52 protein-coding genes and 3 tRNA genes (2 of these 55 running past the window's edge) are annotated in these 57,671 nt (G+C 25.1%); 27 read left to right on the forward strand and 28 right to left on the reverse strand.

Annotated elements, in window-relative coordinates; translation table 11 throughout:
• On the reverse strand, positions 1-417 hold the 5' end (the start) of the coding sequence (gene ileS, locus H0H63_RS02315; RefSeq protein WP_185858406.1) for an isoleucine--tRNA ligase. 3,018 nt of this gene lie to the left of the window's left edge; 417 of the gene's 3,435 nt are visible here — the first part of the coding sequence; its start codon is at positions 415-417; its stop codon lies beyond the left edge, outside the window.
• Between the two features lie 45 nt (positions 418-462).
• Between ileS and mutS the strand changes: the two genes are divergently transcribed.
• The 3 genes from mutS (at position 463) to H0H63_RS02330 (ending at position 3,141) form a co-directional block, all read left to right on the forward strand.
• A complete protein-coding gene (gene mutS / locus H0H63_RS02320) occupies positions 463-2,895 on the forward strand; it encodes a DNA mismatch repair protein MutS (RefSeq protein ID WP_185858407.1) in 2,433 nt (810 codons plus the stop codon).
• Positions 2,896-2,972: 77 nt separating this feature from the next.
• Positions 2,973-3,047: transfer RNA gene (locus tag H0H63_RS02325), tRNA-Gly, on the forward strand.
• Between the two features lie 9 nt (positions 3,048-3,056).
• Positions 3,057-3,141: transfer RNA gene (locus tag H0H63_RS02330), tRNA-Leu, on the forward strand.
• On the opposite strand, the gene guaB is transcribed toward H0H63_RS02330, so the two are convergent.
• Positions 3,123-4,604, reverse strand: coding sequence for an IMP dehydrogenase (guaB, locus tag H0H63_RS02335; protein ID WP_185858408.1), 1,482 nt, complete (start codon positions 4,602-4,604; stop codon positions 3,123-3,125). The genes H0H63_RS02330 and guaB overlap by 19 nt on opposite strands.
• 212 nt (positions 4,605-4,816) lie before the next feature.
• Here guaB and H0H63_RS02340 point away from each other — a divergent pair, with 212 nt between their 5' ends.
• A complete protein-coding gene (locus H0H63_RS02340; protein ID WP_185858409.1) occupies positions 4,817-5,101 on the forward strand; it encodes a hypothetical protein in 285 nt (94 codons plus the stop codon).
• A 55-nt stretch (positions 5,102-5,156) separates the two neighbouring features.
• On the opposite strand, the gene rplS is transcribed toward H0H63_RS02340, so the two are convergent.
• Genes rplS through H0H63_RS02385 form a run of 10 tightly spaced genes read right to left on the reverse strand, consistent with a single transcriptional unit; the run spans position 5,157 to position 15,462 of the window.
• Complete coding sequence (rplS, locus tag H0H63_RS02345; RefSeq protein WP_185858410.1) at positions 5,157-5,501, reverse strand: 50S ribosomal protein L19; 345 nt, start codon at positions 5,499-5,501, stop codon at positions 5,157-5,159.
• Between the two features lie 2 nt (positions 5,502-5,503).
• Positions 5,504-6,889 (reverse strand): phosphoglucosamine mutase, encoded by a 1,386-nt coding sequence (glmM, locus tag H0H63_RS02350; RefSeq protein WP_185858411.1) that lies wholly within the window; start codon positions 6,887-6,889, stop codon positions 5,504-5,506.
• Positions 6,890-6,940: 51 nt separating this feature from the next.
• The gene (locus H0H63_RS03070; RefSeq protein WP_238784394.1) at positions 6,941-7,474 is read right to left on the reverse strand and encodes an FtsX-like permease family protein; all 534 of its coding nucleotides are present in this window, start codon (positions 7,472-7,474) and stop codon (positions 6,941-6,943) included.
• On the reverse strand, positions 7,438-8,190 hold the full coding sequence (locus H0H63_RS03075) for an ABC transporter permease family protein (RefSeq protein WP_238784395.1): 753 nt from the start codon (positions 8,188-8,190) through the stop codon (positions 7,438-7,440). Before H0H63_RS03075 ends, H0H63_RS03070 begins: the two co-directional genes overlap by 37 nt.
• 8 nt (positions 8,191-8,198) lie before the next feature.
• Complete coding sequence (dnaB, locus tag H0H63_RS02360; protein WP_185858412.1) at positions 8,199-9,782, reverse strand: replicative DNA helicase; 1,584 nt, start codon at positions 9,780-9,782, stop codon at positions 8,199-8,201.
• A gap of 36 nt (positions 9,783-9,818) precedes the next feature.
• Positions 9,819-10,772, reverse strand: a complete 954-nt coding sequence (locus H0H63_RS02365) for an acetyl-CoA carboxylase carboxyltransferase subunit alpha (RefSeq protein ID WP_185858413.1) — start codon at positions 10,770-10,772, stop codon at positions 9,819-9,821.
• Between the two features lie 23 nt (positions 10,773-10,795).
• Positions 10,796-11,560 carry a succinate dehydrogenase/fumarate reductase iron-sulfur subunit gene (locus tag H0H63_RS02370; protein WP_185858414.1) on the reverse strand — a complete coding sequence of 255 codons (765 nt, stop codon included), beginning with the start codon at positions 11,558-11,560 and terminating at the stop codon, positions 10,796-10,798.
• 11 nt (positions 11,561-11,571) lie between these two features.
• Positions 11,572-13,608 (reverse strand): fumarate reductase/succinate dehydrogenase flavoprotein subunit, encoded by a 2,037-nt coding sequence (locus H0H63_RS02375; protein ID WP_185858415.1) that lies wholly within the window; start codon positions 13,606-13,608, stop codon positions 11,572-11,574.
• A 9-nt stretch (positions 13,609-13,617) separates the two neighbouring features.
• Entirely contained in the window at positions 13,618-14,268 is a 651-nt protein-coding gene (locus H0H63_RS02380) for a succinate dehydrogenase cytochrome b subunit (RefSeq protein ID WP_185858416.1), read from the reverse strand.
• Between the two features lie 21 nt (positions 14,269-14,289).
• Positions 14,290-15,462 carry a cysteine desulfurase family protein gene (locus H0H63_RS02385; RefSeq protein ID WP_185858417.1) on the reverse strand — a complete coding sequence of 391 codons (1,173 nt, stop codon included), beginning with the start codon at positions 15,460-15,462 and terminating at the stop codon, positions 14,290-14,292.
• A gap of 231 nt (positions 15,463-15,693) precedes the next feature.
• Between H0H63_RS02385 and rny the strand changes: the two genes are divergently transcribed.
• From rny to lpdA, 3 genes are read left to right on the forward strand one after another with little or no spacing between them, the layout of a single operon-like run.
• Positions 15,694-17,265, forward strand: a complete 1,572-nt coding sequence (gene rny / locus H0H63_RS02390; RefSeq protein ID WP_185858418.1) for a ribonuclease Y — start codon at positions 15,694-15,696, stop codon at positions 17,263-17,265.
• A gap of 11 nt (positions 17,266-17,276) precedes the next feature.
• Positions 17,277-18,251: a deoxyhypusine synthase family protein gene (locus H0H63_RS02395; RefSeq protein ID WP_185858419.1), complete on the forward strand. Its 975-nt coding sequence runs from the start codon at positions 17,277-17,279 to the stop codon at positions 18,249-18,251.
• 25 nt (positions 18,252-18,276) lie between these two features.
• Positions 18,277-19,713, forward strand: a complete 1,437-nt coding sequence (lpdA, locus tag H0H63_RS02400; RefSeq protein WP_185858420.1) for a dihydrolipoyl dehydrogenase — start codon at positions 18,277-18,279, stop codon at positions 19,711-19,713.
• A gap of 6 nt (positions 19,714-19,719) precedes the next feature.
• Here lpdA and ung read toward each other — a convergent pair whose 3' ends face one another.
• Together ung and H0H63_RS02410 are read right to left on the reverse strand one after the other, a co-directional pair.
• The gene (gene ung, locus H0H63_RS02405) at positions 19,720-20,388 is read right to left on the reverse strand and encodes a uracil-DNA glycosylase (protein WP_185858421.1); all 669 of its coding nucleotides are present in this window, start codon (positions 20,386-20,388) and stop codon (positions 19,720-19,722) included.
• Positions 20,389-20,400: 12 nt separating this feature from the next.
• Positions 20,401-20,715 (reverse strand): 4Fe-4S binding protein, encoded by a 315-nt coding sequence (locus tag H0H63_RS02410; RefSeq protein WP_185858422.1) that lies wholly within the window; start codon positions 20,713-20,715, stop codon positions 20,401-20,403.
• A gap of 30 nt (positions 20,716-20,745) precedes the next feature.
• Here H0H63_RS02410 and H0H63_RS02415 point away from each other — a divergent pair, with 30 nt between their 5' ends.
• Positions 20,746-21,792 (forward strand): acyl-CoA reductase, encoded by a 1,047-nt coding sequence (locus H0H63_RS02415; RefSeq protein ID WP_185858423.1) that lies wholly within the window; start codon positions 20,746-20,748, stop codon positions 21,790-21,792.
• On the opposite strand, the gene ribD is transcribed toward H0H63_RS02415, so the two are convergent.
• From ribD to H0H63_RS02435, 4 genes are all read right to left on the reverse strand, one after another.
• Complete coding sequence (gene ribD / locus H0H63_RS02420) at positions 21,777-22,841, reverse strand: bifunctional diaminohydroxyphosphoribosylaminopyrimidine deaminase/5-amino-6-(5-phosphoribosylamino)uracil reductase RibD (RefSeq protein ID WP_185858424.1); 1,065 nt, start codon at positions 22,839-22,841, stop codon at positions 21,777-21,779. The two genes, H0H63_RS02415 and ribD, sit on opposite strands and share 16 nt — an antisense overlap.
• Positions 22,842-22,857: 16 nt before the next feature.
• Positions 22,858-23,607 carry a shikimate dehydrogenase family protein gene (locus H0H63_RS02425; RefSeq protein WP_185858425.1) on the reverse strand — a complete coding sequence of 250 codons (750 nt, stop codon included), beginning with the start codon at positions 23,605-23,607 and terminating at the stop codon, positions 22,858-22,860.
• 22 nt (positions 23,608-23,629) lie between these two features.
• Complete coding sequence (rpsU, locus tag H0H63_RS02430; protein ID WP_185858426.1) at positions 23,630-23,827, reverse strand: 30S ribosomal protein S21; 198 nt, start codon at positions 23,825-23,827, stop codon at positions 23,630-23,632.
• Between the two features lie 27 nt (positions 23,828-23,854).
• A tRNA-Val gene (locus tag H0H63_RS02435) sits at positions 23,855-23,929 on the reverse strand.
• A 59-nt stretch (positions 23,930-23,988) separates the two neighbouring features.
• Between H0H63_RS02435 and recG the strand changes: the two genes are divergently transcribed.
• The 6 genes from recG (at position 23,989) to H0H63_RS02465 (ending at position 32,255) form a co-directional block, all read left to right on the forward strand.
• The gene (gene recG, locus H0H63_RS02440) at positions 23,989-26,076 is read left to right on the forward strand and encodes an ATP-dependent DNA helicase RecG (protein WP_185858427.1); all 2,088 of its coding nucleotides are present in this window, start codon (positions 23,989-23,991) and stop codon (positions 26,074-26,076) included.
• A 4-nt stretch (positions 26,077-26,080) separates the two neighbouring features.
• Positions 26,081-28,186 (forward strand): ATP-dependent helicase, encoded by a 2,106-nt coding sequence (locus H0H63_RS02445; protein WP_185858428.1) that lies wholly within the window; start codon positions 26,081-26,083, stop codon positions 28,184-28,186.
• 1,005 nt (positions 28,187-29,191) lie between these two features.
• The gene (locus tag H0H63_RS02450; RefSeq protein WP_185858429.1) at positions 29,192-29,851 is read left to right on the forward strand and encodes a DUF4290 domain-containing protein; all 660 of its coding nucleotides are present in this window, start codon (positions 29,192-29,194) and stop codon (positions 29,849-29,851) included.
• Positions 29,787-31,106: a UDP-N-acetylglucosamine 1-carboxyvinyltransferase gene (gene murA / locus H0H63_RS02455; RefSeq protein WP_185858430.1), complete on the forward strand. Its 1,320-nt coding sequence runs from the start codon at positions 29,787-29,789 to the stop codon at positions 31,104-31,106. The genes H0H63_RS02450 and murA overlap by 65 nt, the downstream gene beginning before the upstream one ends.
• Before the next feature lie 269 nt (positions 31,107-31,375).
• The gene (gene greA, locus H0H63_RS02460; RefSeq protein WP_185858431.1) at positions 31,376-31,858 is read left to right on the forward strand and encodes a transcription elongation factor GreA; all 483 of its coding nucleotides are present in this window, start codon (positions 31,376-31,378) and stop codon (positions 31,856-31,858) included.
• Positions 31,851-32,255: an HIT family protein gene (locus H0H63_RS02465; RefSeq protein WP_185858432.1), complete on the forward strand. Its 405-nt coding sequence runs from the start codon at positions 31,851-31,853 to the stop codon at positions 32,253-32,255. Before greA ends, H0H63_RS02465 begins: the two co-directional genes overlap by 8 nt.
• A 6-nt stretch (positions 32,256-32,261) precedes the next feature.
• Here H0H63_RS02465 and H0H63_RS02470 read toward each other — a convergent pair whose 3' ends face one another.
• Positions 32,262-33,032, reverse strand: coding sequence for a type III pantothenate kinase (locus H0H63_RS02470; protein ID WP_185858433.1), 771 nt, complete (start codon positions 33,030-33,032; stop codon positions 32,262-32,264).
• Between the two features lie 82 nt (positions 33,033-33,114).
• On the opposite strand from H0H63_RS02470, the gene H0H63_RS02475 reads away from it, so the two are divergent.
• Together H0H63_RS02475 and H0H63_RS02480 are read left to right on the forward strand one after the other, a co-directional pair.
• Positions 33,115-33,894: an alpha/beta fold hydrolase gene (locus tag H0H63_RS02475; protein WP_185858434.1), complete on the forward strand. Its 780-nt coding sequence runs from the start codon at positions 33,115-33,117 to the stop codon at positions 33,892-33,894.
• 40 nt (positions 33,895-33,934) lie between these two features.
• Complete coding sequence (locus H0H63_RS02480) at positions 33,935-34,528, forward strand: 5-formyltetrahydrofolate cyclo-ligase (RefSeq protein WP_185858435.1); 594 nt, start codon at positions 33,935-33,937, stop codon at positions 34,526-34,528.
• Here the strand turns inward: H0H63_RS02480 and rseP are convergent.
• Complete coding sequence (gene rseP, locus H0H63_RS02485; RefSeq protein ID WP_185858436.1) at positions 34,508-35,833, reverse strand: RIP metalloprotease RseP; 1,326 nt, start codon at positions 35,831-35,833, stop codon at positions 34,508-34,510. The two genes, H0H63_RS02480 and rseP, sit on opposite strands and share 21 nt — an antisense overlap.
• A gap of 317 nt (positions 35,834-36,150) precedes the next feature.
• Between rseP and H0H63_RS03080 the strand changes: the two genes are divergently transcribed.
• Positions 36,151-36,231: a GTPase gene (locus H0H63_RS03080; protein ID WP_238784426.1), complete on the forward strand. Its 81-nt coding sequence runs from the start codon at positions 36,151-36,153 to the stop codon at positions 36,229-36,231.
• Between the two features lie 288 nt (positions 36,232-36,519).
• Positions 36,520-36,690 carry a FeoB small GTPase domain-containing protein gene (locus H0H63_RS03085; RefSeq protein WP_238784396.1) on the forward strand — a complete coding sequence of 57 codons (171 nt, stop codon included), beginning with the start codon at positions 36,520-36,522 and terminating at the stop codon, positions 36,688-36,690.
• 889 nt (positions 36,691-37,579) lie between these two features.
• Here the strand turns inward: H0H63_RS03085 and H0H63_RS02495 are convergent.
• Positions 37,580-38,557 carry a D-alanine--D-alanine ligase gene (locus H0H63_RS02495; protein WP_185858437.1) on the reverse strand — a complete coding sequence of 326 codons (978 nt, stop codon included), beginning with the start codon at positions 38,555-38,557 and terminating at the stop codon, positions 37,580-37,582.
• Between the two features lie 42 nt (positions 38,558-38,599).
• On the opposite strand from H0H63_RS02495, the gene H0H63_RS02500 reads away from it, so the two are divergent.
• On the forward strand, positions 38,600-39,442 hold the full coding sequence (locus H0H63_RS02500; RefSeq protein WP_185858438.1) for a PASTA domain-containing protein: 843 nt from the start codon (positions 38,600-38,602) through the stop codon (positions 39,440-39,442).
• Positions 39,426-40,451: an RluA family pseudouridine synthase gene (locus H0H63_RS02505; protein WP_185858439.1), complete on the forward strand. Its 1,026-nt coding sequence runs from the start codon at positions 39,426-39,428 to the stop codon at positions 40,449-40,451. Before H0H63_RS02500 ends, H0H63_RS02505 begins: the two co-directional genes overlap by 17 nt.
• Here H0H63_RS02505 and mgtE read toward each other — a convergent pair.
• Positions 40,443-41,813: a magnesium transporter gene (mgtE, locus tag H0H63_RS02510; RefSeq protein WP_185858440.1), complete on the reverse strand. Its 1,371-nt coding sequence runs from the start codon at positions 41,811-41,813 to the stop codon at positions 40,443-40,445. The genes H0H63_RS02505 and mgtE overlap by 9 nt on opposite strands.
• 100 nt (positions 41,814-41,913) lie before the next feature.
• On the opposite strand from mgtE, the gene leuS reads away from it, so the two are divergent.
• The 6 genes from leuS to rpoN all read left to right on the forward strand — a co-directional run bounded on the left by leuS (position 41,914) and on the right by rpoN (position 50,439).
• Complete coding sequence (gene leuS / locus H0H63_RS02515; protein ID WP_185858441.1) at positions 41,914-44,700, forward strand: leucine--tRNA ligase; 2,787 nt, start codon at positions 41,914-41,916, stop codon at positions 44,698-44,700.
• A gap of 119 nt (positions 44,701-44,819) precedes the next feature.
• Positions 44,820-46,250 (forward strand): Glu/Leu/Phe/Val family dehydrogenase, encoded by a 1,431-nt coding sequence (locus tag H0H63_RS02520; protein WP_185858810.1) that lies wholly within the window; start codon positions 44,820-44,822, stop codon positions 46,248-46,250.
• Positions 46,251-46,288: 38 nt separating this feature from the next.
• Entirely contained in the window at positions 46,289-47,008 is a 720-nt protein-coding gene (gene pyrH / locus H0H63_RS02525) for a UMP kinase (protein WP_185858442.1), read from the forward strand.
• A 4-nt stretch (positions 47,009-47,012) separates the two neighbouring features.
• On the forward strand, positions 47,013-47,567 hold the full coding sequence (locus H0H63_RS02530; RefSeq protein WP_185858443.1) for a ribosome-recycling factor: 555 nt from the start codon (positions 47,013-47,015) through the stop codon (positions 47,565-47,567).
• A gap of 2 nt (positions 47,568-47,569) precedes the next feature.
• Positions 47,570-48,961: an asparagine--tRNA ligase gene (gene asnS, locus H0H63_RS02535; protein ID WP_185858444.1), complete on the forward strand. Its 1,392-nt coding sequence runs from the start codon at positions 47,570-47,572 to the stop codon at positions 48,959-48,961.
• An 8-nt stretch (positions 48,962-48,969) separates the two neighbouring features.
• On the forward strand, positions 48,970-50,439 hold the full coding sequence (gene rpoN, locus H0H63_RS02540) for an RNA polymerase factor sigma-54 (RefSeq protein WP_185858445.1): 1,470 nt from the start codon (positions 48,970-48,972) through the stop codon (positions 50,437-50,439).
• Here rpoN and H0H63_RS02545 read toward each other — a convergent pair.
• From H0H63_RS02545 to H0H63_RS02570, 6 genes are all read right to left on the reverse strand, one after another.
• The gene (locus H0H63_RS02545) at positions 50,434-51,795 is read right to left on the reverse strand and encodes an aldehyde dehydrogenase family protein (RefSeq protein ID WP_185858446.1); all 1,362 of its coding nucleotides are present in this window, start codon (positions 51,793-51,795) and stop codon (positions 50,434-50,436) included. The two genes, rpoN and H0H63_RS02545, sit on opposite strands and share 6 nt — an antisense overlap.
• A 1-nt stretch (position 51,796) precedes the next feature.
• Positions 51,797-52,258, reverse strand: a complete 462-nt coding sequence (locus H0H63_RS02550; RefSeq protein ID WP_185858811.1) for a SufE family protein — start codon at positions 52,256-52,258, stop codon at positions 51,797-51,799.
• A gap of 65 nt (positions 52,259-52,323) precedes the next feature.
• Positions 52,324-54,621: a 5-methyltetrahydropteroyltriglutamate--homocysteine S-methyltransferase gene (gene metE, locus H0H63_RS02555; protein ID WP_185858447.1), complete on the reverse strand. Its 2,298-nt coding sequence runs from the start codon at positions 54,619-54,621 to the stop codon at positions 52,324-52,326.
• Between the two features lie 21 nt (positions 54,622-54,642).
• Entirely contained in the window at positions 54,643-55,848 is a 1,206-nt protein-coding gene (locus tag H0H63_RS02560; RefSeq protein ID WP_185858448.1) for a putative sugar nucleotidyl transferase, read from the reverse strand.
• 15 nt (positions 55,849-55,863) lie between these two features.
• Entirely contained in the window at positions 55,864-56,118 is a 255-nt protein-coding gene (locus H0H63_RS02565) for a type B 50S ribosomal protein L31 (RefSeq protein ID WP_185858449.1), read from the reverse strand.
• An 11-nt stretch (positions 56,119-56,129) separates the two neighbouring features.
• Complete coding sequence (locus H0H63_RS02570) at positions 56,130-57,236, reverse strand: 3-oxoacyl-ACP synthase III family protein (RefSeq protein ID WP_185858450.1); 1,107 nt, start codon at positions 57,234-57,236, stop codon at positions 56,130-56,132.
• Positions 57,237-57,346: 110 nt separating this feature from the next.
• On the opposite strand from H0H63_RS02570, the gene ubiE reads away from it, so the two are divergent.
• Positions 57,347-57,671, forward strand: partial view of a bifunctional demethylmenaquinone methyltransferase/2-methoxy-6-polyprenyl-1,4-benzoquinol methylase UbiE gene (gene ubiE, locus H0H63_RS02575; RefSeq protein WP_185858451.1) — the 5' end (the start) only. Its footprint extends 410 nt past the window's final position; only the first 325 of its 735 coding nucleotides appear in the window; the start codon lies at positions 57,347-57,349; the stop codon falls past the right edge of the window.

Genomic DNA, 57,671 nt, shown 5'->3' on the forward strand with positions numbered 1-57,671 from the left:
TGTAAATAAAAGCCATTCTTTTAATGACTTTTTTACAAAACTTTTACAAAAATTATTATACTCTTCGACAGTTACTTTTTTTCCTATATCATTTTTAGTAATCCCCATTTTTTTTTCTACATTTAGTTCAATAGGAAGTCCATGTACATCCCAACCCGCTATTCTAAACACTTTTTTACCTTTAAGAGTATGATATCTACAAAAAATATCTTTTATTGTTCTTACTAACATATGATGTATCCCAGGACGTCCATTTAAAGAAGGTGGACCTTCATATAAGACATATGAAAAAGAATCTTTTTTATTAAAAAAACTAAAATTATTTTGAAAAATATTATGTTTTTTCCAATATCGAGATATTTCCTTAGTTATCTTATTAAGATCTAGATTTTTATATTCTTTAAATATTTTTGACATAAGGTTTTTATTATTAAAAAATATTCTATAAAATAATATTCTATTATGAATACAAATGATAATAATTCTTCTTGTAAAAAAAAAGAAGATACTCCATTAATTAAACAATATAATAATATAAAAACTAAATACCTAGATACCATTTTATTATTTCAAGTTGGAGATTTTTACGAAACTTTTGGAGAAGATGCCGTAAAATGTTCTAAAACATTAAATATTGTTTTAACTAAACGATCTAATATTCATTTAGCTGGATTTCCTTGTCATTCATTAAATACTTATTTACCAAGATTAATACAATCAGGTTTTAGAATTGCTATTTGTGATCAATTAGAAGAACCCAAAAAAGGAAAAAATATCGTAAAAAGAGGCGTAATAGAATTATTAACTCCAGGAATAACTATAGATGAAAATATTTTACAAACTAAACATAATAATTTTTTAGCTTCTATTCATGTAGAAAAAAATAACTTAGGACTAAGCTTTTTAGATATTTCTACTGGAGAATTTTTGATAACCGAAGATAAAAAAAGTAATGTATTACAATACTTAAAACTTTTTAATCCTAGCGAAATCATTTTTCAAAGAAAAGAAAAAAATTTTTTTTTTCAACTTTTAAAAGATAAATATTATACATATTTAATGGAAGATTGGATGTTTGATTATGCTTTTGCATATGAAAAACTCATATCCCATTTTAAAACAAATTCTTTAAAAGGATTTGGAATTGAAAACCTAAAATTAGGCATTATTTCATCTGGAGTTATACTATCCTACTTGCATAGTACACAACATTTTAATATTCAACATATTTCTACTATACGAAGAATAAAAAAAGAAGAACACATGTGGATAGATGATTTTACTTTTCAAAACCTAGAAATTTTTCATTCTTTAAATAAAGAAGGAGTATCCTTGATTAAAGTTATAGATCAAACCACTACCCCTATGGGGGGTAGATTATTAAAAAATTGGATTCTATTTCCATTGATAAATTTATTTCACATAGAAAAACGTCATAATATAGTACAAGAATTATATGCTAATAAACCCATTCGTCTTTTTATAAAAAAGAAACTAAAAAATATTCATGATATAGAGAGAATCATTTCTAAAATGACTACCAGAAAAATATCTCCACGAGAAATATATATTTTGCACAAATCCTTAATTTCTATTGTAGAAATACAAAAAAATTTTTTATCTCAAAAATCTAAAATACTTATAGATTTTGGAAAATCTTTTCAAGATTGCAGTCTTGTATCTAATATAATAATGAATACCATAGAAGAGGATCCTCCTCATCAAATAGAAAAAGGAAAAGGAAATGTCATAAAAATAGGAATTTCTAAAGAATTAGATGAAATACGAATACTGTATTTTTCTCAAAAAGAATATTTGAAAAAACTTTGTATAAAAGAACAATTAAATACAGGTATAACCAATTTAAAAATTGGATATAATAATATTTTCGGATACTTTTTTGAAGTAAAAAATTCAAAAAAACATAATATCCCATCTGTTTGGATACGAAAACAAACATTAACAAATGTATCCAGATATGTTACTGAAGAATTAAAAAACTATGAGCTAAAAATTTTAAAAGCAGAACAAAAAATGTTTTTTTTAGAAAAAAAAATATTGAATCATTTAATTCATAAAATACTAGAAAAAATAAAACCATTACAGAAAAATGCTAAAAAAATTGCAGAATTAGATGTCTTATACACCTTTTCTAATTTAGCATTAGAAAATAATTATGTCAAACCAAAAATCAACCAATCTTTAAAAATCAATATCATAAAAGGAAGACATCCAGTTATTGAAAGACAATTTATATCTAAAACTGCTTATATTCCTAATAATATTATTATCAATAAATACAATCAACAAATACTTATCATTACAGGACCAAACATGTCCGGAAAATCCGCTATTTTAAGACAAACTGCTATTATTATCCTAATGGCTCATATCGGAAGTTTTGTTCCTGCTAAATATGCAGAAATAGGATTAATAGATAAAATATTTAGTAGAGTTGGTGCTTCTGATAATATTTCTTTAGGAGAATCCACTTTCATGGTAGAAATGAACGAAACAGCAAACATTCTAAACAATCTTTCTAAAAGAAGTTTTCTTATTTTAGATGAAATAGGAAGAGGAACAAGCACCTATGATGGGATTTCCTTAGCAAAATCTATTGTTGAATTTTTATACAAAAGTAAATTCCGTCCTCTCACTTTATTTGCTACTCATTATCACGAATTAAATGAAATGACTCTACTTTTTAAAAGAATAAAAAATTATAATATTTCCGTAAAAAAAATTAATGATAATATTATTTTTATGCATAAGTTAATAACAGGAGGTAGCAAACATAGTTTTGGAATTCATGTAGCAAAAATATCTGGAATGCCTACAAAAGTTATTTCTAGAGCAAAAGAAATATTAAAAACACTAAGTAAAAAAAAACCATAAAATTTTTATACAAATAATTTATTAATTTGCTATATTATAATATTCTAATTGATAGCTATAAATTAATCGTTCAATCCGCGAGAATAGCTCAGTTGGTATAGAGCACAACCTTGCCAAGGTTGAGGCCACGGGTTCAATTCCCGTTTCTCGCTCTTTTATTTGCCCGGATGGTGGAATTGGCAGACACACAGGACTTAAAATCCTGTGATCATTACGATCGTACGGGTTCAAATCCCGTTCCGGGTACTCGTATTTTGAAAATAATTAGGAGTTTCTTTTGTAATTCTTACACTATGTGGATGATTTTCTTTCAATCCAGAATTAGTTATTCTTACAAATCTTCCTTTTTTTATTAGTTCTGGAATAGAAGAAACTCCACAATATCCCATCCCAGAACGTAATCCTCCACAAATTTGATAAATAACATCTTTTATTTTTCCTTTATAAGGAACCATCGCTTCTATTCCTTCTGGAACAGACTTTTCATTAAATTGAAAATATCGATCTTTACTTCCTCTTTTCATAGCAATTAAAGATCCCATTCCTACATAAGTTTTAAATTTTCTTCCTTGAAAAATAACTTCTTCTCCAGGGGATTCATCCGTTCCTGCAAACAAACTACCAATCATAACAGTACTAGCTCCAGCAGCAATAGCCTTAACTATATCTCCTGAATATCTAATTCCACCATCAGAAATTACATTTACATTTTTCTTTTTAGCATATTCATATACATCATTAATCGCTGTTATTTGAGGCATTCCTACTCCAGCTATAACTCTCGTTGTACAAATTGAACCAGACCCAATTCCTACTTTTAAAACGGTAGAACCTGCCTCTATTAAATCTTTAGCTCCTTCCATTGTTACTACATTTCCAGCCAATAATGGTATTTTTGGAAAAGAAGATCGGATTGACCTTATCATTTGTAATACTCTAGAAGAATGACCATGCGCAGAATCTATTGATAAAACATCTACTCCTACTTTTACTAATGAGTCAACTCTTTCTAATGTTTTTTTATCTATTCCTATTGCAGCTCCCACACGAAGACGTCCTCTATAATCTTTGCATGCATTAGGATATTCTATTAAATTATCAATGTCTCTAATCGTAATCAATCCTATTAATTGATTGGAATCATTTACAATAGGTAATTTTTCTATTCTTTCTTTTAATAAAATATTTTTTGCTTCTTCCAAAGTTATATCTTTTTTAGAAGTAATTAAATTTTCTTTTGTCATCGATTCTTCCACTAATGAATCTAAACCAGTACGATATTTTATATCTCTTTTAGTAATAATTCCTAACAATAGATAATTTTCATCTATTACAGGAAGACCTGAAATTTTATATTTTTTCATAAGATATTGAGCCTCTCTTAAGGTAGAATTTTTAGAAAGAGTAATAGGATCATCAATCATTCCACTTTCACTTCTTTTTACTCGATAAACTTCTTCGGTTTGATTTTTTATGTTCATATTTTTATGGATAATTCCCATCCCACCTTCTCTAGCTATAGATATTGCTAAAGAAGATTCAGTTACCGTATCCATAGCTGCACTTAATATAGGAATATTAAGAACAATATCAGATGTTAAATAAGTTTTAAGAGAGACTTCTGATGGAAGAATTGAAGAATAAGAGGGAATAAGTAATACATCATCAAAAGTTAAAGCCTCTTTTAAAATCTTTTTATTTACAAACATAATTTTTACTTATTAATATATAATTTTGTTTAAGTTTAATTTTAATGAAAAATATATGTTAATTTTAACATTCTTATTTTCAAACTAAATAAAGAGAAAAAATAAAATTTCATTATAATGATTTTTACATTTACTAGTAATGATATATTTTTTCATTCCAAATTTTTATATAAATTTGTCCAGAATATGTAATAACTGAAATACTACTGATTATGATGAAAAAATTAAGAATTACTGTTACTACGATTCTATTAGCAATATTTTTGTTTACTATTAGTTGTAACAACAAGAATAAAAATGAAACTCCTTCTACTACAAACGAAGAGGAAAAATCTGCTAATAGCAATGAAAATCAAACGGAATCCAATAATAATACAACAACGACTCCTCCTGAAAATTCTAGTGAGGAATCCTCAAAAAAGAATAATGAGGATAATGGGAGTACATCTGAAAAAGAAAAAGGAACTACTGAAGAAAACGAAAAAAACAATAAATAATTAAAAAAAAGAGAGAGAATTCTCTCTCTTTTTCTTTTACAGAAAAAGAATCTTTTCAACTTTTTACTCTTGCTTTTTTTCCTTTTAGGGATCTAAAGTAATAAATTCTTGCTCTTCGAACCTTCCCTTTTTTATTAACTTCTATTTTTTTAATACTTGGTTGATTAAGAATAAATATACGTTCTATTCCTATTCCTCCACTTATTTTACGAATAGTAAATGTTTTAGTCAACCCTTTTCCTTGTTTTTTAATAATTACCCCTTTAAAAGATTGTATTCTTTTTTTTTCTCCTTCTTTAATTTCAAAGAAAACAGTGATTGTATCTCCAGAACAAAATGATGGATAATGAAGTTTTTTAATCCATTTTTCTTCTGTATATTTAACTAGATTATATAGCATAATTATAATTTTTTTACCTCATTTATAATCTCTTTTGATAAAAAATCAGCTCTTATTTTAGAATTACTTTCTGTATGTATTCTAATGATATTTTCAGTATTAGATTTTCTAATATGGATCCATTCGTCATTTAAATAAATTTTAATTCCATCACTAAAATCCATTTTTTTTCCTTTGTATTTTTCTTTGATTATTTTAAATAATGTTTGAATTTGGTCATAAGAAAAAAATCGAACTTTTTTTTTTGACATAAAATAATTAGAATATCTTTTTCTTAAGTTAGATAATGAAATTCTATAAAGTTTAGCTACTTGAGTTAAAAACAAAGCAATTCCTACTAAGGCATCTCTTCCATAACGTAAGTCAGGATAAATGATTCCACCATTTCCTTCTCCTCCAATGACAGCATGAACTTGTTTCATTTTTTTAACTACATGGACTTCTCCTACAGAAGTGGAATAATAAGGAACCCCTTTTTTCAAAGAAAGATCTTTTAATGCGTGAGAAGAAGATAATGTAGTAACTACAGGCCCATGTTTATTTTCCAAAACAAAATCTGCTATAGATATTAAAGTATATTCTTCTCCAAAGAAATCTCCATTTTCACAAATAAAAACAACACGATCAACATCAGGATCTACCGATATACCTAAATCTGCTTTTACTTTAGGAACTTGTTTACATATTTCTTTCAAATTTTTTTTTATAGGTTCAGGATTGTGAGTAAAATCTCCATGAGGATCACAATACATTTTTACTACATGAACTCCTAAATATTTTAAAAGAATAGGAACAGCTATTCCTCCTGTAGAATTAATTCCATCTACCAAAATTTTAAATTTTGCATTTTTTATAATTTTCCTATCTATGATAGGTAAAGAAAGAATTTTTTTTATATGTTTCTTGATATAATTTTTTACATAAAAAATACTACCTAATTTTTTATAAGAAGAAAAACTAAAATTTTTTTTTTCTACTATATCAAACAACTGTTTAAAATCTTTTTCGGATAAAAATTCTCCACATGAATTAAACATTTTTAATCCATTCCAATTTTTTGGATTATGACTAGCCGTTAACATTACCCCTCCATCAGCTTTTTCATTTAAAACAGCTATTCCAACGGTTGGTGTAGTTGATAACCCAATATTTATAACATCGACTCCAAGAGTTTGAAAAGTTATTGTTAAAAATTGTTGAAATAAAGTAGAAGTCAATCTCCCATCTCTCCCTAATATAACTAGATATTTTTTTTTCTTTTTATATTTTTTTTTCATCCAATAAACATATCCAGCAGAAAATTTAATTATCTCTATAGGAGAAAAACCTTCTCCTATTTTTCCTCCTAATGTCCCTCTTATTCCAGATGAAGATTTTACAAGTGTCAAAAGAATTCTCTTAATTTTAGAAAACAAAAATACAAAATTAAATTTTCAAAATTATTCAAATTCTATAACTTTTATAGGTGGAATTTTGTTTATAATAAAAAAAGTGGGAAAAAATATGGTAAAAAAACAAATAGAAATAATAAAAAAATTGATCATGATAATATGATTGATATTAAAGTAAACTGGTACGTAATTTATAAAATATTGTATCTTATTTAATGATAAAAAATGAAATTTTGTTTGCATTTTTAATAAAGTAATTCCTATCCCATTTCCTATAATAAATGAAGGAATAAATACTCTCAGTATATAGAATAAAAATATTTTGTATATGATTTGGTTTTTTGCTCCTAAAGTCTTTAAAATTCCTATAGTTCTCATTTTTTCTAAAAGAAGTATTAAAATAAATACAATCATATTTATAACTACAGATAAAAAGACAATCGAACTAATAACGATAATATTTATATGGAACAAATTGATCCAATCTTTACGATGATTTTTATCGTCGTCTATAGTTTCTACTAAAAAATCATTAGGTTTTTTTTTTAAAATTTTTTTTTTATATTGTCTTTGACAAAACAAGAATATACAAATATTTCAAGTCCTTCTGATAAATCTTCTGTACATTTATAAATTTCTTGAATGGATTTTATATTTCCAATAATATAAATATCATCAAATTCCGGTATTCCAGTTTCATATAAACCAAAAACTTTAAATTTTTTGGAAATAATAGTAGGTGTTTCTTTATTTCTAAAAAAAAGGAAGTCTATTTTCACATTTGATCCAATATCTAATCCTAATGAAGAAGAAATTTTTTCGGATAAAATAACGTTTGTATTAAAAGAAAAATTTTTTTTTATATTTAAAATATTTCCTTTTACTAAAAAGTTTTGAAAAAATAAAGGATTATAGTCTTTATATAATCCTTTATAAATATATCTATCTATTTTATTATTTGTTCTAATAATCACATTATTTTCAGCAATACCATAAATTTTTTTTATATAATTAAGATAAAAAAATTTCTTTGAAAAAGCATTTTTGTTTTTCATAGAAAAATTTAACGGAACATTTTTTATGAAATTCTTCTTTTTTACAAAAATTTGTCCCCTAATATTGAATAGTTTATCTTCTATCATCTTTTGGAATCCAAATCCTATAGAAAAAGTTAAAATAGTTATAATTAAACTGAAAACTATTGTTGTTTGTGTTATGAAAACTATCGATCTAAAAATTTTATTTTTACCGTAATTTTTCCATCCTGTTTTTTGAGAGAAATTCCATTCAAAATTCAATACCTTATTTATTTAATATTTTCATCTAAATAATTTTCTTTATCAAAATCTATTCCATGACTTCCGTTATTAGTAGTAGTATCCGGTATAGGCAATGATTGTCCAAAATCTTCATATGATGAAGACGACATAAAAAAACTTTCTTTCTTTTTATCAAGAACATTATAATCTTCTTCCCAATCTAAAAAAGTCTGTTCTTTTTCTTCCATGTTTTCAAATTTAGCTTGATTACTGATAAATTTTAAACGAAATCTATCTAATCCTCCGTTTCTATGTTTAGCTATTATGATTTCTGCTTGACCAATGCAAGAATTATTGTCCTCATCAGAATCCCAAATATTGAATCCATAATATTCAGGCCTATAAATAAATAAAACTATATCTGCATCTTGCTCAATAGCTCCAGATTCTCGTAAATCAGACAATAAAGGACGTTTACTTCCTCCTCTAGTCTCTACTGCCCTAGAAAGTTGAGATAAAGCTATTATAGGAATGTCAAGTTCCTTCGCTATAGACTTCAAACTTCTAGAAATAATTGATATTTCTTGTTCTCTATTTTGAAATTTTGGACCATGATCATGTATTCCCATTAATTGCATATAATCTATCAATATTAATTTTATTCCATGTTTGGATATTAAACGACGACACTTTGTACGTAAACTGAATACAGATAAAGAAGGAGTATCATCTATAAATAAAGGAGTTTCTTTTAGATTATTAGTTTTATGAATTAAACATTCCCAATCTAAATTAGATAAATTAGCTCTTTTAATTTTATCTGAAGAAATACCAGTTTCCAAAGATATAAGCCTTGTAATTAATTGAATAGAAGACATTTCTAATGAAAAAATGATAACCGGAATTTTTTGTTTCACCGCAATATTATTAACCATGGATAACATAAAAGTTGTTTTTCCCATACCTGGTCTAGAAGCTAGTATAATTAAATCGGAGTTTTGCCATCCAGAAGTAATCTGGTCCATTCTATGAAATCCAGAAGATATTCCACTAACCCCTTCTTTTTCCGTTTTTTTTATTTTATCAATAGCCTTTTTTATCAGAGATTGAGTAGTTTCATATCTTTTTGTAATTAAATATTTTTGGTTTACTTCAAATAGTTTAGATTCTGCAGAATCCAAAAGATCAAAAACATCTGTAGTTTCTTCATAACATTTTTGAATAATATCAGAAGATATACTAATTAATTTTCTCAAAATAAATTTTTGTAGAACTATACGACTATGATATTCTATATGTGCGGAAGAAATCACTTTTTGTGTTAATTCAACCAAATAAAATTCTCCTCCTATGAATTCTAATTTTCCAATTTTTCTAAGTTCATTGGATACAGTGTACAAATCAACAGGTTTAGAGTTATGATATAACCTTTGTATAGCTAAAAAAATAGCTTGATGTGCTTTTTTGTAGAAAACTTCAGGAAAAAGTATATCCATAATTTCATCTAAACCCTTTTTGTCTATCATAAGAGCTCCTATGATAGTTTCTTCCAAATCTAATGCCTGAGGGGGGATCTTTATTTTTTTATAATGAAAATTATTTCCTTGTTTGGAACTATCTATTTGATTCATAATAAAATTAAAAAAAATATGCAAATGAATAAAAATTTATTCATCAAAAAAACCTATGGAAATATACTTATTTTTTCTATTTCTAATCATAGATTCTATATCAATTGAAGATAATTCTTTATAATACTTTACAATTTTCTTTTTAACAATTTTATAAGCTTTATTTGGACAAAAATGTGCTCCACCTAATGGTTCTTTAATAATATCATCTATAAGATTTAGCTTATGCATATCTCCTGCAGTAAGTTTTAATGCTTCTGCTGATTTTTCTTTTTGATCCCAATTACCCCAAAGTATTGTTGAACAGCTTTCTGGAGAAATAACAGAAAACCATGAATTTTCCATCATAGAAACTATATCTCCTATTCCAATCCCTAAAGCTCCACCACTAGCTCCTTCTCCTATAATTAAAATAATAATAGGAACTTTCAAACACATCATCTCATAAATATTTTTACCTATAGCTTCCCCCTGTCCTCTTTCTTCCGCTTCAATTCCAGGAAATGCTCCTGGAGTATCAATGAAACTTACGATAGGTTTACGGAACTTTTCTGCTAATTTCATAAGACGTAAAGCTTTTCTATATCCTTCTGGATTAGGCATTCCAAATCTCCTGTACTGTCTATCTTTAGTATTTTTTCCTTTTTGTGTCCCTATTAACATAAAAGTATGATCTTCTATTTTTCCAAAACCACCTACAATAGCTTTATCATCTCCAAAATTCCTATCTCCATGTAACTCTATAAAAGTTTTTTTTGTAATAAACTCTATATAATCTAAAGTATAAGGTCTATTAGGATGTCTAGATAATTGTACTCTTTGCCAAGGAGTTAAATTATGATGTACTTTTTGAATAGTTTTTTCTAATTTTAATTTCAATTGATTACAAACTTCTTTCATATCCACTCCACTTTTTTCTTGAATCATAACGCAGTTTATATATTGATCTTGAATTTCTTGTATCGGTTTTTCAAAATCTAAATATTCCATTTTTAATACATTAAAAAAATTCATCAAATAGTAAGTGAGTCTATATACTCATAATTCATGAAAGAAATATATTCTGTAGATATCCCCTTTGGACACTCTATTTCACATGCTTTAGTATTAGAGCAACTACCAAACCCTTCTTCGTCCATTTTATTAACCATATTGATTACTCTTCTTTTTCTTTCTATTTTACCTTGAGGTAATAAAGCAAATTGTGATACTTTTGCTGAAACAAATAACATAGCGGATCTATTTTTACATACAGCGACACATGCTCCACAACCTATACATGTAGCTGCATCAAAAGCTTGATCTGCTTGATCTTTTGGTATAGGAATTATATTACCGTCTATCGTATTTCCAGATGTATTAACGGAAATAAATCCACCTGAAACCATAATTCTATCAAAAGAAGATCTATCCACTACAAGATCTTTAATAATGGGAAAAGGTTTAGCTCTCCATGGCTCTATATATATAGTTTGTTCATTACGAAAATGACGCATGTGCAATTGACAAGTTGTGGTTAAATTTTCTGGACCATGAGCTCTCCCATTAATATACAGAGAACACATTCCGCAAATTCCTTCACGACAATCATGATCAAATGATATGGAAGTATCTGATTCTTTTTTTTTACATATAATATGATCATTCAACAAATCTAACATTTCTAAAAATGAACTATTAGGGGATATATTATATACTTGATAAGTTTTAAAAAAACCTTTTTCTTGATTATTGTTTTGTCTCCATATTTTTAACTTAAAATTCAAAAATTGATTCATAAAATTATATTTTATTTATAAGAACGGGATTCTACTTTCACAAAAGTATAATTTAAATTTTCTTTATGCATTACTTCATCAAAAATAGGTCTGTTTTTTCTATATTCCCATACAGAAACATATTGATAATGAATATCATCTCTAAGAGCTTCTCCTTCTTTCGTTTGATATTCTTCTCTAAAATGACTTCCACAAGATTCTTTTCTACTTAAAGCATCCATAGCCATTAATTCTCCCAATTCTAAAAAATCTGCTACACGTATAGCTTTTTCTAATTCATAATTTAATTTATCCTCAATTTTTCCAGGAACAAAAACATTTTTCCAAAATTCATTACGAAGTTCTTGTATATTTTTTATAGCTTTAGATAATCCTATATGATTCCTATTCATTCCTACATATTTCCACATAATATTTCCTAATTTTTTGTGAAAAAAATCAACACTTTTGTTCCCTTTATTTTTTTTAATAAGTTGATGAATAAAATCTTTTATATTTCTCTCAGATTTATCAAATTCTATCTGTTTTATAGATATTTTTTTTGTTTTACCTATGAATATAGATAGGTAATCTGTTATGGTAGATGGTAAAATAAAATATCCATCAGCTAATCCTTGCATTAATGCAGATGCTCCTAATCTATTAGCTCCGTGATCGGAAAAATTAGCTTCTCCTATTACAAAACAACCAGGAATTGAAGACATTAGATTATAATCAACCCATAATCCTCCCATTGTATAATGAACTGCAGGATAAATTTTCATAGGAGTATGATAGGGATTTTTATCCGTTATTTTTTCATACATATGAAATAAATTTCCATATTTAGATTCTAACATTTTTTCTCCTAATCTTTTTTTTTCTAAATGATTATAATTTTTTATTCCAAGTTCATTGGCTTTTTCTTCCCCGTATCTGTCTATAGCATCATGAAAATCTAAAAAAACCCCTTCTTTAGTTTCATTATTTTCCACTCCCAATCCATTATCACAACGTTCTTTAGCCGCTCTAGAAGCAACATCTCTAGGGACAAGATTCCCAAATGAAGGATAACGTCTTTCCAAATAATAATCTCTTTCTTCCTCACTAATATCTTCAGGTTTTTTAGTACAATTCCGTATAGAAATAGCATCTTCAATTTTTTTTGGGACCCATATACGTCCATCATTTCTCAATGATTCAGACATTAACGTTAATTTAGATTGATAATTTCCATGTATTGGAATACAAGTGGGATGAATTTGTGTGTAACAAGGATTAGCAAAAAACCCACCTTTTTTATGAACTTTCCATATGGCACTTGCATTAGATCCCATAGCATTCGTAGATAAAAAAAATACATTTCCATAACCTCCTGATGCTATTACTATAGCATGGGCCGCATGTCTTTCTATTTCTCCAGAAACAAGATTTCTAGTAATTATTCCTCTAGCCCTACCTTCTACGACTACTAAATCAAGCATTTCATGACGATTATACATTTTTATTCTTCCTTTTCCTATTTGTCTAGACATAGCAGAATAACAACCTAATAATAGTTGTTGTCCAGTTTGTCCTTTCGCATAAAAAGTTCTAGATACTTTTGTTCCTCCAAAAGATCGAGTTTCTAAATATCCGGCATAATCTCTGGCAAATGGAACTCCTTGAGCAACGCATTGATCAATAATATGGGAAGATATTTCAGTCAATCGATAGACATTCGCTTCTCTAGATCGATAATCTCCTCCTTTAATTGTATCATAAAAAAGTTGATAAATAGAGTCATTATCTCCTTTATAATTTTTAGAAGCATTGATCCCACCTTGTGCCGCCACAGAATGTGCTCTTCTAGGAGAATCTTGATAACAGAATGCTTTTACCTGATATCCTAATTCAGATAAAGAAGCACTAACTGAACCTCCTGATAGTCCTGTTCCAACTACAATAATTTCTATATCCTTTCTATTATTAGGAGATATTAATTTTAAAGTAGATTTATGATTTTTCCATTTTTGATTCAGTGCCCCTAATGGAATTTTAGAATTTAATTTTAAATAATTTTTAACCATTGAAAAATATTAGTTTAAAAAAAACCAAATAGCGATAATAGAAAAACCGGAACAAATAAACAAAAAGTAAATAAACCCTAATCTTTTTATCCATCCAAATCTTTTTCTATTGGATAATCCTAAAGATTGAAAGGAAGATTGAAATCCATGATTTAAATGAATTCCCAAAATAAAGAAAGAAAATACATATATAAATGTATATAAAGGATTCTTAAATAAAGAAACCACAATATGATAATCCGAAGTTAAATGATAATATTTCATAGGGATCATGAAATTGATAAGATGTAAAATCAAAAAACAAAGAATTAAAATACCTGTATATATCATGGAACGACTACTGAACGTAGTAGTTAAATAAGAGGTCATTCCATAATCTACTTCTCCTTTTATTCTTCTATTTTTTAAATGCAATTTAATTCCAAATAATATATGAGTAATAAAACCCATAGCAAGTATATATTCCATCCCTCGAATAAATAAGTTATTCCTCATGAAATAAACAGCTTCATTAAAAGTTTTTTCTCCTGAAAAAAGAAAAAGATTAACACTCAAATGCAATAACAAAAAAAACATAAGAAATATCCCTGTAATGGCCATAACCACTTTTTTCCCAATAGAAGATTGAAATAAATTATTATGATTCACTGATGATTCCATATTAAATAAAATAAGATATTTTTAGGAAAAATTTTTTTTTGTTTTAATTTTTTCTAAAGCTGTTACTAAAACATCTATATCTTTTTTTTCGTTAAAAATTCCAAATGAAATTCGAATAGGCATCCTTTTTTTCAATAAAGATTCATCTGTGATAGATTGAATAACGGAAGAAACTTGTGGAATATTACTATAACATGAATTCCCTTTAGAAACAGATACCCCCATCAAATCTAAATGAAAATAGAATAAATGATCTTTTTTTTTTATTGGATATAAAATATTTAATATAGAAGGAATACTTTTATCAATATCAGATGATAATCCATTAAAAATAATATCTGGAATAATTTTTTTTAATTCAGAAATACAATATAATTTTAAATCCCTTATTTTTTCTATATTTTTATAATAATTGCAACAGGATAATTGTAAAGCTTCTGAAAGACCAGCAATCCCATATGTATTTTCCGTTCCTGAACGGATTCCATATTCTTGTAATCCTCCACTGATAAAAGATTTTATTTTCTTTAAAAAATGTTTTCTTATAAAAACGAATCCTACCCCTTTCGGTCCATAGAATTTATGTGCACTTGCAGTAGCAAAATCTAAGGATAATTTATCCATATGTATAGGAAAGTTACCGATAACTTGAATAGTATCTGAATGAAAATAAGCATTATATTTTTTACATAAGAAAATAACTTGATCTAATTCTAATAAGTTTCCAATCTCATTATTAGCATACATTAAACTAACAAGTGTTTTTTTTAAGTAATTTTTTTTTAAAAGATCTTCCATATGATTTAAATCAAGAATTCCCTTTTTTTGAATTTGAATAAAATTAATACATACTTTATATTTCTTATATAAACCTAATACTGTTTGTAAAACAGAAGGATGTTCTAATTTAGAAGTCAAAATATGTTGTACTCCAAAATCTAATATAGAAGATTGTAATACAAGATTATTTGCTTCAGTTCCTCCAGAAGTAAAAATAATTTCATGGGGAGATGCCTTTATATTTTTTGCTATACGAATTCTAGATTCTTCTATGATAGAACGAGCTTCTCTTCCATAACTGTGTTGTACTGAAGAAGGATTCCCAAATGAATATTTTAATATATTGGTCATTATTCTGATCACTTCATTTCTTATAGGAGTTGTTGCTGCATTATCTAGATATACTCGTTTCATTTAAAATTTGAATTATTTTTATTAACTAACATTACAAAAATAAATATATTATACTCAAAATATGTTGAGTATAAATATTTGTAAAAAATCTCATTTTTAATTTTGTATCTTTATCAAGATCATATAAAATCTTTTTTATTAACAAAAAAAATTTTATAGTTCGTACATATTTTTTTTAAAAATGTTATGAAAATCTCTATTTTATTTTATATTTAAATTGAGATAATAACTATGAAAATAGATGTTGGATTTTCGATTCTGATGGGGGTTGTGATTGGAATTGTATCATGTTATTTTTTTGGAAAAAAAACCATTTTAAAAAAATATATTCATCTATTAGAAAAGGCTAATTTTCAAGCAACAAAAATCATCAAAAATGCAGAAAAAGAAGGTGAATCTATAAAAAAAAAGAAAATGATTCAAGCAAAAGAAAAATTTATAGAACTGAAATATAAACATGAAAAAGACGTTCATTTTAGAGAAAGAAAGATAATAGATATAGAAAATAAAACAAGAGAAAAAGAAAATAGATTATCTAAAGAAATAGAAATATATTTTAAAAAAAATAATCGTTTAGAAACACAAATACATGATTATGAAATAAAATATAAAATTCTTAAAAAAAAACAAGAAGAATTTAAAAATATACATAAAAAACAGGTAGAATTTCTTGAAAAAATATCTCATTATTCTTCAGAAGAAGCGAGAAATGAATTAATGGATATTTTTAAAGAAGAAGCTAAAGTGAAAGCTCAATCCCATATACAAAATATTATAGAAGAATCACAATTAACAGCAAAAATGGAAGCAAAAAAGATAGTCATTCAAGCAATTCAAAGAATTGGAACAGAAGAAACTATTGAAAATGCTGTATCTGTTTTTAATATAGAATCAGATGATGTAAAAGGTCGTATCATTGGACGGGAAGGAAGAAATATAAGAGCTTTAGAAAAAGCTACAGGAGTAGAAATTATAGTAGACGATACTCCAGAAGCTATACTTTTATCTTGTTTTAATCCTATACGAAGAGAAATAGCTAGATTATCCCTTCATAAACTAGTAGTAGATGGACGTATTCATCCAGCGAGAATTGAGGAAATCGTGGAAAGAACTGAGAAACAAATTGAAGAAGAAATAGTAGAAATAGGAAAAAAAAATATAATAGACCTAGGTATTCACGGAATACATACGGAATTAATTCGAATGATAGGAAGAATGAAATATCGTTCTTCTTATGGTCAAAATCTTTTACAACATTCCCGTGAAGTTGCACATTTATCAGGAATATTAGCTTCCGAATTAGGTTTAAATGCTAAACTCGCAAAACGAGCAGGATTTCTACATGATATTGGAAAAATTCCTGAAAGAGAATCTGAACAACCCCATGCCATTCTAGGGATGCAATGGGCAGAAAAATATGGAGAAAATATGGAAATTTGTAATGCTATAGGATCACATCATGATGAGATAGAAATGAAAGTATTGATATCTCCTATAGTTCAAATTGCAGATTCTATTAGTGGAGCTCGTCCAGGTGTTAGAAGAAATTCTTTTGAATCCTATTCAAAAAGATTAAAAAACTTGGAAAATATAGCCATTAGTTTTTATGGAGTTAACAAAGCTTTTGCTATACAAGCAGGAAGAGAATTACGTGTTCTGGTAGAGAGTGATAAAATAGATGATAAAAAAGCTTTTCAATTATCTTGTGATATTTCAGAAAAAATCAAAAATGAAATGACTTATCCAGGTCAGATAAAAGTAACAGTGATAAGAGAAACTAGAGCTGTACAAATAGCTAGATAAAAATAAAAATTATGAAAGACTCTTCCATTACTTCTTTTGTTGAAAAATACTTTCTTCATTTTAATGCTTTAACTTTATTAGAAGCATCGAAAGCATATAAGTATCATATTCAAAATGATGGAAAAATGATGATTACATTAGCAGGAGCTATGAGTACTGCAGAATTAGGTAAGATTTTAGCTGAAATGATACGAAAAGATAAAGTTCATATTATTTCTTGTACAGGAGCTAATTTAGAAGAAGATATATTGAACTTAATAGCACATTCTCATTATATAAAAATTTCTAATTATAGAGATTTAACCCCATATGAAGAAAAAAAATTTTTAAAACAAGGATATAACAGAGTTACAGATACTTGCATTCCGGAAAAACAAGCTTTTAAACAATTACAAAAACATATTTTTAAAGTTTGGGTAAAAGCTAAAAAAGAATCAAAACGTTATTTTCCTCATGAATATATTTATCAATTATTATTGGAAAATATTTTAGAACCTTACTACAATATAGATTCCAAAGATAGTTGGGTGTTAGCTGCTGCAAAAAAAAATTTACCTATAGTGGTTCCAGGATGGGAAGATAGTACTATAGGTAATATATTTTCTTCATATTGTATGAAAAAATTATTCGACCCCATTATTATAAAAAACGGGATTGAATACATGATGTATTTAGCCAAATGGTATCAAAAAGAATCAGTTCAACACAAAATAGGTTTTTTCCAAATAGGAGGAGGAATTTCTGGAGATTTTCCTATTTGCGTCGTTCCAATGCTTTCACAAGATGTAGGAATTTATCCAACTCCATTTTGGGCATATTTTTGTCAGATTTCTGATTCTACTACTAGTTATGGTTCTTACTCAGGAGCTATTCCAAATGAAAAAATTACTTGGGGTAAATTAGACGAAAATACTCCAAAATTTATTATAGAGTCAGATGCTACTATAGTAGCTCCACTTATTTTTGCATATGTATTAAATATGTAACTTTATTGAAAAATATTTTCTACTAATGAATAATAATTCATATGATCTTGTGGTTATCGGTTCTGGTCCTGGTGGATATGTTTCTGCAATTAGAGCAAGTCAATTAGGATTACGTACTGCAATCATAGAAAAATATAAAAATTTAGGAGGAACATGTTTAAATGTTGGATGTATCCCCTCTAAGTCTCTTTTAGATTCTTCTAAATATTTTTTCTTAGCTAAAAATCATTATTCTTCACATGGAATTTTTTTCGAAAAACTATTTTTTGATCTCAAAAAAATGATGAATAGAAAAAATGAAATAGTTAGAAATATAAATAATGGAATAAAATTTCTAATGAAAAAAAATAAAATTGATGTATATCAAGGAACAGGCTCATTTAAAACAAAAAATATTCTTCTTATAAAGAACGAAACCTCGTTAATAAAAGAAAAACAAGAAATACAATTTAAATTTTGCATAATATCTACAGGATCTAACCCTTCATGGGGCCCCTCTTTAAATTTTGATATAAAAAATAAAATTATTTCTTCTACAGAAGCTCTTAATTTAAATGAAGTTCCTAATAAATTAATAATAATTGGAGGGGGTGTTATTGGATTAGAACTTGGTTCTATTTTTAATAGACTAGGAAGTGAAGTAACTATCATAGAAACTATGGATAGAATCATATCAAATATGGATGATTCTTTAAGTATAGAAATGAAAAAAATTTTGGAAAAATATTCTATTAAAATAGAGACTTCTTTATCTGTAACCAATATTATTAAAAAAAATAATAATCATAAAGAAATATTAGTTGTAGCAAAACATAATCATAACGGAAATAAAATTCATATACTAGGAGATTATTGTATCCTATCAATAGGAAGAACTCCATATACAAAAGATCTTGGATTAGAGAATGTTGGAATAAAAACAGATAAAAAAGGATTCATACTAGTGAATGAATCTTTACAAAGTGTAAGAAATAATATATATGCAATTGGAGACGTCATAGGAGGAAAAATGCTTGCTCATAAAGCTGAAGAAGAAGGATTATATGCAGTAGAACATATAGTTGGACAAAAACCAAACAAATTAAATTATAATTTAATTCCATCAGTAATTTATACTTATCCTGAAGTAGCTAGTGTTGGATTCACAGAAAAAGAAATAAAAAGAAATAAAATAGAATACAACATCGGTATTTTTCCTATGAAAGTTTTAGGAAGAGCTCGTGCAAGTGGATGTATTGACGGTTTTTTAAAAATCATTTCTCATAAAGAAACAGATGAAATACTAGGAGTTCATCTGATTGGAGAACATGCTGCAGATATGATAATGGAAGCTACTGTTGCTATGGAATTTCAATCATCTTCAGAAGATATCTATAGAATTAGTCATCCACATCCTACTTTTAGTGAATCATTTAAAGAAGCCGCTTTACTAAGTTTTGAAAATCGTTCTATACATATATAATTTTTTTTACCATATAATTGTTTTTTTTCCTTTACTACTCAAAAAATTATTGGTTTTTAAGAAATGTTTAGATCCAAAAAAACCAAGATGAGCAGAAAAAGTCGATGGATGAGATGTTGTTAATACATAATGATCCTGATTAAGATTGATTAAAGATATTTTTTTTTTAGCATATTTTCCCCATAAAAGAAAAACAATATTTTTTTTTTTATTGGAAATAGATTGTATAATCTGATCTGTAAAAAATTCCCATCCTATTTTTTTATGAGAACCCGGATTCCCTTTTCTTACTGTTAAGATAGAATTAAGTAATAAAACTCCTTGTTTTGCCCAAGGAATTAAAGACCCACTAGAATGAAATGAATTGTTCTTAAAACAATTGTTCACTTCTATAAAAATATTTTTTAATGAAGGAGGAAAAGGAACTCCGAATGGAACAGAAAAACAAAGACCATCAGCTTGATGATCCTTATAATAAGGATCTTGTCCTAGAATTACTACTTTCAATTTTTGGAAAGAACAATATTTTAAAGAAGATAAAATATTTTGTTTTTTAGGAAAACAGGTAAAATTATTATATTCTATATTAATAGATTTCAATAATTTTTTTAAATAAGGTTTTTCATATTCCTTTTTTAAAAATAAATTCCAATTATAATTTTCTTTTTGATTCATCTAAAATAGATTTTAATTTCCATGTAAAAAAATTTTTTTTTCAAAAAGTTTTTCTTTAGTTTCCATTTGATCTGTAACACAACAATGAACTGGACATACGATCATACATTGTGGTTCATCATAAAAACCAATACATTCCGTACATTTTTCTGATACAATAAAGTATATATCTTCTTTAATCGGTTTTTGATCAAAATAAAAATTTTTTTTTAAATAAGTTCCTTCTGACATATTCCATTTTTTACCCCCTTCGTAAATTGCTTGGTTAGGACATTCCTCTTCACAAGCTCCACAATTAATACATTCTTCTGTAATTTTTATGGACATTATATTTTATAATTTATAATTTTTGAATTAATGATTAAAACTTTTGATAAACTAGGCTTTTTTTTAAGAGAATTTAAAAAATTTTATACAAATGATCAATATGATTCTAAAGATATCAGAATCTTTTTTCCTTTTTTTAAGAAAATATTTCAAAGAGTAACTATTACGAATAGTTGGTTTAGAACAGAAGATTTATTAATAACTATTTCCCATTGGGGAAAAATTCTTCAAAAAGAAAAAATAAAATCTTGGATAAAGACATATTCTTTAAAAAAGAAAAAAAATCAATCCAAAAATGTACTTGTAATTATGCCTGGAAATATTCCTATGGTGGGATTTCATGATTTTTTATGTGTTCTTTTGTCAGGACATAATATTATAATTAAACTATCTGAAGAGGATAATTTATTACTCCCTTTTTTATGTAAAGTAATAATACATGAAAACCCTATGTTAAAATATAAAATAAAATTTACAAACAATATTTTTTCTGAAAAATTTGACTATGTTATAGCCAGTGGAAACAATAATACAACTCGTTATTTTGAATATTATTTTAGAAAATATCCTATCTTACTTAGAAAAAGAAAAACATCCATAGCTGTATTACAGAATAATGAACAAGAAAAGGAGTTAGTTGGTTTAGTAAAAGACATTATCACTTATTCTGGGAGAGGATGTAGAAATATAGGAAAGATATTTATTCCTTACTATTATAATATTCATTTGATTTTAAAAAAATCATTTGTATCTAAATATATAATAAATAACTATAAATATATGGATAATTATAAATATTTTATTTCTATTTATTCTATGAATAATATTCCCGTTAAAAAAAATAACTTTCTGATCTTTAAAGAAGAAAAAAATTATCATAGTCCAATATCTGTAGTTTATTATGAATTTTATAACGATTTAAATAAGTTAAAAAAAATAATAAAAAAAAATAATCAACATATACAATGTATAGTATCTAAAAACTTTTTAGAAAAAGAAATATGTTTTGGAAAAACACAATATCCTAATTTAGAAGATTATGCAGATGATATAGATACAATTCAATTTTTAAATTGAAGTTCGTCATTATTATATGAAGATAAAAAAATCAGTTTATCTTTATCAAGATTCATTTTTTTTAATATTTTTCCTTCTATTAGAGGGGCTCTAAGCCCTCTTTTAAAGGTTCCATTTCTATTGTTACAAATAAAAATTCTACATTCATCCCAAATATTTTTTTTAATAAAACTTTCCAATGTTTTTCTTCCTCCTTCTACAATGATAGACAATATTTTTTTTTTATATAAATAAAATAATATTTGGTTTACGATTTCGTTTTCAAAAGATATTTGAACATATTCTATATTTTTTTTATTTTCTTTCATTTTTTCTGTAAATACAATTGTACGTTGTGATCCGTCTAAAACAAAATAAGAAGAAGAAATACTTAATTTTTTATCGAAAAAAATTCGTATTGGATTTTTTCCAACCCATTCTCTAACATTTAACCTAGGATTATCATTTAACACTGTTTTTCTTCCTACTAAAATACTATCCTCTTCAGATCTCCACTTATGGTTTAATTGTCTAGCATATATTCCGCTAATACAAATGTTTTTTTTATTCTTTAAATGAATAAATCCATCATTGCTTTGAGCCCATTTTAAAATAATATAAGGACGATTTTTTTCGAAAAAAGTAAAAAAACGTTTATTTAAAATTCGACATTGATCTTTTAAAACATCTTCTATAACTTCTATTCCGTATTCTCTTAATTTTTGAATACCTAATCCTTTTATTTTATCACAAGGATCCTGTATTCCTACTACTACTCTTGGAATATGTTTTTTTATTATTAAGTCAACACAAGGAGGGGTTTTTCCAAAATGGACACATGGTTCTAATGTGACGTACAAAGTAGAATCAAGAAGGACTTCTTGATTCTTTATTTTATTAATAGCATTTACTTCAGCATGATCCTTCCCTTTTTTATAATGCCACCCTTCTGAAAGAACAAAACCATTTCTTTCTATTACACATCCTACCATAGGATTTGGAGAAGTAAATCCTAATCCATTTTTTGCTAGTTGTAGAGCTCTCTTCATAAATATTTTTTGGTATTTCATGAAGCATAAATTATTTTTATGAATTCCATATTTTCCAAGATTCTTCCGCTTGTAGATATAACATTTCTAACCCATTTTTAATTATGGCTCCTCTCTTTTCTGCTTTTTCTAAAAAAATAGTTTTGTTGGGATTATAAATTAAATCATAAAAATAATGTTCAGGAGATACATATTGGTAAGGAATAGGAGGATAGTAATGAATATTAGGAAATGATCCTAAAGGAGTGCAATTAATAACAATTTTATATTGTTCTAATATATCTTTATTTATTTCTTCATAAGTAAAGAAATCTTTGTTTTTTTTTCTGGAAACATATTGATAAGATATTTCTAATTTTTTCAAAACAAAAGAAACAGTTTTAGATACTCCTCCAGTTCCTAAAATTAATGCTCTTAAATCATTTTTAAACATTTTATGAAGATTTTTTTTAAAAGATAATTCAAAACCTATAGCATCCGTATTATATCCTATTCTATGTCCATTACATATTTTTATAACATTTATAGATCCTATCAATTCCGCTTCCGGAATCATTCTAGTTAGAAAAGGAATAATACTGATTTTATATGGAATGGTGACATTACACCCTTTTAAATATGGATTCTTAAACACAATGGACACCTTTTCTATGTCTGGAATATCAAAAATTTGATAATCTGTATCAATAATAGTTTCCTTCTTAAATTTTTTCAAAAAAAAATCTCTTGAAAAAGAATAATGAATATCTTTTCCAATTAGTCCAAAAATAAATTTATAATTTTTCATTATATATACAAAAAATAAAAATTTATTCTTCTTTTTTCAATTTCATACGTTCTCTATATTTTGCTCTTAATATTTCATTTCTTCTTCCCTCAGAAGGTTTTATATATTGTTGTTTTTCTCTAAATTCTTTTAGAATACGAGTTTTGTCAAATTTTTTTTTACATTTTTTTAAGGCTTTATCGATCGATTCTCCTTCTCTAATTGTGGTAATTAAAATCATAAAATAAATAAACTAATAATTTTTTTGTGGACACTATCGGATTTGAACCGACGACCTCTACTCTGTCAAAGTAGCGCTCTAAACCAACTGAGCTAAATGTCCTTTAAAATCAACAAAATTAAGTATTTTTTAAACATATAACAGATCATAATTTATTTTGTATGTTCTTCGATCCTTTACAAAAACCTATAGAATATTTAAAAAAATTGAATCAAAAAAAAGCTAATTTATTCAAAACTGAACTAAATATTTACACTTACGAAGATTTACTTTTTTTTTACCCAAAAGGGTACATTCATCTATTAACACTAAAAAATATATCAGAATTATCAAATAATAACAATAATAATTTTGTACGAATATTAGGTAAAATCACGAATATTGAAGAGATAAAAAATAAAAAAAGGAAAATATTGGTAGCCCGTTTAGAGGATCAAACGGGTTTTATAGAATTAGTATGGTTTAAAAAAATTCATTTTTTTAAAAATGTGAAAAAAAACATTCTAATAATAGTTTATGGAAAAGTAAAATATTTTAGGCAAAAAATTCAAATCATCCATCCAATCATTCATACACATACAAATATTAAAAAATTTCAATCTTCAAAAAAAATTTTTTCTATATATCCTATTTATTCTATACCGAATAATTTGAAAAAAAAAGGAATTAATAATTTGTTAATGATCAACTTATTAAAAAATATAATTGAAGAAATAAAAAATGATATAAAAGAATTTTTTTTCGAAGATTTTCTTGAAAAAAAATTAATGTCAAGAAAAAAATCTTTGATACAAATACATTTTCCAGAATCTTTGGATTACTTATTACAAGCTCAATATTCTTTGAAATTTGAAGAATTATTTTTATTACAACTTTTTCTTCTTTCAAAAAGAAAGAATGCAAAAAGCAACCAATTTTCAAAATTAGGAAAAAATTTTCATAATTTTTACAAAAATTATTTGCCTTTTACTCTAACAGAAGAACAAAAAAAAGTCTTTAAAGAAATATGGAATGATTTAAAAAAACCGATTCAAATGAATAGATTATTGCAAGGAGAAGTAGGATGTGGAAAGACGATAATAGCTATATTATCAATGTTAATTGCATCAGATAATGGATTTCAATCCTGTTTGATGGCTCCAACTGAAGTTTTAGCCATTCAACACTATTATTCTATAAAAAAAATGTTTTCCGAAATTGGAATCAAAATTGCTTTATTAACGAGTTCTACTTCTAACTCTGAACGAAAATATCTCTATCATGAAATATTTATGGGGACAATTTCCATTGTGATAGGAACTCATACTTTAATACAAGATAAAGTTAGATTTAAGAATCTAGGTCTAGCAATTATAGACGAAGAACAGCGTTTTGGAGTTATACAAAGAACTAAAGTTTGGAAAAAAAATAATAAATATCCTCATATTTTAATTATGACGGCCACTCCTATTCCTAGAACCCTAGCAAAAATTATTTATCATGATTTAAATATTTCTATTATTAGAGAATCACCCTTAGGTAGAAAACCTGTAAAAACTATTCATTTTTGGAACAAAAATAGAGATCAAGCTTTTGATATAGTAAAAAATCAAATTTTAAAAGGAAGACAAATATATATTGTTTATCCTACTATAAATACTTCTTACAAAAATAGAAATATAAGTTTGATGAAAGGATATAAAGAAATCAAAGAAAAATTTAAAGACTTAAAAATTGGAATTTTACATGGAGCAATGAACTGTAAAGAAAAAAATCTACAAATGAATCAATTTATATGTGGAAAAACTCAAATTTTAATAACTACTACGGTTATAGAAGTAGGAGTGGACGTTCCTAACGCTACAGTAATTTTAATAGAAAATGCAGATTGTTTTGGATTATCTCAATTACACCAATTAAGAGGAAGAGTAGGAAGAGGAATCTATCAAAGTTATTGTATTCTTATTACTACTAATAATAAAAAAATGAATACAGAAGGTTATCAAAGAATAAAAAAAATGAGTGAAACTAATGAAGGATTAAGAATAGCAAAGGAAGATCTTAAACTTCGTGGAAGTGGAGATTTAATAGGAACTAAACAAAGTGGAAAAAGTTATTTTCGTATGGTAAATCTGATAAAAGATTATAAACTTGTAAGAGATGTTTTTCCAGTTGTAAAAAATTTTTTTATAAAAAATCCTAATTTTTTTAAAAATAGAAAAGACATTTTTTATAAATATTTGAATTTAAATAAAAAAAGTAATAAATGAGTTTATGTCTATCAATAGCTATCAACAACGTAAAATTATAGAAACCATTAATGGGCCTATACTTGTTATTGCTGGAGCAGGATCAGGAAAAACTCGTGTTATTATACATCGTATTGTTTATATGATTAAAAATATAGGAATAAATCCTTCTAACATATTAGTTTTAACTTTTACCAAAAAATCTGCTAAAGAAATGAGGGATCGCATTTCTAATATAATGGATAAAAAAAATTTAGATCAAATAACATTAGGAACTTTTCATTCCATATTTTCTAATATTCTTAGAATAGAATCTCATTGGTTGGGCTATAAACCTAATTATACTATTTATGATCAAAAAGATTCAGAAAATGTAATAAAAAAAATATTAAAAGAAATCAATTTTAATATTTCCTTAACTCCCAGAGAAGTAAGAAATAGAATATCTGAATACAAAAATAACTTATATAATGATGATGTAAAAAATCAATTATCAGAATCTTTCACGAAGATATATAAATATTATATAAAACGTTGTTTCCAGGCAAATGCGTTAGATTTTGATGATATACTACTTCAAACTAATTATTTATTTTTTCATTTTCCACACATTCTTAAAAAATATCAAGAAAAATTTAAATATATATTAATTGATGAATATCAAGATACTAATTCTTCTCAATATACTATTATTAAATCATTAGCTTCTAAGTATAAAAACATTTTTGTGGTAGGAGATGATGCGCAAAGTATTTATGCTTTTCGTGGAGCAAATATTTCTAATATTTTAAATTTTCATATCGATTATAATAAAGCTAAAATTTTTCGTCTTGAACAAAATTATCGTTCCACTAATTATATAGTTCAAGCTTCTAACAACATTATTTCTTTTAATAAAAATCAAATATTAAAAAAAATATGGACAAATAATGAAAAAGGAGAAAAAGTAAAAATATACGGGGCTTCTTCTGATAAAGAAGAAGCACAGTATATCGCTTATTCTATTCTTTCAATGAAAGAAAAAAAAAAATTGAGTTTCAATAATTTTGCCATTCTTTATAGAGTAAATATACAATCATACATTATAGAATATGCTTTAAAAGAAAAAAATATTCCATATAAAATATATGGGTCTATTTCATTTGAAAAAAAAAAAGAAATCAGGGATTTATTTGCTTATTTTAGAATAATTACCAATCCAAATGATGAAGAATCTTTATTACGTATTCTTAAAAAAGAAAATCAAAAAATTGTAAAAAATATATTAAACTTATCAAGAAGTAAAAAAAATTCTGTTTATGAAATTGTAAAAAATATTGAAAATTATCAATTTTTGTTGAAAATAAGTGAAAAAACGAAAGATAAACTTAAAAAAATAATTTTAACAATAGAAAAAATTAGATCTTATCTAGAAAAAAAAAATGCATATGTTCTTTCAAAAGAAATTATCATTTTTTTATTGGAAAAATATGATTATTTCCATGAAGATTTTGAAGATATACTTAAAAATATATGTTATTATGTTCATGAACAAAAAAAATTAAAAAATGGAGATATAAGTTTATCCGGCTTTTTACGACATTTTTATCTGGAAACATTTCATGACTATAATAATGAAAAAAATAAAGTTTCATTAATGACGATTCATCTATCCAAAGGATTAGAATTTTCTATTGTATTCATTGCAGGATTAGAAGAAAATTTATTTCCTTCCAAATCAAGTATAGATAATTTAAAAATAGAAGAAGAACGTCGTTTATTCTATGTAGCTTTGACTAGAGCACAAAAAATAGCTATCCTTACTTATGCGAAGTATAGATTTTTATGGGGGATAAAAAAAAAAAACATTCCTAGTCGTTTCATGAATGAACTTAATAGAGAATTCATTAATGTGGAAAATGATATAAATCATAGATTTAGTAATAAAAAAAAAGTAAATATTTTCAATGATGAATTTGATGAAAAAAAGAAAAAAAATTTAAAAAAAGGAGAAAAAGTATTTCACAAAAATTTTGGGACGGGTGTTATTGTAGATTTACAAAATAAAAATCAGATAGCGGTTATTGATTTTGAAAAATATGGAATAAAAAGAATTCTAGTAAAACTAGAAAAATTTATTATTTCTTCATGAAAGAAATCCATATGAAAAATAGTTTATTTTTTGTTGGAAGATTACCAAAAAAAATTAGATTAAATTTTTTTACTATAGAAAATAATTTGTTTTTTAGTTATTATTTTTCAATAAATTATTGTTTACTTTGAATTTGTTGTGTATTTGATCCTATTCACTTTCTCTATTTCCATCGTATGATAGAAATTTTATTCTACTTATTAATCAATGGATTTATTTTTATATAAATTAATAGATAAGTTTATTCAACTTTTATATATTTTATTTTTTCTATCAAGATAAAAATCATCTATATGATCATGAAAAAATAGAAAACTATAATTGATAATTTTTATTGCAGTAATTTTATCAATACTTTTAACGGATTAAAAAAAAACAAAGACCTCATATGAGTGGTGGTAATAAAATAAGATATTAATAGATAATTATATGGTCATTATTAGGATTAGTTTTACTGAAAATTATTACAATATTTTATCATTTCTATGATTTTTTCATACGAAATTTTTTATGCATAAGATTAAAATTATTAAAAAAATGGATGGATGATATTATAGCTGGATTAAATAAAACTGATAAAAAAAACTTTTAAATAAAGTATTTATCGTTTTATATGAATGAAAAAAAAGATACTTATTGGATCAATCTTCATCTTGGATCAATCTTCATCATTTAAAAACGATTATTCAATATAAAAGATTACATATTAATAATTGTCATTATTTAACTGTTTATTCTATGGTTTTTTATTATTAATATTAGATAAAAAAATAATTCAATTAACTAAAACAAGTTGATATCTAAATTTTATGTAGATATTATTATAATAAGTAGAATATATACGATTGATCTATCTAATAATCATGGTATATTATTTTGTTCTAATAATTATTCATGGTAAAAAAATTTTTTTTGTACTTTATATCAAATATATAAAAAGTAAAAAGACTAAAGCTACCTAAATTAGATTACTAGTTTTTTACATATCAAAAACATAAAATTAATATGGAATATAATACTAATCGTTTTAAATTGGTTATTCCAGGATATGGAAGGAATATTCATAAAATGATAGATTATGCGATACAAATAAAAAGTAGAAAAAAAAGGAATAGATGTGCTTGGGGAATTATAAAATTAATGACTGATTCTATCAATTATAGATTTGATAAATCTATTCCTTATTTTCAACATAAATTATGGAATCAATTATTGATAATGTCTAAATTTAAACTAGATATTGACCCTCCTTTTCCTAAATCAAATCTAGAAAAAAAAAAAGTTTGTTTTTACAAAAAAATTGAATACCCTAAATATTTAACTAATTTTAGATATTATGGAAAAATAATAAGAAATATGATACATGTAGCAGTACAATGTAAGAATAAACAAAAAAAAGAGAATTTATTTTATGCTATAGCTAATACGATGAAAAAAAATTATTTAAGATGGAATAAAAATATCGTTGATGATGATCTTATCTTTCAAGATTTAAAAGAACTTTCAAAAGGAAAAATTTGTTTAATGAATAGATATCCATTATTACAATGTTCTTATATTTTAAAATCAAAAAAAAAAAGGGTCATAATAAAAAATGAAAATGGGTACATTTCAAATAAAAGGAGGTTTTTCTTTAAAAGGAGAAATAAAACCACAAGGTGCTAAGAATGAAACTTTACAAGTATTATGTGCTGTATTGTTAACTACAGAAAAATTAAGAATCAAAAACATTCCAGAAATAGGGGATGTGGAATGTTTAATGAAAATACTTGGATATTTAGGAGTTATAATAAAAAAAAATGGGATTGGAGATTATACTTTTCAAGCAAAAAATATTAATATAGAATATTTAAATACGAAAAAATTCCGTGAGTATGGAAAATCCATTAGAGGTTCTATACTGATTGCAGGTCCTTTACTGACTAGATTTGGAAAAGTTTGTATTCCTATACCTGGAGGAGATAGAATAGGAAGACGTCGTATAGATGTTCATCTAACAGGATTAAAATTATTAGGAAGTTTTATTTCTTACCATAGAGATTATCAATATTTTGATTTACATACAAATAATAAAAGATTAATAGGAAAATATATTTTAATGGAAGAAGCTTCTATTACGGGAACAGCTAATGTAATAATGGCTGCTACTTTAGCAAAAGGAAAAACTATTATATATAATGCGGCTTGTGAACCATATATACAACAATTATGCAAATTGTTAAATAAAATGGGATCTAAAATTACAGGTATAGGATCTAATTTAATTCATATAACCGGAGTAAAAGAATTGGGGGGAGGAACACATACTATACTACCTGATATGGTAGAAATAGGAAGTTGGATAGGGTTGGCTGCAATTACTTGTTCAGAAATAAGAATTAAAAATGTCAGTTGGTATAATTTAGGAATTATTCCAAATATTTTTAGAAAAATGGGAATTCAATTAGAAAAAGAAAAAGATGATATTTATATTCCGGTACAAAAATATTATCAAATTAAAAAATTATTAAACAATACAATATTAACTATATCAGACTCTCCATGGCCAGGATTATCTCCAGATTTATTGAGCATTTTAACTGTAGTGGCTACTCAAGCGAAAGGAAGTGTTTTAATTCATCAAAAAATGTTCGAAAGCAGGTTGTTTTTTGTAGATAAACTTATTGAAATGGGTGCACAAATTATATTATGTGATCCTCATAGGGCTACTGTCATTGGATTAAATCATGAATCTTATCTTCGTGGATCTATATTAAACTCTCCAGATATAAGAGCTGGAATATCCCTTCTCATAGCCGCCCTTTCAGCTAAAGGAACTAGTATTATTAAGAATATAGATCAAATAGATAGAGGATATGAAAATATTGATCAAAGATTACGTATCCTAGGAGCACAAATAGAAAGAATGGAAATAGAATAAATATTTTTATTAAAAAATTTTCTTCTTTATTTAAGAAACAATATTGCTTTTTTTAAAGCATTCAAATCTACCACATCATAGCTTTTACTATAAAAAATATAAATAGAAAAAACGGAAAAAAATACAAAAATTTGCGATTTTAATAGATATAATTAGAAAACTGATTTATGAAAAATGAGGTATTTTTTTATTAAAAAAATTGTTCACAAAATCGTATAACTTGTGTAAAACTAAAATGAAAAAATACAAAAAAATAAGAATGAAAAATTATGGAAAAATTTGAGTATATAACTAAGGAAGGATTAATAAAATTACAAAAAGAAATAGAGAGATTAGAAAATATAGAACGACCAAAAATATCAATGCAAATAGCCGAAGCTAGAGATAAAGGAGACCTTTCAGAAAATGCAGAATATGATGCAATTAAAGAAGCACAGGGTTTTTTAGAAATGAATATAGCTAAATTAAAAAAAAAATTATCTAATGCACGTATTATAGACGAATCTCAAATAAATAGAACGAGAGTTTCTATTCTTTCTACAGTAAGAGTAAAAAATTTAACTCATGGAGGAGAACAAATATATACTTTAGTTCCAGAAGGAGAGGCTGATTTGAAATCAGGTAAAATATCTATAAATACTCCTATATCTACAGGATTATTAGGAAAACAAGTAGGTCAAATTGCTCATATTAAATTACCTAATAAAATGATACTTGATTATGAAATTTTAGAAATAGCGTTTAGTGAATAAAAATATATTTCAAAAAATAATCAAAAATGAAATTTTTGCTTATAAAGTAGCAGAAAATTCTGATCATTTAGCTTTTTTGGATATTCATCCAGTAAAAATAGGACATACTTTGGTAATACCAAAAAAAAGCAATAGAGATAAAATTTTTTCTCTTACTGAAAAACAATTTATCTCTATTATGTCTTTTACAAGAAAAGTCGCTATAGGTATAAAAAAAACAGTTCCTTGCAATCGTATAGGAATATTTGTAATGGGATTTGAAATTCCTCATGTACATATTCATCTTATTCCTATGGATCAAGAAAATGATGGAAATTTTTCTAAAGAAAGAATAATCTTATCCAAAACAAAATTTCAATTTTTATCAAAAAAGATAAAAAAATCTATTGAAATATAATTTTTTTTAATGATTACAATGAAATAGGATTTTTAATCCTTTGATTGTATGTAGTTTATCTTTTAAATGAATTTTATTTGTTAAAGGAGTATATATATGGGAAAGGCCTCCAGTTGCAATTACAAAACAATTTGTTTTTAATTCTTGATTTACCCTATTTATTAATCCTTCTACCATACTTAGATATCCATATATCATACCACTTTGAATACATGTTTCTGTATATTGTCCTAATATACTGGAAGGTTTTTTTAATTCAATTTGTGATAACTGTGCCGTATTTCCAATCAAAGAGGTTAAAGAACTATTTACTCCAGGAGTAATAATAATCCCTTTAAGTTTACCATATTTATCGATGCAAGTAAAGCTTAATGCTGTTCCAAAATCGACTACTAAAATCGTATTTTTATTCTTGTACAATGTATATGCAGCTATTGCATTGGAATACAAATCTGTTCCTAATTGATGAGAATGGTGTTTTATAGGAGAATATGAATATCTATCTACTATCATAGGTTTTATTTTATGTATTTCATATAAAGATTCTTCTACAATACTTGTAAGAGAAGGGACTACAGATCCAATAACAATATTTTGTATTTTTTTTGAAAAAATACCATACTGTTGATATATATTTCTAAATAATAAAATATATTCATCTAATGATCTATGTGGATTACTATTAATAATCCATGAGTAATTACATTTTAAATTATAATTATTATTGAATAGTCCAAAACGAATACTAGAATTTCCAATATTTATTGTTAATAACATGATTCATTAATAATAAATAGCGTAATTTATAGGTAAAAATTACTTACAATATCTATATAGTTTATTTCTAATATTATTTATTATGAATAATAAAATAAATTTAAAAATAGAAGGGATAGGGATTCCAATAGTATTATTACACGGATTTATGGAAAGTTTAGAAGTTTGGAATTTTATATATCATTCTTCTATTTCTAATAAATATAGAGTTATTTCAATTGATTTTCCTGGTCATGGAAAAAGTTGTTTTTCTTTTTCTAGAAAACAGATTTTTACTATGGAAGAAAATGCAAAAATAGTAAAGGAAATTTTAGATAAAGAAAATATACAAAAAGCAATTTTTGTTGGACATTCTATGGGGGGATATATCGCTATAGCTCTTGCAGAAAAGTATCCAGAAATTTTTTTAGGACTATGTTTTCTTCATTCTACAGCAGAATCAGATTCCCTTAAAAAAAAAAAACAAAGAATACAATCAATTCAATTAGCCAAAAATAATTATCCTTTATTTATATCCACTAGTATAAATAAATTATTTAATCCTAAAAAAATAAGTTTTTTTCAAAAAGAAATTACTTACATAAAAAAAATAGCTTATAATTTATCTATTGATAGTATAATTTCTTTTTTAAAAGGAATGTCGATTCGTAAAGATAGAAAATTCTTAATTCAGAATACTATTTTTCCGAAACTATATATCATTGGGTTATATGATTTAATCCTAGATGAAAAAAAAATTCGTGAAGAAGCAAAAAATGGAAATAAAACTGATTTTGTTGAAATAGATACAGGACATATGGGGCATATAGAAAAACCAAAAGAAATAATAAAAATATTAGAAAATTTTATCAGTTCTATTTGATCTAAAAAAATTGTTATATAGAGCTTAAATAAGGTCAATCATGAATAAAGAAAAATTGCGTAAAAAATATTTTTTTTATAGAAAATCGATATCTCAAGAAGAAGTTACAAAAATGAGTTATAAAATATTTTTTCAGATAAAAAAAATATTGTATTTATGGGAAAAAAAATATTACCATATTTTTTTGCCTATACAAAAAAATAAAGAAGTAGATACTTTTATGATTATTGATTTTCTTCTAAAAAAAGGAAAATATATAATAGTACCATCCTCTAATTTTCATCTTATTTCCATAGAAAATTGTTTTTTTAATAAGAATACTTCATTATTCAAAAATAAACATGGAATTTTAGAACCTATATATAAACATATTGTTTCCATATCTTTAATTGAAGTTATATTTATTCCATTATTGATCTTTGATTTAAAAGGATTTCGCGTAGGTTATGGAAAAGGTTTTTATGATAGATTGATTCCTTTATGTAGAAAAAATGTAATTAAAATAGGGTTAAGTTTTTTTCCTCCTGTAAAAGAAATTATAAATATTCATGAAAAAGACCTATTTTTAAACATAGGAGTAACAACTGACCGTATTTTTTTCTTTAAGAAAGGTTCAGTAAAAAAAAACTTTTAAAATATCCCAAATAACGATAAATATCATAATTAAACTAATTATCAAAAATCCAAAAATGGTGCATCGTTCAATAATTTTTTCATTTATTTTCTTTTTTGATATCATTTCTATTATGATAAATAACATATAACCTCCATCTAATGATGGAATAGGAAATAAATTTAAAAAAGCTATCCAAATGGATAAAGTAGCAGTAAAAGTCCAAAAAATATCCCAATTCCATTTAGAAGGAAATTCTTTAGCCATAGAAAAAAAACTTCCTATTTGTTTGTAAGCTTTAGTTTCTATATGAAAAATATTTTTAAAAAAAAATATTTGATGTTTTAAAACATTCCAAGTTCTATTAATTCCATTAGGAATACTTTGAAAAAAAGTATAATTCTTTTTTTCAAATGAAAAAATACGATCTAATTCCATAAAATTTTTCAAGTAAATCCCTAATATTCCTCTCTGACTGATGAAAATATTTTTTTTTAAAAATCTTCCATTTCTATTGATAGAAATTAAAATATTTTCGTTTTTATATTTTGATAATAATTCTTTCAGTTGGTCAGAGAAAAGAATGAATTCTGAATTGATTCCTAATATTTCATCATTATTTCTTAATCCGTATTTTTCCGCTACGGAATTTTTCATTACATAATGAATTATGGGAGGAACACGAGGTTGAATAAAAAAACTTAGTTTTTTCCTATCAAAAAAAAATTTTTTTTTCTGATGATTTAATGATAGTTTAATGATTTTCCCCATACGATTTACAGTAACAGAATTTCCAAAAATAATGGCTTTAGGAATATCATTGAAATATGAAATATATTTTCCGTTTACAAATAAAATTTTATCCCCATTTTTTAATCCCATCTTTTTCCCCAAAGAATCTACTTCTATTCCGTATTTAACGTTTTTTGTAGGAAGATAAGTTTCTCCATATTGAAATATTAAACAAGTAAAAATGAAAATAGATAATAATATATTAAAAAGAATACCTCCAGAAATAATTAAAAATCTTTTTATTGCTGACTTAGAACGAAATTCCCAATCTTTACTTTCATTTTTTGACGTTTTATCATCTATCATCATTCCAGATATTTTAACATATCCTCCTAAAGGTAACCACCCTATTCCATAAACAGTATGTCCTATTTTTTTTTTGAAAATGGAAAACCAAGGATCAAAAAATAAAAAAAATCTTTCTACACGAACTTTAAAAGCTTGAGCTATAATAAAATGACCTAATTCATGAATAATAATTAATATAGAAATACTAAGTAATAATTGTATTGATCTAATCAAAATAGATATCATTAAAAAGAATAAAAGAAATAAATTTAAAACTTTATTTTAAAATATATAAACTTTGAATCTATCTAATCTTAAAAAAGGAGAAAAAGGGATTATTAATTAAAGGATATAAAAATGAAGATTTTCCTATTAAACTATTAGAATTAGTAATTTTACCTGGAGTAAAATTTGAAATACTTTTCGTTTCTATTTTTTATGATCCACTATGTATAAGTTACGAAAATACTTGTTTAGTTTTACGTAAAAAATAAGCAGAAAATATTATAATAGAACCTATTTAATCTTACATCTTTAATCTTCCATCAAATGAAAAACGAAGAATGATTATTAATAAATTAGCCATCATTGGAAACCCAAATGTAGGTAAAACTTCTTTGTTTAATAAAATTCACTGGACTTAATCAAAAAATAGGAAATTATCTTGGAGTTACGGTAGAAAAAAAATAGGATATTTCTATTATAATAATAAGTATTATCAAATTATAGATCTTCCTGTAATTTATAACATATATCCTTCTTATGAAGATGAAGAAGTAGTTAAGTTAGTAAACTACTCAATAACAAAGAATATGTAAATGATCCAGATAAAATTTTATTAGTGGTAGATTCTTCTAATTTAAAAAAAAGTCTTTTATTATTTATTCAGTCAAATACAAGATTTAGGATTTCCTATTTTATTTATTTTGAATATGATAGACGAAGCAGAAAAAAAGGGAATATTTATTGATATAAAAAAACTAAAAGAACTTTTTTTTACAGAAATTGTTACAATCAATGCCAGAAAAGGAATAGGATTAGAAAAAACAAAAAAAGTAATAAAAAATTTTAATCAAAAAACAAAAAAACATAATTTTTTTTAATCCAGGATTACAACGATATTCTATAGCCATCAATAATGTAAAAAATAATTATAAAGTAAATACTTATAAAGCTTGGTATTATTTAGCTTATAATAGAAAATTATTAAAAGAAGATTCCTTTATAAATAAAATAAAAAATAAATATCATATTGTATCTAGAAGATTACAAATAAAAGAAACATTAGATAGGTATGAAAAAATAGGTGAAATTTTATCTCATACAGTTTTCGTTTTTCTTTATAAAAAAAGAAAAAAATATTTAGAACTTTCTAAAAGAATAGATAATGCTTTAATTCTACATCCTTTACTTTCATTGGGCTATTTGATTTTTTTTCTTTTTTTTGTTTTTCATTTTTCAATGTGTATTTTTATGTACATAAATTACTAAAGAATTTATAGAATTTTTATTTTCTTTTATCCAAAAAAAAAACTAGATAATTTTAATACAGGTCCTTGTCCTTTAAATCATTTTTTATTACGAGGATGATTCTATCTATAGTATAGAACAAAATACCTTAAAAAACATAATGAATAAAGAGATAGAATATCCACATACAAAAAAAACCTATTTATAATGTAGCAACAAGTTTTTCTTTACTACTTTTTTATGCATTTTCTATGCAATGTATGACTACTTTATTCATAATAATAAAAGAAAAAAAAAGTCTTGGAAATGGCCAATCATCCAATTTATTTTTATGACTTTTTTAGCTTATCTTTCTTCCTTTTTAACCTATCAAATATTAAAATAAAATGTATCAATACTTAATAATAGGAATATTTTTTTTGTATTCAGTTATTTATTTATTCAAAAAATTATATATATTTTTTATGTATGATAAAAAAATTTGTAAAAAAAATGCAATTGTCATCCATGAGAAATATTTTTCTACTTTAAAGATGAATATATTGCATTTTTAAATAAATCAGACAAAGATATTCCATATATTTCTAATTGTTTAGGAAAAATACTTTCTTTTGAAAGACCTGGAACAGTATTAATTTCCAAGAAGAATGGTTCTTCATTCACAATGATATATTCAGATCTAGATATTCCAGATAAATTTAGAAATTGATATACTTTTTTCGCTAATTTTCGTATTTTTTTTTCTACACTTGGAAGTAATTTTGCTGGGGTTATTTCTTGAGATTTTCCAGAATATTTTGATTCAAAATCAAAAAAATCGTTTTGACTAATAATTTCTGTTATAGGTAAAACATAAATTTTTTTATCGAATGAAAAAACTCCTACAGAAACTTCTCTTCCTTTAAGAAAAGATTCAATGATAATCTCTTCATCTTCTTGAAATGCCTTTTCTACTGCATTTAAAAAATATTTTTTTTCATAGACCTTACTGATTCCCAAACTAGATCCTGATTTATTAGGTTTAACAAAACAAGGAAGTCCTACTTTTTTTAAAATTTTTTCTATACAAAAACATTGATTTTTTTTATTTAAAAAGAAAAATTCTGCGGTATGAACCCCAAAATGTTTTAATAAAGTCAAACAATACTTTTTGTTAAAAGTCACATTAGCATGATGAAAATTACATCCTGTATAAGGTATTTTTAATAACTCAAAATAAGCTTGTAAAATTCCATCTTCTCCTGGAGTCCCATGTATAGCATTAAATACACAATCAAACTGAATAACCCTATTTTTTCCTATATTAACAGTAAAATTATATTTGTTGATAGGATATTCGTTGTTTTTTTCATCTTTCATAAACCATCTTTCTTCAAAAATATAAATCCGATAAGGATCAAATTTATTTCTGCATAAATTTTCATAAACAACTTCTCCGCTTTTTATCGATACTTCAGACTCTTTTGTATATCCACCCATAACAACTGCTATTTTTTTCATGATTTATTTTTTTTTTTGTAGAAATGAATTTATTTTTTTACTATGAATTATTCAAAATATGTCGTAATTTTTATTATAAACTTATTAGTCTCTGTATTAGCATTATACAAAATCACTTATTTTGCATTAAAATGGGTGGATATTTATACAAAACATGATTCTAGTGTCATAGTTCCTGATTTACGTCATCTAACTTTATCTCAATCTATATCCATTCTTAAAAAATTAGGATTAAAATATAACATAGATACATCACATTATGATCCTAATTTTAAACCTTACCAAATTATTTCTTTTACTCCAGGACCTGGAGATAAGGTTAAGGAAGGGAGACATATATATTTACAAGTAAATTCTAAATATACCCAATATACAGTTTTACCTAATATTATAAATAAAAATAAAAATCAAGCTATAAAATTACTTCATGCTAATCACATAGCAGTAAAAGAAATTAAATATATTAATGATCTATATAATAAAGATTCAGTTTTGAAAGTTTTTTATAAAGACAAATTAATTCAATCTGGATATATATTCCCTCCTTATCAAGATGGAATTACTTTGATAATCGGAAAAGGATATGAAAAAAATAATTCATTAGTTCCCAATGTTATTGGAATGTCATTAAATACTGCTACTTCCACTTTAAATAGTAGATTATTTTATGTAATAAATTTCTATTATGATCATACGATTTCTAATAATAATGCAAAGGTATATTGTCAAAAACCTTCTCCTGGAACAATGCAAGAAGATAAAAATAAACCTATCGAACTTTGGTTAAGTTCAAAAGAATTATTAGATAGTTTAATACAAATAGAAGAGAAAACGGAAAAAGAGAAAATTTTATCCAAAAAAAATGAAAATGAAAAACATAAATAAATACAAAATATTTGCAGATAAAAATCAAGAAGAAATTAGAATAGATCAATTTTTGAAACAAAAAACAAAAAATTTCAGTAGAAATCAAATTCAAAAATTTGTTCATTCAGGAAAAATATTAGTAAACCAACATATTGTAAAAAAGAATTATAAAATAAAACCTTTAGACCTTATAGAAGTAAAAATTTCTGATAATCTTGTTTCTATTCCTATTGTAGATCATTTAGAATATGAAAATATTTATGAAAAAAAAATGGATCTTGATATCATTTATGAAGATGAAGACGTTATTGTAATCAATAAACCTGCAGGAATGGTCGTTCATCCAGGTTGTGGAAATGAAAAATTTTCATTAATTCATGGAATTAAATATCATTTAATAAACTCAAAATCAAATCATTCAAATTTATATAGGGTAGGATTGATTCACCGATTAGATAAAGATACATCTGGTTTATTAGTTTTAGCTAAAAATGAATTAGCTCAAAAATGTTTATTTCAACAATTTTATTATAGAACAATTCAAAGACAATATATAGCTTTAATATGGGGAGATCTTATTGAAGAAAAAGGAACTATAACTGGTTTTATTGGAAGAGATCCTAAAAATAGAAAAAGAATGACTCTTTTTAAAGATGAGAAATATTATAAAGGAAAATATTCAATAACACACTATCAAGTATTAGAACGGTTCAAGTATTTGACATATGTTTCTTGCCATATAAAAACAGGAAAAACACATCAAATTAGAGCTCATTTTAAACATTTAGGACATCCATTATTTCATGATTCAATTTATGGAGGAAGTAGAATATTTACAAACAAAAAATGCTCTAATAAAAATAGAGAAGTTTTTAAAACTTGTCTACAAATTTTACAAAGACAAGCTTTACATGCTATTTCACTTTCTTTTATCCACCCGAAAAATAGAAAATGTCATTTTTTTTGTCCCATTCCTGAAGATTTTAAAAAAGTTCTACAAACTTTTAGAAATAAATTATTAAAATAAAATTCCATGTAAAAGAACATAAGATATAGAAAAATATATAATTAAACCAATCACATCTACTAGTGTAGCAACAAAAGGGGCAGAAGAGCTAGCGGGATCTCCCCTAAATTTTTTAATTATAAAAGGAAACATAGATCCACTAAAGGTCCCCCATAATACTACTCCAATTAAAGAGAAAAAAACAGTAAGTCCTACTAACATACAATGAGGTCCATAATCAAATAAATTAATATTATGCCATGCTATAACACGTATAAAACCTGTTAATCCTAAAATACAACCTAAAAAAAAACCACAAATAATTTCTCTTTTCATAACAATCCACCAATCTTTTATTTTTACTTCCCCCAAAGCCATTGCTTGAATAATTAAACTTGCTGCTTGAGATCCACTATTTCCTCCACTGGAAACAACTAAAGGAATAAATAAAGCAATAACTACCGCTTTTTCTATAATACTTGAAAATTCTTGCATAACTGTTGTTGTTAACATTTCTCCTATAAATAATAAAACTAACCATTCAGCTCTTTTTTTTATTAATCTAAATAAAGGAACATTGAGATAAGATTTATTATTATTTAATAAAGGATAATCCTTAAAAGAAAAAGGATTTTTTATTTTTTTATTTCCTTTATAATTTTCATTTAAAATCCATAAAATATCGGATATAGTTACTACTCCTAATAAAAAATTTTTATCATCAATCACTGGAAGTGATCCTCTTCTATTATTTATTATAGAAAAGGTTTTAAAAGCTCTCTTTTCTGTATCTTTAACATTTAAATATACGGGAGGATTTTTATGATCTATTAAATGGAATATTTTAGTATTTATATCGACTAATAAAAATTCTTGTATTTTGATATCATTTATTAATCTACCTTTTTCATCAATTATATATATAATATCGATGATATCGATATTTTTCACTTTTTTCCGTATATAATCTAAAACATTTTGAACATTCCAAGTTTTTTGCACTGATACATAGCATGGTCTCATAAAACGAGTTATACTACTTTTAGGATATCCTAAATAAGATATTAATGTATTTCGTTTATTATCTTCTGGATTTAAATATTTAATTAAATCTTTTAAAAGATCTTTAGGAAGATTTCTTAAAAAAACATGATCATAGATTACCAAATGATTTATAAATTCCATTTTTTTAAACGAAGATATTTCTTTTATAATTTTTTTTTTGATAGAAAAATCCAACACTTTAAAAATAGATAGAGATTTCCATAATTCTAACAAATTTAATATTTGTACTACATCATTTGGATGAGACTGAATAATTTTTAATAAGCTACTAATAGTTTGATTATTTATAAATTTACTATCATTTAAATTAATCTTCATTAAAGATTTTTCTTTTTTTTTCCCAAAATTTTTTTTGAATATTTATTTCAATGAATTAAAATTACGTAATAAAATCATTGTAATTTTATATGTTAAAAAAATGGACTATAATTTTCGTGAAATAGAAAAACGTTGGCAATTATACTGGAAAAAAAATCAAACTTTTTATGTTAAAGAAGAAAATAAAAAACAAAAATATTATGTTTTAAACATGTTTCCTTATCCTTCTGGATCAGGGCTTCATGTAGGACATTGTTTAGGTTATATTGCATCAGATATTTATACAAGGTATAAACGAACAAAAGGATATAATGTTATGAATCCTATAGGATTTGATTCTTTTGGTTTGCCTACAGAACAATATGCTATACAAACTGGAAAACATCCTAATGATACTACTATAGAAAATTCCAATAAGTATATAAAACAAATGAATAAAATAGGAATTTCTTTTGATTGGAGTAGAAAATTGAGTACTAGTGATCCTGATTATTATCATTGGACTCAATGGATGTTTATTCAAATTTTTAATTCTTGGTATGATAAAAATAGTGAACAAGCTAAATCTATAAATATTTTGATTGAAGAATTTAATAAAAATGGAAATTATTGTATCAATGCAAGTTCTTCTTACCATGGTAAATTTGACTCAGTAAAATGGAATCATTTAAATACTTTCGAAAAAGAATCTATTCTTTTAAATTATCGATTAGCTTTTTTATGTAAAAATATAGTTAACTGGTGTCCAGGATTAAATACAGTTTTAGCTAATGATGAAATAAAAAACGGAAAAAGTCAAAGGGGAGGGTTCCCCGTTTACAAAAAAAAAATGTTACAATGGCACTTGAGGATTAGTGTATATGCAGAAAGGCTTTTAAAAGGATTAAAGTTTATTGATTGTTCTAAGTCTCTTAAAAAATCACAAATGAGTTGGATAGGTAAATCATCAGGGGCTTCTCTTTTACTAGAAATAGCATATCCTATTCCTAAAATAAAAGAAATAGAATTATTTATTTCTTATCCAGAAATGATATTTGGAATGACTTTTATTGTATTATCTACAAATCATCCATTTTCAGAAAAAATATCTATTTTCTTGTATAGAAAAAAAGTTTGTAGATATCTTTCAAAAAAAGAATCATCTATATTGTCTGAAGACGTGAAAAATGTTTCTGGAGTTTTCACAGGTAATTATGTTTTTCATCCTTTTATTATAAAAAAACAAATTCCTATTTACATTAGTGATTTTTTTTCCGTAGATGATAAAACTAAATCTAAAATAGGAATTCCTGGTCATGAAAAAAAAAGTAAAGAGTTTTCTGAAAAATTTGGATTAGAAATCATAACTGTTTTAAACAATCATGAAATATGTATTAACTCTGATTTTTTAAATGGATTGAGTAGAAAACAAGCAAAAGAAAAAATAATAAAAATACTTAATAATAAAAAAATAGGAGAAAAAAGAATTACGTATAAAATACGTGATGCTATTTTTTCTAGACAAAGATATTGGGGGGAACCTATTCCTATCTACTTTAAAGAAAAAGTTCCAAAAAATATTCCTATAGATAAATTACCTATTCTTCTTCCACAGATAGATAATTATCATCCAAAAAATGGAAAATCTCCATTAACTAGAGCAAAAAATTGGGCTTGGGATGAAAAAAACATGCAAATAGTTCCCAATAATTTGATTAATCATCAATTTATATTTCCAATAGAGACTAATACAATGCCAAGTTGGGCTGGATCCAGTTGGTATTTTCTGAGATATATGGACGTTCATAATCCTCAGTTTTTTCTTGATAAAAAGAAAGAAACTTATTGGAAAAATGTTAATTTATATATTGGAGGATCTGAACATAGTACAGGTCATTTAATTTATGCAAGATTTTGGCATAAATTTTTAAAAGATAGAGGATGGATTACTACTGAAGAGCCTTTTCAAAAAATATTGAATCAAGGAATGATCTTGAGTTATTCTTCCACTATATTAAAGGTGATAGGGAAAAAGGTCTTTGTATCTTATGGATTAAAAAATAAAAAAAATGTAAATTATTCATTTCAAGAAATGTATGTAGATCTTTGTTTCATAACAAATAATAATGAATTAGATATAGAAAAATTTAAACAGAATAATCCTGAATTCTTGAATTATACATTTATATTAGAATCAGGCATTTTTTTTTGTAATAGAAAACTGGAAAAAATGTCAAAATCCAAATATAATGTGATCAATCCTGATAACATTTGTCAAGAATATGGTTCAGATGTATTTCGTCTTTATGAAATGTTTTTAGGTCCTATTACTCAATCAAAACCTTGGAATAATAATAATATTAATGGAATAAAAAATTTTATAAATAGATTATGGCGTTTATTCCATAAAAATGGAAAATTTAAAGTAACTGAAACAATTCCAACATTTCAAGAATTGAAAATTTTACATTATACTATAAAAAAAATACAAGATAAAATGGAATCTTTTTCTTGGAATACATGTATAAGTACATTGATGATTATAGTGAATAAATTAACTATGTTGAAATGTAACAAAAAAAAAATATTAGAACCTATAGTTCAATTAATAGCTCCATTTTCTCCTCATATAGCTGAAGAATTATGGTATAAATTAGGGAAAAGAAAATCTATTATTTATTATTCTTTTCCTGTTTATGATTCGATATATATAAAAAATGAGGAAATTACATATCCGATCATGTTCAATGGAAAATTAAAATTTACCAAAACATTTTGTTCTTCTACTCCAATAGAAAAAATAAAAAATAGGATTTTGAGTCATCCTAAAACAAAATTTTTTTTGAAAGAAAAAATGATCAAAAAATTAATTATCATACCCAAAAAAATAATAAATATTTTATATTAAAAACCAAATGATCCTATTAAATTCTTTTATGTACATATAAAATGTAGATTTGTATTATTCAATCAACATTCGTTTTAATTTTTTTCTAAAAGCAAAGAAAAATGTGTAAATCCTTTTTTATGTACAAAAACAAACAAAGCAAAACTATTCCATGTAGTTTTTTTAATTGTATAGAAAAAAACTTCGATAAAGCTGCACGTTTTATTCCTATTGAAAAAGGACTTTTAGAACAGATAAAAGCTTGTAATTCTGTATATCGTATGCACTTTCCTGTAAAAATAGGAAAAGAAATAAAAGTTATCGAAGCGTATAGAGTTCAACATTCTCATCACAAACTTCCTTGTAAAGGAGGAATTCGATATAGTATCAAAGTAAATCAGGATGAAATCATGACGTTGGCTGCTTTAATGACTTATAAATGTGCTATAGTTGATGTTCCTTTTGGAGGAGCTAAAGGTGGTATAAAAATAGATCCTCAAACTATATCAAAAGATAATATAGAAAAGATAACTCGACGTTATACTTCTGAATTAATTAGAAAAAATTTCATTGGACCAGGAATAGATGTTCCTGCTCCTGATTATGGAACTGGAGAAAGAGAAATGAGTTGGATTTTTGATACTTTTTCATCCATTTGTCCAGGAGATGTAAACGCATTAGCTTGTGTTACAGGAAAACCTATTTCTCAAGGAGGAGTAAGAGGAAGAAAAGAAGCAACAGGATTAGGTGTTTTTTATGGAATTAGAGAATTATGTCGTATGAAAGAAGATATGTTATCTGTCGGTCTTGATGTTGGATTAGTTGGTAAAAAAATTATTATACAAGGATTAGGAAACGTAGGTTATCATGCTGCTACTTTTTTTCATGAAGCAGGAGCAATTATTGTCGCTTTAGCAGAAAGAGAAGGAGCTATTTACAATAAAAATGGATTAGATGTATCTCAAGTTATTTTTCATTTAAAAAATACTAGATCTATATTAAATTTTCCAGGAGCAAAAAATATTGATAATACAGAAAAAGCTTTAGAATTAGAATGTGATATATTAATTCCAGCAGCATTAGAGAATGTTATACATAAAAATAATGTTAATCAAATTAAAGCAAAAATTATAGGAGAAGCGGCTAATGGACCTATAACTCCGGAAGCTGATGAAATATTAGAGAAAAAAGGAGTAATTATAATTCCAGATATTTATTTAAACGCTGGAGGAGTCACTGTTTCTTATTTTGAATGGTTGAAGAATTTAAGTCATGTTCGTTATGGAAGAATCGAAAAAAGATTTAGTGAAAATATGAATGCAGAATTATTGCAGGTTATTGAAAATACTTGTAGAAAAAAAATTTCAATAGAGGAAAAAAAAATTATATTAAAAGGAGCTAGAGAAATAGATTTAGTTCGTAGTGGATTAGAAGATACAATGATTAGTGGATTTCATAAAATCCGTGATTTAAAAAAATCATCAAAAATAAAAAATATGCGAACTGCTGCATTTGTGCTCGCTATAAATAAAATTATAGAATCTTATGAAAAATCAGGAATTTTTCCATAATAAAAATGCTTAACAATTTTTGAAAAAATATCTTTTTCATGAAGTACAAAAGATCATTATTGAAATTAAGTGGAGAAGCTCTTATGGGGAAAAACGAATTTGGACTTCATTCTTCTACTAGTCTTAAACAATATGCTGAAGAAGTAAAAAATGTAGTAGATATGGGTGCTCAAGTGGCTATAGTTATTGGAGGAGGAAATATATTCAGAGGTTTTTCTAAAATCAAAGAAAAAACTATAAATCGTATAGAAGGAGATTATATGGGAATGCTTGCTACCGTTATTAACGGAATCGCTTTTCAAGCTTACTTGGAAAATATAGGAATATGTGCTTACATCCAAACAGCTATTAGAATGGATGAAATAGCAGAACCTTTTGAAAAAGATAGAGCCATTCATCATCTAGAAAAAGGAAGAGTGGTTATATTTGTAGCAGGATTAGGAAATCCTTATTTTACCACAGATACTGCCGCTGTTTTACGAGCTATAGAAATAAAAGCTGATGTTTTATTAAAAGGAACTAGAGTTGATGGAATTTATACCACAGATCCAGAAAAAAATAAATATGCAAAAAAACTAAAAGATATATCTTTTGATATGGTATATCAAATGGGAATTAAAGTCATGGATCAAACTGCTTTTATATTAGGAAATGAAAATGATTTACCAATTATTATTTTTGATATAAACAGAAAAGGAAATTTTAAAAAAGTTATTTCAGGAGAAGAAATAGGAACTCTAGTTTATAAAAAGAAATAAAATTATGGATAATTTAAACAATATTTTTTATTCTTGTAAAAAAGATATGGAAACAATTTTTATACAATTAAAAGAGAAAATTCATCCTATTCGATTAGGGAGTAAATCAGTAGCTTATTCTTTGAGCAAAATAAAAATAAAATGTTACAAAGCTTTTTTTCCACTTGAGGAGGTATCGAATATCACTATCGTAGATAATATGAATCTTATTATTCGACCTTGGGATCCATCTATTCTATCACATATAGATAAAGCTATTATAGATGCTAATCTAGGATTTTTTCCTACTAATAAAGGAGAATCTATCCATATACGTCTTCCTATTATGACAGAAGAAGGAAGAAAAAATTTAATGAAAAAAATTAAATTACAAACAGAACATGCAAAAATTTTAGTGAGAAATGTACGAAAAAAAAATAACCAATTTATAAGAAAATTAAAAATATCTGAGGATTTTTACAAAACAGTAGAAAACCGTATACAAAAAATAACGAGTGAATATATAAAAAAAATAGAAGATTATCTTCTTGATAAGGAAAAAGAAATAATAAAAATATAGAAATGGTAAAAAAATGTTCAATTAAAGAATTATTAGATAATGGAAATTTTTTTATAAATAAAAAAGTATTGGTTGAAGGTTGGATTCGTTCTTTTCGTTATTCTATTTTTATTTCTTTAAATGATGGATCCACAATTAAAAATTTACAAATTATTTTATCCAGAACATTGGAAAAGAAAATAATAAAAAAAATAACAATTGGAAGTTCCATTCAAGTTTTAGGAATTATAACAAAAAGTATTGGAAAAAAACAAAATATAGAATTACAATCTTTAGATATAAAGATATATGGATATACGGATCCATGTATTATACATAAATCTATTCTTCAACCTAAAAAACATAGTTTAGAAAAACTTCGTGAACAATCTCATTTACGTTTTAAAACCAACATTTTCGGTTGTATCATGCGAATCCGTCATCATTTAGCTTTTGGTATACATAAATATTTTCACGAACATGGGTTTTTTTATCTTCATACACCAATTATTACTACTTTAAATTGCGAAGGTACAGGAGAAATGTTTCAAGTAACTACCTTAAAAAAAGGTACAAAAGATTTTTTTAAAAGAAAAACTTATTTAAGTGTTTCTGGACAATTAGAAGCAGAAACCGCTGCTTTAGGATTAGGTAAAGTGTATACTTTTGGACCTGTATTTCGCGCAGAAAATTCTAATACTTCACGACATTTATCTGAATTTTGGATGATAGAACCAGAAATTTCTTTCTATCATTTAGAAGAAAATATAAATTTAGCTGAAGATTTTTTAAAAGTTATTGTCAAATATATCCTTGATAATAGTATTGAAGATTTATCATTTTTAAATGAATATTTAAAAAGGTGGAGTAAAAAAAAAACCAATTCACTTATGGAAAGATTAGAAATTGTATTGAAATATCCGTTTCAGAGAATCAGTTATACAGAAGCTATAAAAATTCTTAATCAAGAAGAAAAAAAACAAAATATAAAATTTTTTCATTCTATTATATGGGGGATGGATTTACAATCGGAACATGAACAATATTTAGTAAACAAATATTTTAAAATACCTGTCGTTATATTTGATTATCCTTCTTGTATTAAAGCATTTTATATGCGAATAAATAATGATGGAAAAACTGTTAAAGCTATGGATATTTTATTTCCAGAAATAGGAGAAGTTATTGGTGGTTCTCAAAGAGAAGAACGTTATGAAATGTTATTACAACGAATAAAAGACACAAATACAGATAAAAACAAACTTTGGTGGTATTTAGATACACGTCTTTTTGGTTCTGTTCCTCATAGTGGATTTGGTTTAGGATTTGATCGTTTAGTTCAATTTGTTACAGGAATGAGCAATATTAGAGACGTTATTCCATATCCCAGGACTCCAGATAATGCAAAATTTTAAAATAACTTATGTTAAAACAACAGCTATTACAAAAAGAACAACATAAACTTTCTCCACAACAAATTAAACTAATGAAATTAGTTCAACTATCTACTTTAGATTTTGAACAAAGGGTAAAACAAGAATTGGAAGAAAATCCAGCTTTAGAGTTAAAAGAAGAAGCTTCTGATTTAGAAAAAGAAGAAATATCAGAAGAAAATAATAATGATTTTGATCTTATAGAAAACAAAAATGAATCTATTGATCTATCTGAGATAGATGAATATTTAAGTGATGATGAAATAGAGGATTTTAAAAGTTATGCACAATATCAACAAAATTGTGGGGAAAAAGAAAGATATATTACTCCTATTGTTTCTGTAAATTCATTTCAAGATTATTTAAAAAGTCAATTGCATACTTTTCGTTTAAATAAAGAAGATTTGTTGATAGCAGATTTTATTATAGGGAACATAGATGATGACGGTTACATAAGAAGAAAAATATCATCTATGGTAGATGACATTTTATTAATACTTGGAATATCAGTAACTGCGGAAAAAGTAGAATATTTACTTACAAATTACATACAAAAATTAGACCCTGTAGGCTTAGGATCCAGGAATTTACAAGAATGTTTACTTATTCAATTAGAAAAAAATAAAATCAACCAAGATATTTTTTTAGCAAAAAAAATTATACAAGATAATTTTGAGTACTTTGTAAAAAAAAACTACAAGAAGTTACAAAAAAAATTAGAAATAAACAAAAAAAAATTAAAAAAAGCTATTTTTCAAATAGAAAAATTAAATCCTAAACCAGGAAAAATTTATTCTGAAAATGTTAAAAATTTAGATCATATTATTCCAGATTTTACTATTCGTATAGTAGATGAAAAATTAGAACTTTCTTTAAATCAAAGAAATACTCCTGAGTTAAAAGTTTCCTCTCTATATTTAGATATGTTAAAATCTTATAAATCTTCCAAAGAAAAAAATAATGAAAATACTATTGTTTTTTTGAAACAAAAAATAGATTCTGCAAAATGGTTTGTAGATGCAATAAAAAAACGTAAGAATACGTTAATGTTAACAATGGATACTATTATGAATTATCAAAAAGAATATTTTTTAACTGGAGATCCAGTTAAAATAAAACCCATGATTTTAAAAAATATTTCCCAAAAAATTGGAGTAGGGATTTCAACCGTTTCCCGTGTAGCTAATAGTAAATATGTCAATACTCCATATGGAACTTTTTTGATCAAAAGTTTTTTTTCAGAAAAAATGATAAATAAAGAAGGAAAAGAAATTTCTTCTATTGAAATAAAAAAACTTTTAGGAGAATCCATTGCTAGAGAAAATAAAAAAAAACCTTTTACGGACGAAAAGCTATCTAAAATTTTAGAGAAAAAAGGCTATCTAGTAGCTAGAAGAACGATAGCTAAATATCGAGATCAAATGCATATTCCTGTTGCAAGAATGCGTAAGCATTTATAATTTACTTCTTATAATTACAGTTTTACAATTAGAAAATTCTTTGATAGATAAAGTCGATAATTCTCTTCCATATCCAGATTTTTTTACTCCTCCAAAAGGAAAACGAGGATCTGATTTTACAAGATCATTAATGAATATCATTCCTGTATTTATTCGTTTAGATAATTCTTCTGCTTTTTCTAAATCTTTCGTCCAAATAGATGCTCCAAGTCCATAAGATGTATTATTAACAATATAAGGAATTTCTATTTCTTTATAAAAAATAGAAACAATTCCTATTGGTCCAAAAATTTCTTCTTTTTTTACTACTAAATTATCATGTTCTACTTTCAATAAAGAAGGAGAAAAAAAATTTCCATCTTTACTAGTTTCTAGACATATTTTTCCTCCGTTTAATATTATATTCTTATACTGTTGATATAGTTTTTCAGATAGATCAGAACGAGATATATATCCTATTTTAGTAGATTCTTTATATAAATCTTCTCTACAATATTTTTTCATTTCTTGAATGACTATATCTATAAAATCATCAACAATCGATTCTTCTACAATGAATCTTTTTGCTGAAATACATGTTTGTCCTGTATTATTCAATCTAGATTCTGTAGCTAATTTTGCTGTTTTTTTTAAATTTTCAACATCTTTCATAACTACAAAAGCATCATTTCCTCCTAATTCCAAAACAGATTTCTTCACATATTTTCCAGCTAATGATCCTATAATACTACCAGATAAAGAACTTCCTGTAAATGTAACCCCTTGTATTATGTCACTAGCTATAACTGATTCTATTTGATTATCTTCAATTAATAAAATTTGAAAAACTCCTTTAGGAAAACCTGATTCTGTAAATATCTTTTCCAAAAGTAAAGCAGATCCAGCTGTATTAAGAGCTGGTTTAATAAGAATAACATTTCCTAATAATAAATTAGGAATAGTAGACCTAATAATTTGCCAAATTGGATAATTCCAAGGTATAATTCCTAATATAGATCCTATAGATTCGAATCGAATATAAGATTTTTCATATTCAGTTAACATTTTTTTAAAAAAAATGGATTCTTTCAATTCACTATAATATTGACATAAATTAATACTTTTATTAACTTCTGCAAAAGACTGACTGATAGGTTTTCCCATCTCTTTAGTGATCAAATAAGCTATAATATCTATAGTTTCTTTCATACAAGAATATAATTTTATCAAAGATAAAATTTTAGATTCAAAGGGATCATCCTTCCATTTTTTGTATGCATAAAAAGCTGTAGATAATTTATTATTAATCTCTTTTTCAGATAGGAAATAATAAGTATTTAAAACACTATTGTCTACAGGATTAATAGTTCGAAACATTTCATTTTTTATTTAAAATTCTGTCATTTACATTCGATCCAAAAGAAATTTGAGCATTAAAAGCTATGGCATAAAATTTGATTTTTTTTAGAAATAAAAATATTCCATTAGCTCTAATAGGAGATAAAAATGTTTGAAATCCTATTTCATAAATGAAATTAGCATTTGATGAAATAATTTCAAATGGAAAAAGTCCTGAATAAACACGAATCATAAGGGCGGCTATTCCTCTAGGTAGGATAGCTTCACTATCTGCATCAAAAAAAATACGACGATTTTCCAATCTAGCATCTAGCCATACTTTAGACTGACACCCATTAATTAACTTATCCTCAGATCTAAATATATCTGATTTTTTTGGTAAATTTTTTCCTATTTCAATAAGATACTCATATTTTTCTTCCCAATTTTTTAATATATAAAATTCTTTTTTTATTATTTCTTCTTTTTTATGTAAAGTCATTTCTAAATTTTTAGACAAATATAGAAATATACTTTCTATGTATTTTAAGTTGTAAATAACTAGATTTACTTAGTAATAAGTTTTACTCTTGCTTTTTTAGCAGCTTCTGTCATATTTTTAAGAGATTCTAATACTTCTTTCCATTTTCTAGTTTTTAATCCACAATCTGGATTAATCCAAATATTTCTAATCGGCAATATTTTTGAAGCTTTTTTTATTAAATCAAAAATTTCTTCTTTAGTAATAATTCTTGGAGAATGAATATCATAGACGCCTGGTCCTATTTCATTAGGATAAGAAAATTTAGAAAAGGCTTTTAATAGCTCCATCTTAGATCTAGAAGTTTCCATAGTAATAACATCGGCATCCATATCGGCAATATATTCTAATATATTATTAAATTCACTGTAACACATATGTGTATGTATTTGAGTATCATCTTTTACTCCACTCGAAGAAAGACGAAAAGCCTTAATAGACCAATCAAAATAAGATTTCCAATTTTTTTTCTTCAAAGGTAATCCTTCTCTAAGAGCAGGTTCGTCTATTTGTATAATTTTAATTCCAGATTTTTCTAAGGATAACACTTCTTCTCTCATAGACCAAGCTATTTGATAAGCAGTATGAAAAATAGGTTGATCATCCCTAACAAAAGACCATTGTAAAATAGTAACAGGTCCCGTTAACATCCCTTTCATTAATTTTTTAGTTTTAGATTGAGCAAAACAAATCCAATCAACAGTCATATCTCCATTTCTACTAATATCTCCATAAATGATAGGAGGTTTAACACATCGACTTCCATAACTTTGAACCCATCCGTTTTCAGTAGAAAGTATTCCTTTTAATTTATCTGAAAAATATTCTACCATATCAGTTCTCTCAAATTCTCCATGAACAAGAACATCTAAATTCAAAAATTCTTGTTTTTTAATAACATCTACAATAAAACATTTAATTTTTTGATGATATTCTTTTTTACTTAATTCTTTTTTTCTATATTTATTTCGTAAACTACGTATTTCTTTTGTTTGTGGAAAAGATCCTATCGTAGTAGTTGGAAATAGAGGAAGACGAAATTTTTCTTGTTGTTTCTTTTGTCTAATATAAAAAGGATTTTCTCTTTTTATATCATTTTCTGAAATTTTCATAGTTCTTTCTTTCACTTTTTTATCATGAATAATAGAAGAACCTTTGTTTTTTTCCATTAAATGAGAATTTTCAAATAGAAGATCCCTATTCCCTTCAATAATCTTTTCTAAGTCATTTAACTCATAAATTTTTTGTTTAGCAAAAGACATTTTATTTTTTACATCTTTATGAATAAAATTTTCATATTCTACATCTATTGGTACATGCAATAGTGAACAATTTGGAGCAATCATGACACGATTTTCTCCTATGTATTTTATTGTTTTTTCTATTTTTTTTATAGAACTATTATAGTTATTTTTCCATATATTTCTTCCATTAATAATTCCTAATGATAAAAACATTTCAGATTCTTTAACAAAAGAAAGAATTTTTTCTAATTGATTTGAATCTTCCACTAAATCTATATGTAAGGCCTTTACGAAAAAATCTGAAAGAAGAGAAATATTTTCTGAAATTCCATCAAAATAAGAAGTTAGCAAAATATTCATTTCTGAACACAATATAGATATTTCTTTATAAGCATATCGAAAAACTTCTTTTTCTTTTTCGGACATATCTAAAACTAGAATAGGTTCATCTAGTTGAATCCAGTTAACTCCTTGATTTTTTAATTTATGAATAATTTCTATATAAACAGGAACAATATTTTCAATTAAATCCATTTTTTGAAAATATGGATCCTTTTCTTTTCCTAAAAAAAGATAGGATACAGGTCCAATTAGTACAGGTTTTATTTTTCTTACTGATTTTAATAATTTTTGGGATTCTTTTAATTCATCAAAAATTTTATTTGAAAAAATAGAAAATTTTTGATTTTTATTAAATTCAGGAACTATATAATGATAATTAGTATTAAACCATTTAGTCATTTCCATCGCTTTTATATCCCATTTATTTTTTTGAAAACCTCTAGCCATAGAAAAATATAAGTCAATATGATCCTTAATAATTGGTATATCTAGATAAGATTCCGGAATTACTCCTAATAATAAAGACATATCTAGAACATGATCATAAAAACTAAAATCATTGCATGGAATTAAATCTAAACCTGACCTTTCTTGCTCTTTCCAATTATCTTCTCTTATTTTATTTCCTATTTCAAACAAATTATTTGAATCAATTTTGTTTGACCAATAATCCTCACAAGCTTTTTTTAATTCTCTTCGTATTCCTATTCGAGGATAACCTAAATTATGTTTCAGCATATAAAAATTTTTTCTTTTTTTTTAAATATCTAATGAATTATACAAATATTCTAAAATGTTCCTGTCTAAAATAGAAAAATTTACATTCCTACGATCCATTGCAATTTCAGCAGTTTTACAAATATGATCAAAAGGTATTTTTTCACGATTCTGTATTCCTCCTAAAGAAAATGAAGGAATAAATCTAGGTGGAAATCCAAATCCAAAAATACTAGAATTTACCCCTATCATCGTTGCTGTATTAAATTGAGTATTTATTGCGGATTTAGAATGGTCTCCCATAATTATTCCAAAAAATAGTATATCAACAGGAAAAAAATCTTTTTTTTCATAATTCCAAACTGTAACCTTACGATAATCATTTCTTAAATTAGAGATATTAGTTCCAGCTCCTAAATTACACCATTCCCCTAAAATAGCATTTCCTAAAAATCCATCATGAACTTTATTAGAATAAGAAAAAATAACAGAATTTATAATTTCTCCTCCTATCTTACAAAAGGGACCAATAGATGTTCCTCCGTATATTTTTGATCCTATATTTAATGTCACATTTTTTCCAATAGAAACAGGTCCTATAATCACAGATCCTTCTCTAATGGTTACTTTTTTATCAATATAAATTGGTCCAAATTGAGCATTAAGAACAATATTATTAGTTTTTATATCTTCCTCCAAAAAAATTTTTTCTTTGCAAATAACATAGTTTTTACCCAATAAAGAAAAAGATTTTTTTCCTTTTGTTAAAAGCATAAAGTCCTTTTTTAATACATATTCATTATTAATAAATATATCCCATGGATATTGGATATGAACAATTTTTTTTATATTATATATTTTACTATAATCATTTTTATTTCCAAGTTTCAAATGAATTTTTTTTTCATATTCTTCATAAGAAAAAAAATCTTTTCTGATAACTATAATTTTTTGATTAAAAAAAACGACCTCGTTTTCTTTTAAAGAAAAAATTATTTGAATTAATTCTTCATTCGGAATAAACGAAGAGTTAATCAATAAAATATTTTTATAATATTTTTTAGTTTTTTTTGAATATTTCTTAGAAAGAAATGGCTGTGTAATAATGTCTACCGATTTTTCTCCCATCAATTTTTCCCATCTTTCTTTTATAGTAAATAAACCCAATCTAATTTCAGATACAGGTCTAGTTAACGTTAGAGGAAACAAATTTTTCCATTCTATTCCATCGTATAATATGAAATCCATATTTAATTAATTACATTAAAATTTTTTGTATTTCTCATACTTTTTCTTGAATTTTTCCGCTGGACCTGTTTTTACCAAATATTTTTTCTCTCCAGTAAAAAACGGATGAGAATAACTAGATATTTCCATTTTATATAACGGATAATTATCTCCATCTATTTGTATAAAATCTTTCGTATTTACAGTAGATCTACAAATAATAATTTTATCATTATTAATATCTTTGAAAACAACAAGTCTATAATTTTCCGGATGTATTTTTTTTCTCATATTTATTAAACTTATTTTTTTTCTTTTGGAAAACGGTAAATCATTCCATTGATATTCATTCCAGCTCCTAAAGAAGTCATTAATATAGTATCTCCAGGTTTTATTTCATGAGGAGGCATTTTACCCTGTAAAATTAAATCTAACAAAGTAGGAATAGTGGCTACAGAAGAATTTCCAAATTTTTGTATACTCATTGGCATAATTTTCGTATAAAAATCCATGTTTAAAGATGTACAATTATACAATTTCAATAATCTTTTTAAAATAGCATAATCCATTTTTGCATTAGCTTGATGAATAAGAATTTTCTTAATATCTTTTAGATGTAAATTAACGTGGTCCAATATATTTTTCAACATGTTTGGAACTTCCGTTAATGCATATTCATATATTCTTCTTCCATTCATTTTAATATTAACTAAAGATTTTTTATAATTAGGATTTAAAGAAGGACCATTAGTCAAATAATATAATTCTTTATTATTGTTACATTGACTATCATAATGTATAATCCCATCTCCTTCATATTCTATATCTACTTCTATTCCTGATAAAACGGCCGCTCCTGCCCCATCTGAAAAAATCATGGAATTTTTATCATGAGGATCAATCACTTTTGATAAAGTTTCAGAACTTGTAATTAATATATTTTTAGCATATTTAGATCTCAATAGTTGATCAGCTAGAATCATCCCTTCTATCCAACCAGGGCACCCAAAAATCATATCATATGGTCTACATTTTTTATTTTTTATTTGAAGTTTATTTTTTACTCTAGCTGCTATAGAAGGCATTAAATCCGATTGAAAAGAAATGGGATGAATATCTCCATAATTGTGAGCGGATATGATATAATCTATTTTTTCTTTATAAATCTTAGAATTTTTTATAGCTCGTTTTGCTGCAATTGTAGCAATATCAGAGTTCAATAAATTTTTTTTTAGATATCTCCTTTCTTCTATTTCCGTTATATGTTGAAATTTTTTAATAATTTCTTCATTGGATTTTTCGATTATTACTCCTTTTTTATCATAAAACTTATGTTTAAAAAAATGATTATTTTTTATAATTCCTTTTGGCAAATAATGCCCAGTTCCTGTAATGATTGATCGAATCATTTTTTTAATAATAGAATAAAAATTTAAAAAAAATTAATGACAAAGTAAAAAAAATAAAATTATTTAACAAAGAATTAAATCCCATTTTTTATTCATAATTTTATAATCTTATGAAAAAATATTCTCTTTCTTCTAAATCTAAAGAAGTACAAAAAATGTTTAATCATATTTCTAGTAGGTATGATTTAATTAATCATATATTATCTTTTGGTATAGATTTTTTATGGAGAAAAAAAGTCATTCATCTATTGAATGTATTTAAGAAAGAAAAAATTTCTAATATACTAGACTTAGCTACCGGAACTGGAGATTTAGCCATATTATTAGCAACTAAATTTAATAATGCTAATGTGATAGGTTTAGATCCGTCCAAAAATATGTTAAAAATAGCTGAAAATAAAATAAAAAATCATGATTTAGAAAAAAGAATAAAAG

Source organism: Blattabacterium cuenoti (assembly GCF_014251655.1).
Classification (GTDB): Bacteria; Bacteroidota; Bacteroidia; order Flavobacteriales; family Blattabacteriaceae; genus Blattabacterium; species Blattabacterium cuenoti_I.

What these genes read in the sequence shown, in the direction of transcription:
- H0H63_RS02530 (WP_185858443.1), top strand. Translation starts at nt 47,013, where the DNA reads ATGGATAATTTAAACAATATTTTTTATTCTTGTAAAAAAGATATGGAA.
- H0H63_RS02370 (WP_185858414.1), bottom strand. Translation starts at nt 11,560, where the DNA reads ATGAATCAATTTTTGAATTTTAAGTTAAAAATATGGAGACAAAACAAT.
- H0H63_RS02545 (WP_185858446.1), bottom strand. Translation starts at nt 51,795, where the DNA reads ATGTTTCGAACTATTAATCCTGTAGACAATAGTGTTTTAAATACTTAT.
- H0H63_RS02480 (WP_185858435.1), top strand. Translation starts at nt 33,935, where the DNA reads ATGAATAAAGAAAAATTGCGTAAAAAATATTTTTTTTATAGAAAATCG.
- rseP (WP_185858436.1), bottom strand. Translation starts at nt 35,833, where the DNA reads ATGATATCTATTTTGATTAGATCAATACAATTATTACTTAGTATTTCT.
- H0H63_RS02380 (WP_185858416.1), bottom strand. Translation starts at nt 14,268, where the DNA reads ATGGAATCATCAGTGAATCATAATAATTTATTTCAATCTTCTATTGGG.
- rpsU (WP_185858426.1), bottom strand. Translation starts at nt 23,827, where the DNA reads ATGATTTTAATTACCACAATTAGAGAAGGAGAATCGATCGATAAAGCC.
- H0H63_RS02375 (WP_185858415.1), bottom strand. Translation starts at nt 13,608, where the DNA reads ATGGTTAAAAATTATTTAAAATTAAATTCTAAAATTCCATTAGGGGCA.
- H0H63_RS02550 (WP_185858811.1), bottom strand. Translation starts at nt 52,258, where the DNA reads ATGACTTTACATAAAAAAGAAGAAATAATAAAAAAAGAATTTTATATA.
- H0H63_RS02475 (WP_185858434.1), top strand. Translation starts at nt 33,115, where the DNA reads ATGAATAATAAAATAAATTTAAAAATAGAAGGGATAGGGATTCCAATA.
- dnaB (WP_185858412.1), bottom strand. Translation starts at nt 9,782, where the DNA reads ATGAATCAAATAGATAGTTCCAAACAAGGAAATAATTTTCATTATAAA.
- H0H63_RS03085 (WP_238784396.1), top strand. Translation starts at nt 36,520, where the DNA reads ATGATAGACGAAGCAGAAAAAAAGGGAATATTTATTGATATAAAAAAA.
- mgtE (WP_185858440.1), bottom strand. Translation starts at nt 41,813, where the DNA reads ATGAAGATTAATTTAAATGATAGTAAATTTATAAATAATCAAACTATT.
- rpoN (WP_185858445.1), top strand. Translation starts at nt 48,970, where the DNA reads ATGTTAAAACAACAGCTATTACAAAAAGAACAACATAAACTTTCTCCA.
- leuS (WP_185858441.1), top strand. Translation starts at nt 41,914, where the DNA reads ATGGACTATAATTTTCGTGAAATAGAAAAACGTTGGCAATTATACTGG.
- rplS (WP_185858410.1), bottom strand. Translation starts at nt 5,501, where the DNA reads ATGCTATATAATCTAGTTAAATATACAGAAGAAAAATGGATTAAAAAA.
- H0H63_RS02410 (WP_185858422.1), bottom strand. Translation starts at nt 20,715, where the DNA reads ATGTCCATAAAAATTACAGAAGAATGTATTAATTGTGGAGCTTGTGAA.
- H0H63_RS02505 (WP_185858439.1), top strand. Translation starts at nt 39,426, where the DNA reads ATGAAAAACATAAATAAATACAAAATATTTGCAGATAAAAATCAAGAA.
- rny (WP_185858418.1), top strand. Translation starts at nt 15,694, where the DNA reads ATGAAAATAGATGTTGGATTTTCGATTCTGATGGGGGTTGTGATTGGA.
- lpdA (WP_185858420.1), top strand. Translation starts at nt 18,277, where the DNA reads ATGAATAATAATTCATATGATCTTGTGGTTATCGGTTCTGGTCCTGGT.
- murA (WP_185858430.1), top strand. Translation starts at nt 29,787, where the DNA reads ATGGGTACATTTCAAATAAAAGGAGGTTTTTCTTTAAAAGGAGAAATA.
- H0H63_RS02415 (WP_185858423.1), top strand. Translation starts at nt 20,746, where the DNA reads ATGATTAAAACTTTTGATAAACTAGGCTTTTTTTTAAGAGAATTTAAA.
- H0H63_RS02470 (WP_185858433.1), bottom strand. Translation starts at nt 33,032, where the DNA reads ATGTTATTAACAATAAATATTGGAAATTCTAGTATTCGTTTTGGACTA.
- mutS (WP_185858407.1), top strand. Translation starts at nt 463, where the DNA reads ATGAATACAAATGATAATAATTCTTCTTGTAAAAAAAAAGAAGATACT.
- H0H63_RS02565 (WP_185858449.1), bottom strand. Translation starts at nt 56,118, where the DNA reads ATGAGAAAAAAAATACATCCGGAAAATTATAGACTTGTTGTTTTCAAA.
- H0H63_RS02500 (WP_185858438.1), top strand. Translation starts at nt 38,600, where the DNA reads ATGAATTATTCAAAATATGTCGTAATTTTTATTATAAACTTATTAGTC.
- H0H63_RS03080 (WP_238784426.1), top strand. Translation starts at nt 36,151, where the DNA reads ATGATTATTAATAAATTAGCCATCATTGGAAACCCAAATGTAGGTAAA.
- H0H63_RS02495 (WP_185858437.1), bottom strand. Translation starts at nt 38,557, where the DNA reads ATGAAAAAAATAGCAGTTGTTATGGGTGGATATACAAAAGAGTCTGAA.
- H0H63_RS02560 (WP_185858448.1), bottom strand. Translation starts at nt 55,848, where the DNA reads ATGGATTTCATATTATACGATGGAATAGAATGGAAAAATTTGTTTCCT.
- H0H63_RS02340 (WP_185858409.1), top strand. Translation starts at nt 4,817, where the DNA reads ATGATGAAAAAATTAAGAATTACTGTTACTACGATTCTATTAGCAATA.
- H0H63_RS02445 (WP_185858428.1), top strand. Translation starts at nt 26,081, where the DNA reads ATGTCTATCAATAGCTATCAACAACGTAAAATTATAGAAACCATTAAT.
- H0H63_RS02385 (WP_185858417.1), bottom strand. Translation starts at nt 15,462, where the DNA reads ATGAAACGAGTATATCTAGATAATGCAGCAACAACTCCTATAAGAAAT.
- pyrH (WP_185858442.1), top strand. Translation starts at nt 46,289, where the DNA reads ATGAAGTACAAAAGATCATTATTGAAATTAAGTGGAGAAGCTCTTATG.
- asnS (WP_185858444.1), top strand. Translation starts at nt 47,570, where the DNA reads ATGGTAAAAAAATGTTCAATTAAAGAATTATTAGATAATGGAAATTTT.
- H0H63_RS02450 (WP_185858429.1), top strand. Translation starts at nt 29,192, where the DNA reads ATGGAATATAATACTAATCGTTTTAAATTGGTTATTCCAGGATATGGA.
- greA (WP_185858431.1), top strand. Translation starts at nt 31,376, where the DNA reads ATGGAAAAATTTGAGTATATAACTAAGGAAGGATTAATAAAATTACAA.
- ung (WP_185858421.1), bottom strand. Translation starts at nt 20,388, where the DNA reads ATGAATCAAAAAGAAAATTATAATTGGAATTTATTTTTAAAAAAGGAA.
- H0H63_RS02395 (WP_185858419.1), top strand. Translation starts at nt 17,277, where the DNA reads ATGAAAGACTCTTCCATTACTTCTTTTGTTGAAAAATACTTTCTTCAT.
- recG (WP_185858427.1), top strand. Translation starts at nt 23,989, where the DNA reads ATGTTCTTCGATCCTTTACAAAAACCTATAGAATATTTAAAAAAATTG.
- H0H63_RS02520 (WP_185858810.1), top strand. Translation starts at nt 44,820, where the DNA reads ATGTACAAAAACAAACAAAGCAAAACTATTCCATGTAGTTTTTTTAAT.
- ribD (WP_185858424.1), bottom strand. Translation starts at nt 22,841, where the DNA reads ATGAAATACCAAAAAATATTTATGAAGAGAGCTCTACAACTAGCAAAA.
- H0H63_RS02570 (WP_185858450.1), bottom strand. Translation starts at nt 57,236, where the DNA reads ATGATTCGATCAATCATTACAGGAACTGGGCATTATTTGCCAAAAGGA.
- H0H63_RS02425 (WP_185858425.1), bottom strand. Translation starts at nt 23,607, where the DNA reads ATGAAAAATTATAAATTTATTTTTGGACTAATTGGAAAAGATATTCAT.
- H0H63_RS02365 (WP_185858413.1), bottom strand. Translation starts at nt 10,772, where the DNA reads ATGGAATATTTAGATTTTGAAAAACCGATACAAGAAATTCAAGATCAA.
- metE (WP_185858447.1), bottom strand. Translation starts at nt 54,621, where the DNA reads ATGCTGAAACATAATTTAGGTTATCCTCGAATAGGAATACGAAGAGAA.
- guaB (WP_185858408.1), bottom strand. Translation starts at nt 4,604, where the DNA reads ATGTTTGTAAATAAAAAGATTTTAAAAGAGGCTTTAACTTTTGATGAT.